This is a genomic window from Pseudomonas sp. GW821-FHT01E05, from assembly GCF_059422425.1.
Map to the genome: position 1 here is coordinate 1 of NZ_JBWKWW010000011.1, position 57671 is coordinate 57671.

45 protein-coding genes and 6 pseudogenes are annotated in these 57671 nt (G+C 58.1%); 32 read left to right on the plus strand and 19 right to left on the minus strand.

Features of this window, described 5'->3' with window-relative positions; all coding sequences use genetic code 11:
* Nucleotides 1-1009 (minus strand): VCBS domain-containing protein (locus AC07W5_RS22435; RefSeq protein ID WP_495024353.1); only part of this gene is annotated, 1009 nt, incomplete at its 3' end.
* Nucleotides 1010-1737: 728 nt separating this feature from the next.
* Between AC07W5_RS22435 and AC07W5_RS22440 the strand changes: the two are divergent.
* A pseudogene (locus AC07W5_RS22440) lies at nt 1738-1920 on the plus strand (hypothetical protein); the annotation flags it as partial.
* 4 nt (nt 1921-1924) lie between these two features.
* Here the strand turns inward: AC07W5_RS22440 and AC07W5_RS22445 are convergent.
* Nucleotides 1925-2133: pseudogene (locus AC07W5_RS22445) on the minus strand (hypothetical protein); the annotation flags it as partial.
* A 225-nt stretch (nt 2134-2358) separates the two neighbouring features.
* On the opposite strand from AC07W5_RS22445, the gene AC07W5_RS22450 reads away from it, so the two are divergent.
* The 3 genes from AC07W5_RS22450 to AC07W5_RS22460 all read left to right on the plus strand — a co-directional run bounded on the left by AC07W5_RS22450 (nt 2359) and on the right by AC07W5_RS22460 (nt 7418).
* Nucleotides 2359-3717: a TolC family outer membrane protein gene (locus AC07W5_RS22450; protein WP_495024354.1), complete on the plus strand. Its 1359-nt coding sequence runs from the start codon at nt 2359-2361 to the stop codon at nt 3715-3717.
* Between the two features lie 17 nt (nt 3718-3734).
* Nucleotides 3735-5894 carry a type I secretion system permease/ATPase gene (locus tag AC07W5_RS22455; RefSeq protein ID WP_495024355.1) on the plus strand — a complete coding sequence of 720 codons (2160 nt, stop codon included), beginning with the start codon at nt 3735-3737 and terminating at the stop codon, nt 5892-5894.
* A gap of 168 nt (nt 5895-6062) precedes the next feature.
* A complete protein-coding gene (locus AC07W5_RS22460; RefSeq protein ID WP_495011668.1) occupies nt 6063-7418 on the plus strand; it encodes an HlyD family type I secretion periplasmic adaptor subunit in 1356 nt (451 codons plus the stop codon).
* 132 nt (nt 7419-7550) lie between these two features.
* On the opposite strand, the gene AC07W5_RS22465 is transcribed toward AC07W5_RS22460, so the two are convergent.
* Together AC07W5_RS22465 and AC07W5_RS22470 are read right to left on the minus strand one after the other, a co-directional pair.
* Nucleotides 7551-8153 carry a tRNA-uridine aminocarboxypropyltransferase gene (locus tag AC07W5_RS22465; protein WP_495024356.1) on the minus strand — a complete coding sequence of 201 codons (603 nt, stop codon included), beginning with the start codon at nt 8151-8153 and terminating at the stop codon, nt 7551-7553.
* Between the two features lie 13 nt (nt 8154-8166).
* Nucleotides 8167-9060: a LysR family transcriptional regulator gene (locus tag AC07W5_RS22470; protein WP_494994665.1), complete on the minus strand. Its 894-nt coding sequence runs from the start codon at nt 9058-9060 to the stop codon at nt 8167-8169.
* 273 nt (nt 9061-9333) lie between these two features.
* On the opposite strand from AC07W5_RS22470, the gene speB reads away from it, so the two are divergent.
* The 7 genes from speB to AC07W5_RS22505 all read left to right on the plus strand — a co-directional run bounded on the left by speB (nt 9334) and on the right by AC07W5_RS22505 (nt 15356).
* Nucleotides 9334-10284: an agmatinase gene (gene speB, locus AC07W5_RS22475; RefSeq protein WP_495024357.1), complete on the plus strand. Its 951-nt coding sequence runs from the start codon at nt 9334-9336 to the stop codon at nt 10282-10284.
* Nucleotides 10285-10293: 9 nt separating this feature from the next.
* A complete protein-coding gene (locus AC07W5_RS22480) occupies nt 10294-10716 on the plus strand; it encodes a YybH family protein (RefSeq protein ID WP_495011666.1) in 423 nt (140 codons plus the stop codon).
* A 55-nt stretch (nt 10717-10771) separates the two neighbouring features.
* On the plus strand, nt 10772-12283 hold the full coding sequence (locus AC07W5_RS22485; RefSeq protein ID WP_495011665.1) for a purine-cytosine permease family protein: 1512 nt from the start codon (nt 10772-10774) through the stop codon (nt 12281-12283).
* A 168-nt stretch (nt 12284-12451) separates the two neighbouring features.
* A complete protein-coding gene (locus AC07W5_RS22490) occupies nt 12452-13831 on the plus strand; it encodes a sodium:solute symporter family protein (protein ID WP_494994661.1) in 1380 nt (459 codons plus the stop codon).
* A gap of 100 nt (nt 13832-13931) precedes the next feature.
* Entirely contained in the window at nt 13932-14657 is a 726-nt protein-coding gene (locus tag AC07W5_RS22495; protein ID WP_495011663.1) for an MBL fold metallo-hydrolase, read from the plus strand.
* A 298-nt stretch (nt 14658-14955) separates the two neighbouring features.
* Complete coding sequence (locus AC07W5_RS22500; protein WP_495011662.1) at nt 14956-15207, plus strand: acyl carrier protein; 252 nt, start codon at nt 14956-14958, stop codon at nt 15205-15207.
* Nucleotides 15207-15356: a hypothetical protein gene (locus AC07W5_RS22505; RefSeq protein WP_494994658.1), complete on the plus strand. Its 150-nt coding sequence runs from the start codon at nt 15207-15209 to the stop codon at nt 15354-15356. Before AC07W5_RS22500 ends, AC07W5_RS22505 begins: the two co-directional genes overlap by 1 nt.
* Before the next feature lie 114 nt (nt 15357-15470).
* Here AC07W5_RS22505 and AC07W5_RS22510 read toward each other — a convergent pair whose 3' ends face one another.
* Nucleotides 15471-15596, minus strand: coding sequence for a PA1414 family protein (locus tag AC07W5_RS22510; RefSeq protein WP_494994657.1), 126 nt, complete (start codon nt 15594-15596; stop codon nt 15471-15473).
* 139 nt (nt 15597-15735) lie between these two features.
* The gene (ptrR, locus tag AC07W5_RS22515; RefSeq protein ID WP_494994656.1) at nt 15736-16629 is read right to left on the minus strand and encodes a putrescine utilization regulator PtrR; all 894 of its coding nucleotides are present in this window, start codon (nt 16627-16629) and stop codon (nt 15736-15738) included.
* A 103-nt stretch (nt 16630-16732) separates the two neighbouring features.
* Here ptrR and AC07W5_RS22520 point away from each other — a divergent pair, with 103 nt between their 5' ends.
* The gene (locus AC07W5_RS22520; RefSeq protein WP_494994655.1) at nt 16733-17911 is read left to right on the plus strand and encodes an MFS transporter; all 1179 of its coding nucleotides are present in this window, start codon (nt 16733-16735) and stop codon (nt 17909-17911) included.
* Here the strand turns inward: AC07W5_RS22520 and AC07W5_RS22525 are convergent.
* The 3 genes from AC07W5_RS22525 to AC07W5_RS22535 all read right to left on the minus strand — a co-directional run bounded on the left by AC07W5_RS22525 (nt 17859) and on the right by AC07W5_RS22535 (nt 21680).
* On the minus strand, nt 17859-18788 hold the full coding sequence (locus AC07W5_RS22525) for a DMT family transporter (RefSeq protein ID WP_495024358.1): 930 nt from the start codon (nt 18786-18788) through the stop codon (nt 17859-17861). The genes AC07W5_RS22520 and AC07W5_RS22525 overlap by 53 nt on opposite strands.
* 164 nt (nt 18789-18952) lie before the next feature.
* A complete protein-coding gene (locus AC07W5_RS22530) occupies nt 18953-20404 on the minus strand; it encodes an NCS1 family nucleobase:cation symporter-1 (RefSeq protein WP_495024359.1) in 1452 nt (483 codons plus the stop codon).
* Nucleotides 20405-20843: 439 nt separating this feature from the next.
* A complete protein-coding gene (locus tag AC07W5_RS22535; RefSeq protein ID WP_494994652.1) occupies nt 20844-21680 on the minus strand; it encodes a CvfB family protein in 837 nt (278 codons plus the stop codon).
* 350 nt (nt 21681-22030) lie between these two features.
* On the opposite strand from AC07W5_RS22535, the gene AC07W5_RS22540 reads away from it, so the two are divergent.
* The 9 genes and pseudogenes from AC07W5_RS22540 (at nt 22031) to AC07W5_RS22580 (ending at nt 28338) form a co-directional block, all read left to right on the plus strand.
* Complete coding sequence (locus tag AC07W5_RS22540) at nt 22031-22219, plus strand: PFL_1563 family small protein (RefSeq protein WP_030131898.1); 189 nt, start codon at nt 22031-22033, stop codon at nt 22217-22219.
* Between the two features lie 213 nt (nt 22220-22432).
* On the plus strand, nt 22433-23302 hold the full coding sequence (locus tag AC07W5_RS22545) for a DUF6279 family lipoprotein (RefSeq protein WP_495024360.1): 870 nt from the start codon (nt 22433-22435) through the stop codon (nt 23300-23302).
* A gap of 150 nt (nt 23303-23452) precedes the next feature.
* Nucleotides 23453-24205, plus strand: coding sequence for a DUF899 domain-containing protein (locus AC07W5_RS22550; protein WP_495024361.1), 753 nt, complete (start codon nt 23453-23455; stop codon nt 24203-24205).
* Nucleotides 24206-24393: 188 nt separating this feature from the next.
* Nucleotides 24394-24864 (plus strand): AraC family transcriptional regulator, encoded by a 471-nt coding sequence (locus tag AC07W5_RS22555; protein ID WP_494994649.1) that lies wholly within the window; start codon nt 24394-24396, stop codon nt 24862-24864.
* A 289-nt stretch (nt 24865-25153) separates the two neighbouring features.
* Complete coding sequence (locus AC07W5_RS22560; protein ID WP_495024362.1) at nt 25154-26101, plus strand: AraC family transcriptional regulator; 948 nt, start codon at nt 25154-25156, stop codon at nt 26099-26101.
* Nucleotides 26102-26353: 252 nt separating this feature from the next.
* Nucleotides 26354-26926: a hypothetical protein gene (locus AC07W5_RS22565; RefSeq protein WP_494994647.1), complete on the plus strand. Its 573-nt coding sequence runs from the start codon at nt 26354-26356 to the stop codon at nt 26924-26926.
* Nucleotides 26927-27213: 287 nt separating this feature from the next.
* Nucleotides 27214-27369, plus strand: a pseudogene (locus tag AC07W5_RS22570) (DUF4136 domain-containing protein); the annotation flags it as partial.
* Nucleotides 27370-27421: 52 nt separating this feature from the next.
* The gene (locus tag AC07W5_RS22575; protein ID WP_494994646.1) at nt 27422-27970 is read left to right on the plus strand and encodes a DUF4136 domain-containing protein; all 549 of its coding nucleotides are present in this window, start codon (nt 27422-27424) and stop codon (nt 27968-27970) included.
* Between the two features lie 88 nt (nt 27971-28058).
* Nucleotides 28059-28338, plus strand: a pseudogene (locus tag AC07W5_RS22580) (hypothetical protein).
* On the opposite strand, the gene AC07W5_RS22585 reads toward AC07W5_RS22580, so the two are convergent.
* The 6 genes from AC07W5_RS22585 to AC07W5_RS22610 form a co-directional block, all read right to left on the minus strand.
* The gene (locus tag AC07W5_RS22585) at nt 28335-29048 is read right to left on the minus strand and encodes a transposase (protein ID WP_495011654.1); all 714 of its coding nucleotides are present in this window, start codon (nt 29046-29048) and stop codon (nt 28335-28337) included. The pseudogene AC07W5_RS22580 and the gene AC07W5_RS22585 overlap by 4 nt on opposite strands.
* 600 nt (nt 29049-29648) lie before the next feature.
* A complete protein-coding gene (locus tag AC07W5_RS22590; protein ID WP_495024363.1) occupies nt 29649-30176 on the minus strand; it encodes a hypothetical protein in 528 nt (175 codons plus the stop codon).
* A gap of 116 nt (nt 30177-30292) precedes the next feature.
* Entirely contained in the window at nt 30293-30688 is a 396-nt protein-coding gene (locus AC07W5_RS22595) for a hypothetical protein (RefSeq protein WP_495024364.1), read from the minus strand.
* Between the two features lie 667 nt (nt 30689-31355).
* Nucleotides 31356-41108, minus strand: coding sequence for a two-partner secretion domain-containing protein (locus AC07W5_RS22600; protein WP_495024365.1), 9753 nt, complete (start codon nt 41106-41108; stop codon nt 31356-31358).
* A 25-nt stretch (nt 41109-41133) separates the two neighbouring features.
* Nucleotides 41134-42840 carry a ShlB/FhaC/HecB family hemolysin secretion/activation protein gene (locus AC07W5_RS22605; RefSeq protein ID WP_495024366.1) on the minus strand — a complete coding sequence of 569 codons (1707 nt, stop codon included), beginning with the start codon at nt 42838-42840 and terminating at the stop codon, nt 41134-41136.
* A gap of 489 nt (nt 42841-43329) precedes the next feature.
* Entirely contained in the window at nt 43330-44676 is a 1347-nt protein-coding gene (locus AC07W5_RS22610) for a DEAD/DEAH box helicase (protein ID WP_495011649.1), read from the minus strand.
* Between the two features lie 193 nt (nt 44677-44869).
* Here AC07W5_RS22610 and AC07W5_RS22615 point away from each other — a divergent pair, with 193 nt between their 5' ends.
* On the plus strand, nt 44870-46168 hold the full coding sequence (locus AC07W5_RS22615; protein ID WP_495024367.1) for a mechanosensitive ion channel family protein: 1299 nt from the start codon (nt 44870-44872) through the stop codon (nt 46166-46168).
* 106 nt (nt 46169-46274) lie between these two features.
* On the opposite strand, the pseudogene AC07W5_RS22620 reads toward AC07W5_RS22615, so the two are convergent.
* Together AC07W5_RS22620 and AC07W5_RS22625 are read right to left on the minus strand one after the other, a co-directional pair.
* A pseudogene (locus tag AC07W5_RS22620) lies at nt 46275-46464 on the minus strand (cytochrome b/b6 domain-containing protein); the annotation flags it as partial.
* Between the two features lie 73 nt (nt 46465-46537).
* On the minus strand, nt 46538-46831 hold the full coding sequence (locus tag AC07W5_RS22625; protein ID WP_495011647.1) for a hypothetical protein: 294 nt from the start codon (nt 46829-46831) through the stop codon (nt 46538-46540).
* A gap of 91 nt (nt 46832-46922) precedes the next feature.
* On the opposite strand from AC07W5_RS22625, the gene AC07W5_RS22630 reads away from it, so the two are divergent.
* From AC07W5_RS22630 to AC07W5_RS22640, 3 genes are all read left to right on the plus strand, one after another.
* Entirely contained in the window at nt 46923-47477 is a 555-nt protein-coding gene (locus tag AC07W5_RS22630) for a carboxymuconolactone decarboxylase family protein (RefSeq protein ID WP_495024368.1), read from the plus strand.
* 60 nt (nt 47478-47537) lie between these two features.
* Nucleotides 47538-48260, plus strand: a complete 723-nt coding sequence (locus AC07W5_RS22635; RefSeq protein ID WP_495011645.1) for an SDR family oxidoreductase — start codon at nt 47538-47540, stop codon at nt 48258-48260.
* A gap of 117 nt (nt 48261-48377) precedes the next feature.
* Nucleotides 48378-49274, plus strand: coding sequence for a LysR family transcriptional regulator (locus AC07W5_RS22640; protein ID WP_495011644.1), 897 nt, complete (start codon nt 48378-48380; stop codon nt 49272-49274).
* 33 nt (nt 49275-49307) lie between these two features.
* Here AC07W5_RS22640 and AC07W5_RS22645 read toward each other — a convergent pair whose 3' ends face one another.
* Nucleotides 49308-49964 carry a peroxiredoxin-like family protein gene (locus AC07W5_RS22645; protein WP_495011643.1) on the minus strand — a complete coding sequence of 219 codons (657 nt, stop codon included), beginning with the start codon at nt 49962-49964 and terminating at the stop codon, nt 49308-49310.
* A gap of 262 nt (nt 49965-50226) precedes the next feature.
* On the opposite strand from AC07W5_RS22645, the gene AC07W5_RS22650 reads away from it, so the two are divergent.
* From AC07W5_RS22650 to AC07W5_RS22660, 3 genes are all read left to right on the plus strand, one after another.
* A complete protein-coding gene (locus AC07W5_RS22650) occupies nt 50227-50865 on the plus strand; it encodes a glutathione S-transferase family protein (protein WP_495011642.1) in 639 nt (212 codons plus the stop codon).
* Nucleotides 50866-50885: 20 nt separating this feature from the next.
* Complete coding sequence (locus tag AC07W5_RS22655; protein ID WP_495011641.1) at nt 50886-51998, plus strand: alkene reductase; 1113 nt, start codon at nt 50886-50888, stop codon at nt 51996-51998.
* Nucleotides 51999-52492: 494 nt separating this feature from the next.
* Nucleotides 52493-53110, plus strand: a complete 618-nt coding sequence (locus AC07W5_RS22660) for a class I SAM-dependent methyltransferase (protein ID WP_495024430.1) — start codon at nt 52493-52495, stop codon at nt 53108-53110.
* Between the two features lie 6 nt (nt 53111-53116).
* On the opposite strand, the pseudogene AC07W5_RS22665 reads toward AC07W5_RS22660, so the two are convergent.
* Nucleotides 53117-53284, minus strand: a pseudogene (locus AC07W5_RS22665) (methyl-accepting chemotaxis protein); the annotation flags it as partial.
* 256 nt (nt 53285-53540) lie between these two features.
* Here AC07W5_RS22665 and AC07W5_RS22670 point away from each other — a divergent pair.
* The 4 genes from AC07W5_RS22670 to AC07W5_RS22685 all read left to right on the plus strand — a co-directional run bounded on the left by AC07W5_RS22670 (nt 53541) and on the right by AC07W5_RS22685 (nt 57547).
* Nucleotides 53541-54485 carry a chromate resistance protein ChrB domain-containing protein gene (locus AC07W5_RS22670; RefSeq protein WP_495024369.1) on the plus strand — a complete coding sequence of 315 codons (945 nt, stop codon included), beginning with the start codon at nt 53541-53543 and terminating at the stop codon, nt 54483-54485.
* Nucleotides 54478-55836: a chromate efflux transporter gene (gene chrA / locus AC07W5_RS22675; protein ID WP_495011639.1), complete on the plus strand. Its 1359-nt coding sequence runs from the start codon at nt 54478-54480 to the stop codon at nt 55834-55836. Before AC07W5_RS22670 ends, chrA begins: the two co-directional genes overlap by 8 nt.
* Before the next feature lie 84 nt (nt 55837-55920).
* Complete coding sequence (locus tag AC07W5_RS22680) at nt 55921-56373, plus strand: chromate resistance protein ChrB domain-containing protein (protein ID WP_495024370.1); 453 nt, start codon at nt 55921-55923, stop codon at nt 56371-56373.
* Nucleotides 56374-56506: 133 nt separating this feature from the next.
* Nucleotides 56507-57547, plus strand: coding sequence for a YncE family protein (locus AC07W5_RS22685; RefSeq protein WP_495024371.1), 1041 nt, complete (start codon nt 56507-56509; stop codon nt 57545-57547).
* Nucleotides 57548-57671: the final 124 nt, after the last annotated feature.

Here is a 57671-nt window from a genome sequence, read left to right on the forward strand (position 1 = left end):
CCAGGTGGTCGAAGTCGGCCCCCGGGTTGAACACCAGCTGGTTGCCGACCACGCTGGCCGTGCCCTTGTTTGCCGGCACACTGACCGAGTTCAGCGTGAACACGTGGCCGTCATCGACATCGGTGTCGTTGGCCAGCACGTTGACGGTCAGGGTCTGGTTTTCCGTGCCGGCGACCGCATCGGCCACCGCCACCGGGCCATCGTTGGTGCCGGTGATCGACCATGACACCGACTCGGGAGTCGTGGCGATGCCGTCGGTAACACCAAAGCTCACCGTCACCGTCATCGGCTCGCCCGCTGCGAGGTGTTGATAGGCAGCGTTTGTCGGGTCAAGCGTGAAAGAATGCGTTGTCGCGTCATAGCTCACGCCGGCAGGCAGAGAGGCCGGGACATTAACGACAGTGAGTATCGTGCCATGATCGACATCTGAGGCGTGTGCTAGCGCGTTCAACGTGACGGCTTGCCCGTCCTCGGTGGCATTGCCGGTTACCGTGCCTGTCACCACCGGTGCGTCGTTGCGCCCCGCAAACTGCACCGTCGCAGTGGCCCAACTGAGCGTGCCGTTGCCGAGACGAATCGCATAAGTAAAGCTGTCCGCCAGGGACTCGCCAAGAGCAAGCGCCTGGAGTTGTGCCTTGAACGCAGTCGACAAGGCAGCGGTGTCGTAGCCGACCTTGCCATCCGACGTAATCCAGATCTTTGCACCATTGATACTGGTGTCAGAACTCGTCGCCTCAATTCTGCTTGTGTCTTGGACCAGGAGGTCGGCCGGAGCATAAACCTTGGTGTCAGTAGAAACACTGGTCGCGTTATCGAGTGACCAGAGTGTCTTCGCGTTGCCGCCGAGGTCATTGGACATGACATCCAGATACACGACTGCTAGCAGATCTTCAGTGATGGTCACGCTGCTCGTGCCAACAACACCAGTAGTGAAGGTGTCATCCTGGGCTTGCGGCGTGTTGGAAAACGAAGTGACGGTTCCGCCGCTGGTAGTTGTGGTGGTAGCCATGTCTTTCTCCCGAGAATGCCAGTTCTTTTAAGAATCGCTACGGACTGCTAACAGCCACAAAACGGACTCTTCCTTGCTGGAGCAAACCGGCGCAGTGTTCTGTCCATTCACGATGTCGTCATCCGATGTCTGTGAGGCGATTGGGGTGAAGTCCCGTTCTTGTACCGCTCAGGTTGTTCAGGAGCGGTGCGAGGCGGCTGCCAGACATCGTCGGCCAGCTGGACAGCCGACTGCCGGGATGGGCGTTGCCGGCAGAGGGGCGCCGGTATCGCGATGGTGGAGAGGTTCGCCGCGCTTGAGGAGCGGATCGCAGGACAGGTTGGGCAAACGTGGGGCCGAGTCTGCAGCTGCGCAGCGCATGGCACGCAATAAACTGAGAGCACCCATGTGGAAGGGACTCCTGAAATTATGGCTGGGTGGGGCCGTGTCTTGGGGTAGCACTGACTCAGGGAAACGGCCTTTCCTGGTATCAGTTTGATATTTTTTTTAGCTGTCGGGTCAGGCGTTGTAAAGGTGTTACCCAGAGGGAAAGGTACAATGCGCCAATATTCCGACAAGTGGGCACTATAGCGTCGGTATTCTGGCGATCTATTTTTGGCGAATGGGTCGGAAGGGCCATGGGCACTCAACACTGGCGCGGCTCGAATGAGCTGAAAACCCGGACGGCGGCGTAGGCTGGCTGAGGCTGTACCGGCGCTGGTTCTTCTGCCTGCTCTTGATGCTGGCCCTGGTCCGCCGACCGCCTGTTCCCGCTGCAGTTGCCCGGTGATGATCTGGCCCGGGGGGTGCTGGCCGAAGACGGCGCGCCCCTCTGGCGCTTTGCCGATGCCAAGGGTGTTTGGCGTTACCCGATCAAGCCAGAGGAAGTCTCGCCTTATGACCTGGAGGCGCTGCTGACCCAAGAGGACCGCTGACCAGCAGTTGCGAGGTCATTTGCAGGCTGCTGTCACGTCCCTGGGGCATTTCTGGCCATTTTGCAAATGCACGACCACCGCGCCTTCGGCACCGGTGACCAGTTGATCCCCGACAAACAAGCGGTCCCCCTCGACCACGGCACGTCGGGTTCCATCCCCTTTACCACTTCCCCGCCCCAATGTTGAAAAAGTGATTGAACTTTCCTTCAGACCGCCAAAGCCCCTGGAGCGTATAAATCAAGGGGGCCTTCGGTTTGAACAACGTGCTGGACTTAGCAGAGCGCATAAGTTTTTTTTTGACATAGGCTTTATGAGAAATTCTTCTTAGCTGCTCTCCAGGATGTTCTTAGCTCTCTGTTACAAACCTGAAACGGTTTGACCTATAAAGGTCGTCAATTATTTGGCGACCGATAAGTACCATCAGGATCAGGGACTATGGGCGTTTCGAACCCCCTCTGCAGCGCGATTTTATTGGCCATGGCTTGTTCACATCAGGCCCACGCCATGTCACTGACCGAAGCGATTCAGAGCACACTGGATAACCATCCGGAACTGCATGCCAGCGAGAACAATCGCCTGTCTGCCGATGAGGACGTGAAAGTTGCCAAAGGGGGCTTCTACCCTACCGTCGATTTGAATGCCGCTTACGGGCGCGGCTTCAGCGACAACAGCTCCACCCGCTCGTTGGGTAATCACAATACTGAAACCCTGACTTACACCCGGTCGGAACTGCGTCTGAGGCAAATGCTGTTCGATGGTTTCAACACCTCCAATGAAGTCGGGCGGACCAAATCAGTGGTCAACTCCCGGGCTTACTTTACTCGTGGCACTGCCGAAAGCCTGGCATTGCGCACCATCGAGGTGTACCTCGAAGTTCTCAAGCGCCGTGAACTGGTAACCCTGGCCAAGAACAACCTGCAGGCGCACTTGCGAGTCAACGATCAGATCGGCCTGCGTACCGAACGCGGTGTGAGCAGCAACGCTGACCGCGATCAGTCGAGCGCCCGTCGGGCACTGGCGCAAAACAACCTCGATACTGCAGAAGCCGACCTGGCCGATGCCAAGGCGAATTTCTTCAGCGCGGTCGGGCGCATGCCCGATGAGCTGGAAACCCTCCCCTCGATCAGAGGCGAAGTCCCCGCCACTCTGCCCGATGCGCGGAAAAGCATGCTGGAGAACAACCCGTACCTGAAATCCGCCCAGGCTGACATTCATGCCGCCGAGAGCCAGTACGAGGTTGCCAAGTCACCGTTCTATCCACGCTTCGATGCCGAAGCTGCAGTCGGTGCCAACGACAATATTCAAGGTGACAAGGGCCACGACAACGAATGGCGGGTCGGCGTGGTGATGAACTACAACCTGTTCAAAGGCGGCAGTGACAAAGCTCGCCTGCAATCGGACGCACACAAAATCAACCAGGCCATGGACATCCGCAACAATGCCTTGCGCATGCTCAACGAGAACATCACGCTGGCCTGGAACGCCATGGTCAACGCGAAGAAACAAACCCCGACCACCCGTGAATACGCCGAAACCACCACCCGTGTGCGGGCCGCCTATCAGGACCAGTTCGGCCTTGGCCAACGGACCCTGCTCGACCTGCTGGACAGCGAAAACGAGCTGTACAACGCTAACCGCCGCTATACCGAAGTGCGCTACACCGAAGAGTTCTCCATGTACCGCGTTCTGGCCAACATGGGCGAGTTGTTGAACAAAGAAAAAGTAGTGGTGCCTGCCGAAGCGATCGCACAAACAGAAGTGAGAAGCGAAGCCCGTTTGCCAGAAATGAGGTAGGTAAAGGAGAGCTCAATTTGACCAGCATGGAACCTGCAAACTCTGGTGTCGATCCGCGCCAGAGCTTTGATGACCCGCTGTTGGACGGATTATTGATCCTCTGCAAACTGCATGACTGCACTGTCAGCCGCGCCAGCCTGAGCGCCGGATTACCGCTGCCCCAGCAGCGCCTGAGCCTGGACTTGCTACCGCGTGCCGCAGCGCGGGCCAGCTTGCAGGCGCGTTTACTGCGCCGAGAGCTGGGGGCTATCTCGGCACTCAACCTGCCGGTGCTGCTGATTCTCAAACATGGCCGATGCGCGGTCTTGCGGCGTTGGGGCGACGACGGCAAGGTGCTGATCCTGCCGAGCGAAGCCGAGGGCGGTGAACAATGGGTCAGCCGTGAAGAACTGGCCGAAGACTACAGCGGCCAGGCGCTGTTCGCCCGGCCACGGCATGAACTCGAAGACTTGCGCACACCACTGGTGCCAAGGGTCGAAGCCTGGTTCCGTGACACCCTGAAGCTGTCGCGCTGGCTGTACAGCGATGCGATTCTGGCGAGTTTCCTGATCAACCTGCTGGGGTTGATGGTGCCGTTGTTCGTTATGCAGACCTATGATCGCGTGGTACCGAATCAGGCGACTTCGACGCTTTGGGTGCTGTCCATCGGGCTGCTGATCGGCACCGGTTTCGAACTGGTGCTACGGGTAGTCCGCGCCCACCTGCTGGACCAGGCCGGGAAGAAAACCGACATCATCCTTTCCGCCACCTTGTTCGAGCGCATCACCGGTATGTCGATGAAGGCGAAGCCTGCGACCATCGGCGGCTTTGCCCAGAGTATCCACGACTTTCAGGGCCTGCGGGATTTTCTCACCGCCGTTACCCTGACCAGCCTGATCGACCTGCCGTTCGCCGTGCTGATGCTGGTGGTGATCGGCCTGCTCGGCGGCTGGCTGGTGGTGATTCCATTGCTGGCCTTCCCTATCACAATTCTCGTCGCCATGCTGATTCAGGTACACCTGCGCGACACTGTGCAGAAAAGCCTGAGCCTGGGCGCCGAACGCCAGGCGCTGCTGATCGAAACCCTCGGTGGTCTGGAAACCCTCAAGGCTTGCAGCGCCGAAAGCGAACGCCAGCACAAATGGGAAAGCATCCACGGCGCACTGACCCGACTGGACAGCCATGCGCGTAACCTGTCGGCGCTGGCCACCAACGGTACATTGTTCATTCAGCAATTCTCCGGCATGGCGACCATCGTCGCCGGGGTCTACAGCATCATCGCCAGCAACCTCAGCGTCGGCGCCCTGGTGGCGACCTACATGCTCGGCAGTCGGGTACTGGCTCCGCTGGGGCAAATCGCCGGGCTGATCACCCGCTATCAGCAAGCCCAACTGACCATGCGCAGCACCGACACGCTGATGTCGCTGCCGCAAGAGCGCGACACCAAACAGCGGCCGCTGGAGCGCACTCAATTGCAGGGTGGGCTGGATGTCAGCCAGGTGACCTTCCGCTACAAAGGGCAAAACACACCGGCCCTGGCCAATATCAGTTTCAGCATGAAACCCGGTGAACGAATCGGCATCATCGGCCGCAGCGGCTCGGGCAAAAGTACCCTGGCGCGGTTGGCAATGGGCTTTTATGCACCGGAAGAAGGTCAACTGTTGCTCGATGGTCTCGACCTGCGGCAACTGGATGTCGCCGACCTGCGCCAGCAAATCGGTTATGTCGCTCACGACCTGCCGCTGCTGGCCGGCAGCCTGCGGGACAACCTGACCCTCGGCGCCCGCTATATCAGCGACTCGCGGATGCTCGAAGTGGCCGAACTGACCGGTGTCACCGACCTCGCCCGTCAACACCCTCAAGGCTTCGATCGCCCCGTCGGTGAACGCGGCCAGTTGCTGTCCGGCGGCCAGCGTCAGATGGTGCTGCTGGCCCGAGCGTTGTTGCTCGACCCGCCGATCATGTTGCTCGACGAACCCACCAGCGCCATGGACAACAGCAGCGAAGATGTTCTGCGCCAACGCCTGCACAAGTGGGTTCAGGGCAAGACCTTGCTGCTGGTCACCCACCGCACCTCGATGCTCAGTCTGGTGGATCGGCTGGTGGTGCTGGACCACGGCCGGATCGTCGCGGACGGTCCGAAAGAAGCGGTCATCGATGCACTGCGCAAGGGCCAAGTCGGCTCTGCGGCTGTCTAGGGTCTGTTGACGTTTGGTGCCGACCGCGATGAGAGCCCACTTGCGCGAGGCTGCGTTGCGGGATTTGCCAAGGGAACAACCATTAGCGGCATCCCGCGTCTTGCCTCGCACAAGTAGGCACAGCAACGCGGTTCGTCACCAAACGTCAACAGACCCCAGGAGTCGCCCATGTCTGCTTCACAAGGTTCACGCGGCTATTTCGACAGCTTCAGCAAAAGCGCAGAAAGCGAATTCATGCCCGACATCTGCGGAGCATCGCTGCAGGATTCGCCGCGCCGGTCGCGGATGACGGTGTGGATCGCCGCGGCGCTGATCATCACCGCGCTGATCTGGGCCAGGTTCGCCGTGCTGCAAGAAGTCACGATAGGTGAAGGCAAGGCCATACCGTCGAGCAAGGTTCAGGTGATCCAGAACCTGGAGGGCGGCATCGTCACCGAGATCTTCGTGCGTGAAGGGCAAATAGTGAACAAGGGCGATACCCTGCTGCGCCTTGATGACACACGGTTTCTGTCCAACAAGGGCGAGAGCGAAGCGGAACGCTTTGCCTTGATCGCAAAGGTCGAGCGACTGTCTGCCGAAGCCGAGGGTCGGCCTTTCAAGCTCTCCGACGAGGTCATCGCCAAAGCCCCACAAGTGGCTGAAGACGAGCGCTCGCTGTTCGAACAACGGCAACGCCGCCTGGCCAGCGAGCAACGCACACTGACGGAACAACTTCGGCAAAAAACCCAGGAGTTGGCGGAGTTTCGTTCCAAACAGGGCCAGTTCAGTTCCAGCCTGGGTTTGCTGCAACAGGAAATGAACATGTCGGTGCCGCTGGTGGGGACCGGTGCGGTTTCGCCGGTGGAAATCCTTCGACTCAAACGCAGTGCGGTGGAGATTCGCGGCTCGTTGGACTCCACCACCCTGGCCATCCCACGGGCTGAATCGGCAATCAACGAGATCAAGAGCAAGCTCGATGAATCGGTGCAAGGCTTCCGGTCGGACGCCGCCAAGGAGCTCAACGAAAAACGCACCGACCTGTCGAAAATCACCGCGTCGAGCATCGCTATCGACGACCGGGTGACCCGCACCACCGTGGTCTCGCCGGTGCACGGTGTGATCAAGCAATTGAAGGTCAACACCATCGGCGGCGTGGTCCAGCCGGGCAGCGACATGGTGGAGATCGTGCCGCTGGAAGACAACCTGCTGATTGAAGCCAAGGTCCGTCCGCAGGATGTGGCATTCCTTCATCCCGGGCAGAAAGCCATGGTCAAGTTCAGCGCCTATGACTACACCATCTACGGGGGGTTAAGCGCCAAACTGGAACTGATCGGCGCCGACACCATTACCGACGACAAGGGCAACAGCTTCTACCTGATCCAGGTGCGCACCGACAAAAACCATCTGGGCGGCGAAGTCAAACCGCTGCTGATCATCCCCGGCATGGTCGCCACCGCGGACATCATCACCGGCGAGAAAAGCGTGCTGGATTACTTGCTTAAACCGGTGCTCAAAGCCCGGACCGAGGCGATGCGCGAACGCTAAACCCACGTGATCGTTCGTTGATCGTTCCCACGCTCTGCGTGGGAATGCATCCTGTGACGCTCTGCGTCACCTCAAGAGCGGACGCGGAGCGTCCCGGGCGGCATTCCCACGCAGACCGTGGGAACAATCTCTTTAGCCCTTACTTTCACCATGATTACGCCGAAAAGTCTCCTCCCCCATCGCCTTAATCTGCCCATCGATCAACGCTTCAAACGGTCGCAGCAACGGCTCGAACGAGGCCGGGGCTTCAAGGGTCTGCAATGCCTGGACAATCGCTTCCAGCGTCGACAACGCCCCCGGCCCCGGAGCCTTGCGCAAACGGTAACGGGAGACCGAACCCTCGGCCAGCGTCACGCGGGGCAGCGCCGCCAGCAACGGATTGAGGTGCAGTAACTTGCGTGCCTTGCGCCAGGTACCGTCCGGCACCACTAGCAGCAATGGTTGATCCGACCCAGCGTAGGCTTGCAACGGTTGCGCATCATCCGCCGGAAACAGCAGTCGCGCTTGATAGCCGGGTGGATTCAACAACGCGGGCAAATCCTCGAACACCTCCCCCACGATCAACTCGGCATTGTTCAAGCCCAGCGCCGCCAGCCGTGCGGTGTTCAGCGCATGGTTCACCTCGCTGGGATGCTGCAATAGCAGCACTCGGGTGCGACTGTCCATTTGCGGGATCAGCGGGCACAGGCAGTGGGTTTCAGGGCGCAGGCAACGGGCGCATTGGCTTCTGGACATGAGGTTCTCCCGATCAGGCCTGGTTGAGCTGGGCTTTGAGCAAGTCGCGGAAGGTCTGGATCAGCGGTTCGCGGCTGCGACCACGGCGCACGATCATCGAGAACGGTGCCTGATAGCCAAAGGTCGCCGGCAGCAGCACGCGCAAATCCCCCTTGTCGGCCCATGCCTGGGCGTAATGCTCCGGCAGATAACCGATATAGGCACCCGATAGCACCAGAATCAGTTGCGCCTCCATACTTTCCACCGTCGCCGCACTGTGCTTGAAGCCGTGGCGAGCCAGTTCGGCCTGGCTCCAGTAACCGCGACCGACCATGCGTTGCTGGGTGATGACTTGCTCAGGGATACGTCGCTCGGTGAACAATGGATGGCGATTGCTGCAATACAGCCAGTGCTGCTCGCGGTACAGCGGCATATAGACCAGCCCGCTCATGCGAGTCGAGAACGCACCGATAGCCAGGTCCAGACGATTGTCCTGAACCCCGAGCTGCAGCTCATAGGGACTCATGACCGATAAGTGCAAATGCACCGCCGGGTGTTCCTGGCTGTAGGCACCAATCGCTTCGGCGAACGGCAGGGCCTTGTCGCTGACGGTCGAGTCGATCACCCCCAGGTTAAGGGTGCCACGTAATTCGCCCTTGAGCGCTGCGGCGTATTGCTCGAAACCTTCCAGTTCGCCGAGCAGGCGCAGGGTTTCCTGATGGAACAATTCACCTTTGCTGGTCAGGCTGAAACCACCCCGGCCGCGATGGCAAAGCACCAGGCCCAACGCCGCTTCGAGCTGGCTCATGTAAGTGCTGATGGCCGACGTCGACAGGTTGAGCTCCTGCTGAGCATTGGCAAACCCCTGATGCCGCACCACGCTGACGAAGATGCGCAATAGTTTCAGGTCGGGTAAAGCGTTGGCCATGGGGGCTCCACCTGGAAAATGTGTTCAAAGCTCGTTCCCACGCTCCGCGTGGGAATGCAGCCAGTGACGCTTTGCGTCAGATCCACAGAGCTGGACGCGGAGCGTCCGGGGAGGCATTCCCACGCGGAGCGTGGGAACGATCAAGTCTAATCCCCTACCAACCATTAGTTTAGAAAAATCTGAACTAAGTATTTGCCAGTAGCGATTCTTCCCGTTCACTACATTTCTGCACAATCGCCTCCTGACAAATAAAACAACGATGAGGCTTATCCCGTGGACAAAATTTTTCACCAACCACTGGGCGGCAACGAAATGCCGCGCTTCGCCGGCATCGCCTCCATGATGCGACTTCCCCACTTGCAATCACCGGCAGGGCTCGATGCTGCTTTTGTCGGCGTCCCACTGGACATCGGCACCTCGCTGCGCGCCGGCACCCGCTTCGGCCCACGTGAAATCCGCGCTGAATCGGTGATGATCCGCCCGTACAACATGGCCACCGGTGCCGCGCCGTTCGACTCGCTGTCGGTTGCCGACATCGGTGACGTGGCGATCAACACCTTCAACCTGCTGGACGCCGTGCGCATCATCGAAGAAGCCTACGACGATATCCTCAGCCACAACGTTATCCCGCTGACCCTGGGTGGCGACCACACCATCACCCTGCCGATCCTGCGTGCGATTCACAAGAAGCATGGCAAAGTCGGTCTGGTGCATATCGATGCCCACGCCGATGTGAACGATCACATGTTCGGCGAGAAGATCGCCCATGGCACCACCTTCCGTCGCGCCGTGGAAGAAGGCCTTCTGGACTGCGACCGCGTGGTGCAGATTGGTCTGCGGGCTCAGGGCTACACCGCTGAAGATTTCAACTGGAGCCGTAAACAGGGCTTCCGTGTGGTTCAGGCCGAAGAATGCTGGCACCACTCGCTGGCGCCACTGATGGCTGAAGTTCGCGAGAAAGTCGGCGGCGGTCCGGTGTACCTGAGCTTCGACATCGACGGCATCGACCCGGCCTGGGCACCTGGTACCGGCACCCCGGAAATCGGCGGTCTGACCACCATCCAGGCGATCGAGATCATTCGTGGTTGCCAAGGGCTCGACCTGATCGGCTGCGACCTGGTAGAAGTCTCGCCGCCTTACGACACCACCGGCAACACCTCGCTGCTGGGCGCCAACCTGCTGTACGAAATGCTCTGCGTACTGCCAGGTGTGACCCACCGCTGAGGAATGACCATGAGCGAACGTGATCAGGTGTTGGAAGCCGCCGCAGAACTGGTGTCGGCCTTTGCCCGCAACGATCGCGAAGCCTACTTCGGCGCGTTTAGCGCCGATGCCAGCTTCGTTTTCTACACCCTCGAAACGCCATTGCTGTCGCGCGATGCTTACCAGGCCTTGTGGGACAACTGGCGCCGCGAGGATGGCTTCGAGGTGCTTTCGTGCACCTCGAGCAACGCCTTCGTCAGCCTGCAGGGTGATGTGGCGATTTTTATTCATGACGTCGCCACCGAGCTGCGCATGCAAGGGGAGCAACTTTTTAGCCAGGAACGCGAAACCATTCTTTTTAAAAAACAGGGGTTTCGCAAAGAAGAACAAGGCCGTTGGCTGGCCTGCCACGAACATTTGTCCGCAATGCCGGAAAGACTGCCCTCCCCTTAGCCAACACAGGTGACGCTCACGCACGATGAGCGCGCCTTGATGATCGGAGCAGATCATGAATAACAACAACAAAGAACAAAGCATCAACACTATTGAAACCTTCGGGGTCGAACAGATCCCGGACCATGAGCGTACCGCCAGGCCGATCGATCTTTTTCGAATGATCTTCGGTGGCTCCAACACCTTTGCTACTGCGGTGCTCGGGAGTTTCCCGGTGCTGTTCGGCCTGTCCTTTCAGGCCGGCGTCTGGGCTATTGTGCTGGGCGTACTGTTCGGCGCGATTATCCTCGCGCCGATGGGCCTGTTCGGTCCGATCAACGGCACCAACAACGCGGTGTCCTCCGGTGCGCACTTCGGTGTGCACGGTCGGGTCGTCGGCTCATTCCTGTCGTTGTTGACCGCCATCGCCTTCTTCTCGCTCTCGGTGTGGAGCTCGGGTGATGCATTGATCGGCGGCGCCAAGCGCTTGATAGGCGTTCCGGAAAACGACCTGACCCTGGCCCTGGCCTACGGTCTGTTCGCGATTCTGGTACTGACCGTGTGTATCTACGGTTTCCGCTTCCTGTTGTGGGTCAACAAGATCGCGGTGTGGAGCGCCAGCCTGCTGTTCCTGCTGGGGATCTTCGCCTTCGCAGGGCCTTTCGACATTAACTTTGCCGGTAGCGTCAGCCTCGGCCAGCCAGGTTTCTGGGCAGCCTTTATCGGTGCCGCGCTGGTGGCCATGAGCAACCCGATTTCCTTCGGCGCGTTCCTCGGCGACTGGTCCCGCTACATCCCGCGGGACACCCCGAAAGGCCGGATCATGGCGGCGGTGATCATCTCGCAGATCGCCACGCTGATTCCGTTCATGTTCGGCCTCGCCACCGCGACCATCGTTGCCATCAAGGCACCGGATTACATTGCGGCGAACAATTATGTCGGCGGCCTGCTGGCGGTTTCACCGAGCTGGTTCTTCCTGCCGGTGTGCCTGATCGCGGTGATCGGCGGCATGTCCACCGGCACCACCTCGCTGTATGGCACCGGGCTGGACATGTCCAGCGTGTTCCCACGGGTGTTGTCGCGAGTCAAGGCGACCTTGTTGATTGGCGTGCTGTCGATTGCCTTCATCTTCATCGGACGCTTTGCGGCAAACCTGGTGCAGAGCGTGTCGACCTTCGCCGTACTGATCATCACCTGCACCACCCCGTGGATGGTGATCATGATCATCGGTCTGCTGGTGCGTCGTGGCTTCTACTGCCCGGATGACCTGCAAGTCTTCACCCGTGGCGAACAGGGCGGTCGCTACTGGTTCCAGCACGGCTGGAACTGGCGTGGTCTGGGTGCCTGGATTCCTAGCGCAATGGTCGGTCTGTGCTTCGTCAATCTGCCGGGGCAGTTCGTCGGCCCGCTGGGCAATCTGGCTGGCGGCATCGATATCAGCCTGCCGGTGACCCTGGGTCTGGCATCGCTGGTGTACCTGACGCTGTTGAGCCTGTTCCCGGAGCCGACACTGGTTTTCGGACCGAACGATCCACGCAACAAGCACACGGATTCGCGCGCCAAATCTGAACTAAGACAAGCAGCCTGATTAAGCCCCCCTACCTGCAGGAGCGAGGCTCGCCCGCGATGAAAGATAACGCGGTTGGCATGCAGTACCGCGCCTCTCTTTTCGCGGGCAAGAGCTAGGCGCCCCCCCCCTGCTCCTGCAGAGCTCGATTACGTTCCACATAAAAAAGACAATCGGAGACACGCTGTAATGGCTTTGGATTTATTTGTTGTTCTCATTTATGCCGCCGGTATGCTGGTGCTCGGTTATTACGGCATGCGCAAGGCCAAGACCCACGAAGACTACCTGGTGGCCGGTCGTAACCTCGGCCCGACGCTGTACATGGGCACCATGGCCGCTACCGTACTCGGCGGCGCGTCGACGGTCGGTACCGTGCGTCTGGGCTATGTCCACGGGATCTCCGGCTTCTGGCTCTGCGCCGCACTGGGCTGTGGCATCATCGCGTTGAACCTGTTCCTGGCCAAACCGCTGCTCAAGTTGCGGATCTTCACCGTCACCCAAGTGCTGGAAAAACGCTACAACCCGATGGCCCGCCAGGCTAGCGCAGTGATCATGCTGGCGTACGCGCTGATGATCGGCGTGACCTCGATCCTCGCCATCGGTACCGTGCTGCAAGTGCTGTTCGGCTTGCCGTTCTGGATCTCGGTAATGCTCGGCGGTGGCGTGGTCGTGGTCTATTCGACCATCGGTGGCATGTGGTCGCTGACCCTGACCGATATCGTCCAGTTCGTGATCAAGACTGTCGGTCTGATGTTTGTCCTGCTGCCAATCTGCCTGTACCGCGTCGGCGGTTGGGATGAGCTGGTCACCAAGTTGCCAGCGTCCAGTTTCAGCTTCAGCACCATCGGCTGGGACACGATCATCACCTACTTCCTGATCTACTTCTTCGGGATCCTGATCGGCCAAGACATCTGGCAGCGAGTGTTCACCGCCAAAAATGAAAAAGTCGCGCAATACGCGGGCACCTTCGCCGGTTTCTACTGCATCGCCTACGGCCTGGCCTGCGCCCTGATCGGCATGGCCGCTCACGTGCTGCTGCCAGATCTGGACAACGTTAATAATGCCTTCGCAGCGATCGTTAAAGCGTCCTTGCCGGACGGTCTGCGCGGTCTGGTGATCGCCGCAGCGCTGGCGGCCATGATGTCCACCGCCAGTGCCGGACTGCTGGCCGCCTCCACCACCCTGACCGAAGACCTGCTGCCGAGACTGCGCGGCGGCAAACAGTCGAGCCTGAGCATCAACCGTCTGTTCACCCTGCTGACCGGTATCGCGGTGCTGGGTATTGCCTTGGTGGTCAACGACGTGATCAGCGCCCTGACCTTGGCCTACAACCTGTTGGTGGGCGGCATGTTGATCCCGCTGATGGGTGCCATTTTCTGGAAACGTGCGACCACCGCCGGAGCAATCGCCAGCATGGGTCTGGGCTTTGTCACTGCACTGGCGTTCATGGTCAAGGACGGTCTGGATGCCAACACGCCGATCTACTACAGCCTGGTGGTAGGTTTGATCAGCTTCGTATTGGTCAGCCTGCTGTCCCCTCGCCCGGTGGCAGTGGCCAACGCGATCTAATCTGAGCGTAACAACGGTTTACCTTTTTCTTCGATGGGTACGGCGTCGGTTGCCGTACCCTTTTTTTCGCCTGAAGTTTTTCCCCCCTGAGGAGCCCCCAATGAAAATCGTCAGCCGCGATCAATGGTTCGAAGTCAAAACCCTGAGCGACGGTGTGCGCCTGATTCACGAGCCGTATATCCGCCCCTTCTACCGCTGCAACCTGTGGCATATCCAGGGCCGCGACAAAGACCTGCTGGTGGACAGCGGATCCGGGCTGGTCAGCCTGCGCGAGCAATTGCCCTGGCTCACCGAACGACCGCTGCTGGCAGTGGCCAGTCATTGCCATTTCGACCACATTGCCGGCCATCACGAATTCCCCGAACGCCTGGTCCACCCGGCTGAAGCGCAAATCCTCGCCGAGCCCAATGGTGACAACACCCTGGCCACCGCCTTCGTCGGCGACGACATGTTTGAAGCCCATCCGGATTGCCCGTTGTGCTACGCCGAATACCGGGTCAGGGCTGCGCCCGCCACCCGTCTGATCGAAGAAGGCGACGTGCTCGACCTCGGTAATCGCACACTGCAAGTGCTGCACACTCCCGGCCATTCACCGGGTGGTATCAGCCTCTGGGAGGCGGCCACCGGCACGCTGTTCAGCGGCGACATCATCTATGACGGTCCGTTGATCGAAAACGCCTACCACTCCAATCTCGAGGACTACGCGAAAAGCCTTCAGCGACTGCGCGAACTGCCGATCCGCACCGTGCATGGCGGGCATTTCGCGAGTTTTTCCGGAGAGCGCTTGCGCACACTGATAGATGAGTGGAACCGTCAGCATCAGTAATGTGTGCTGTACTGGCAGTTAGCGACTGCCGTTTTTGCAGGAGGACGGTACAAGGATCGCTAGCGTCATTCGTGACAGCTATCGCGTAACCCTTGGACGGGCCAAAAAACAACGACAACCTCCCCTTGCCAGAGGTGTGTATGAACGGCACTGAAACACAATCAATCATCTGCCGCCCCATCGAAGAACCGCCGTTCCTGAAATCGCCGCCCCCTCCCGCGGGTTCACTCCTGAAAAAACGCTGCCGATCATTCCTTCACGCCTGACCAGCAGCATCTGAGCCGCGCGAGGAATGACCATGAAAAGAGCAGCCGTTCGTAATGCCGTGCATCGCTTCATCAGTCGTCTGCTGGATGGCAACGAGGATTTCGATGACGGCGTGAGCCTGGAGCAGTTGGGATTGGACAAACAGGATATCGAGGACCTTATCTTCCGCCTGGAGGACGAGTTTGAGCTGAGTGCGTTTACCAGCGAGGAAGATCAGCTCCTCAAGAGCGCGACCACGGCCAATGACTTGTGCCGGTTTCTGCTGGAGATTTCCCGGCACTAATGTCCGCGTTGCTGGCAACGCCGGGTTGGTATAAAGGCTCGGGGCGTGAAGCGGTCATAAAATCAGGCGGTGGGATTCGTCAGCGCGACGGCGTGAAACAGACGCAGCGCTACAAACCTGAATGGAAGACCATCAAGCCGCGCTTTTAAAAAATGAGGTTTTTGGCCTGGTTCCCGTTGATCAGTCAGCAGGAAGCCGGGCCTTTTTTTCGCATGATGCAGGGGTTCCTGCGCAGTGCGCAGGATGGCTCAGCCATCGATCATTTACCTGCGCTGCTGGCGCCGACGCTGCTCGTCGTCAGTGCGCACTGGCACGGGTTGCAGAGGCGGTTCAATCAGGCCGAGAGCAACACCGAGGTCGTGGAGCCAGTTTTGTAGTTTCTCTTTCATGGTGCCCCCTTCAGGGTAGTGCTGAGCGACCGGGATTCTGTAGCCGCTTCATACAGATAATAGTCCGAAGTCCTACGCAATGCTCGCCCGGTATGACAATGAACTGTTACAGAATTAGTTCGAATGTGCTGGGAAACACTCAGGCGCTGGCCCGGGTTTCCAGCGCCTGAACCGGTCTGGCCGCCTGTTGCAGCTCAATCCAGGCATTGAGGTTGGCGCCAACCATGCCCTTGCGCCACATCAGCCAGGTGGTGGCGCTGGCGAACGGCTCGGCCAGCGGGTGCACCGCCACGCTTTCTCGCCCTGGCAGGCTGGCAAGCATCGATTCCGACATCAACGCCACACCGGAACCGGCAATCACACAGGCCAGCATCCCCTGATACGACTCGATCTCCATCGCCCGGCCCATGGCCGCGTGATCATTGGCAAACCACGCCTCCAGACGCATCCGGTAAGAACAGCCCTGACGAAAGGTAAACACCGAACGCCCTTGCACATCCAGGGCACTGCGTACCGGCGGATGATCAGCCTCGCTGATCAGCACCAGTTTTTCCTCGCACAGCGGTACACCGTCGAGCCCGGCCAGCTCCAGCGGGCCGTCCACCAGTGCCGCATCGAGCCGACCGGCAAGCAAGCCCTCCAGCAGCTCACCGCTGGGAGCGGATTGCACCTGCAGGTTCACCGCCGGGTAGGTGCGGTGATAACGCGCCAGCAACGCCGGAAGATGAATCGCAGCCGTGCTGTACATGGTGCCCAGCACGAAGTCACCGGCCGGTTGACCACCCTGCACCGCCGCATGGGCTTCGTCGTGCAAGGCAAACAGCCGCGCGGTGTAGTCCAGCAAGACTTTACCCGCAGGTGAAAGCTGCAAGCGCTGACGCTCACGCAAAAACAGTTCGACGCCCAGTTGTTCCTCCAACTGCTTGAGCCGGGTCGACAGATTGGACGGCACCCGATGCAGCCGATCGGCCGCCCGGGTAATGGAACCTTCCTCTGCAACAGCCTGGAAAATGCGTAATTGGCTGAACTCCACACCTTTCTCCAAAAATGAACAAGTTACTCACTATTATTCATTTTTAAAGAAAGTCAATCAGTCTTAGCCTGACGGTCATTGCTCCTTTGCAGGAATCCAGACCATGTCACCTCTGATTCGCTTACTGGCCAGTTTTATCGCCCTGATGATGGCCATGGGAATTGGCCGCTTCGCCCTGACCCCGCAGTTGCCGCACTTGATCAGCGAAGGTCAGATCGATCTGACCGCCGCCGGGCTTATCGCTGCGGCCAACTACCTTGGTTACTTCATCGGCGCAGTGGACGCGATGTTCGCCCGCCGCCCTGAGCAGGTTCGTCGCCGTTTGCTCGGCGGTCTGTGGTTGTGCGTATTGCTGACACTGGCTTCGTTCTGGGCCACGGGTTTCTGGTCGCATCTGCTGTTGCGCTTCGGCACCGGCGTGGCCAGCGCCTGGGTGCTGGTGATGATTACTGCGCTGAGTCAGCCGCTGGCCGTCGCAGCCGGGCGTCCACGACTCGGGGCATTGGTATTTGCCGGACCAGGGTTGGGGATTTTTCTTACGGGATTGTTGGCACTGGGCTCGAACCTGATGGGGCAAAGTTCGGCCACGCTGTGGCTGGTGTATGCCGGTGTAGCGTTGCTGATGCTGCTGGTGATTCTGCCGATCCTGCCGCAACCGGCAGCCAGCATGACCGTGGCGCCCACAACCGTGGCCTCGGGCAACGCCGCAATTCCCCGGCTGGGTTTGATCTACGCCTTATACGGTCTGGGCTACATCATTCCCGCGACGTTCCTTTCGCAAATGGCCAGCGCGCACTTTCACGGGCAATGGCAGGCCGACCTGTTCTGGCCGTGCTTCGGCCTGGCCGCGGCCACTGGCGTGGTGCTGGTCAGTTTGCGTCGATACAACCCGAATACCACCCGGCATTGGTTGATTGCGACCTTATGGCTGCAAGCCGCCGGGGTGTTCGCTTGCCTGCTGGGCAATGGTCTTGGGCTGGCATTGGGTGTGATCCTGTGCGGCACGCCGTTTTTGGCCTGCATGCAACTGGTGATGCAACGCTCACGGGAACTGGCCCCCCACAACACCCAACGCAACGCCGGGCTGCTGACGGCCTGTTTCGCCGTGGGTCAGCTCAGCGGGCCGTTGCTGGCAGCGCTGAGCAGCCATTTCAGTGGAGGATTGCAACCAGGGTTGATGATTGCCGGTACCGGGTTGCTGCTGGGTGGTGGGCTATTGTTGCGCCCAGTCATTGCCCGAGAGCTTTGTGCAAACGACGCCGCATCCACTGTTCTGCGCTGACAAAGGTGATGCCGAGCAACACCAGCACGGCACCGACCACGAAGTTGAAACTCAGCGGCTCACCCAGCAGCAGCACGCCGAACGTGACGCCGAACAACGGCGTCATGAAGGAGAACACCGCCAGATTCGCCGCCAGGTAGCGACGCAACAGCCAGAACCAGGTCAGGTAACTGAAGAACGACACCACCAGGCCCTGGAACAGCACACTGGCCACAGCCACCGTGGTCAGGCTGACATGGCTGATCTGCCCGCTCAGGGCGGCAATCACCAGCAGACCGACGAAGCCTACGATCAGTTGGTAAAACAGCGTCAGGGTCGCCGGCGCCTCTGACAAACGTGAAGCACGCACCACTACTGTGGTCGCGCCCCAAGCCGCCCCGGCCAATACGCCCATCGCGTCCCCCAACAGCATCCGTTTATCAAGGTTGTCCAACGACAAACCGCCGGCAAACGCGAATCCAATGCCGACAAACGCAAGGAGAATCCCCAGCCATTGCAACCGCCGCAGTCGCTCACTCGGCAACAGCCAGTGCACACCCAACGCGGTGAAGATGGGGGCGGTGTAGAGGAACACCGACATATGCGCCGCGGTAGTCAGCTTCAGGCCTTCGGCAATGAACAGAAACTCGAGGCCAAACAGACTGCCAGCGAGCAGACCGCCCCGCCAGGTGCTGCCGACCTGTTCCCAACCGCCTTTCCAGAAGATCAGCAATGCGACCAATACCGCGGAGATTCCAGAGCGTCCGGCCGCTTGCATGACCGGTGCGATGTCCGCTGCCGCCCATTTGATCATGACCTGCTGCACGCCCCAGATCAGGCACAGACCCAGCATCACTTGCAGGGCAAAACCATCGGCGCTGCGCCGTGTGGCGATCACCGCAAAACCTCGAAGACAAACAAAAACATGGCAGTTACTCGACAGAAACAACAAAACCCCGGAGCGAGTCCGGGGCGAAGAATTATGTGCTGTCGATTATAGGGGCCTGTTGACGTTTAGTGACGAACCGCGTTGCTGTGCCAACTTGCGCGAAGCAAGGCGCCTCAGCGAGAAACCGCTGTGGCCTGTGCTGCCCGCAGCGGTGCCTGCTCGCGCCGCGCCAGGACATAGAACAGCAAACCGCCGAGCAAGCAGCCCGTGAACCAGGCGAAATTAGCCATCGGCAGCAAGACCGGGGTAAAGGTGATGGCAATGCCCGCGACGGTGGCCGGCACCAGTGCCTTGACGGCGGTCCAGTTCACCCCGCCGTTGTAGTAATAACGTCCGTTGGGACTGTCATCGAACAACGCGTCGACCTCGATCTGCTGTTTTTTGATCAGGTAGTAATCCACCAGCAAAATCCCGAACAACGGCCCGATGAACGCCGCCAGCACATCCAGGGTGTAGTGGATCACTTGCGGATTGTTGAACAGGTTCCACGGCGTGATGAAGATCGAGGCCACGGCAGCAATCATGCCGCCGACCCGCCAACTGATCTTGCTCGGTGCGATGTTGGCGAAATCGAAGGCTGGCGAGACGAAGTTAGCGACGATGTTGATGCCAACGGTCGCGGTGACAAAGGCAAAAGCGCCCAGCAAAACTGCCACGTTATTGTCGATTCGCGCCACGGTGGCGATCGGGTCGTGGAGCATCTCGCCGAACACTGGCAGGGTTCCGGACACAATCACCACGGTCACCAGGGAGAATGCCAGGAAATTCACCGGCAGGCCCCAGAAATTGCCGCGCCGCACGTCCCGCATACTGCGGCAATAGCGGCTGAAATCGCCGAAGTTCAGGGTTGGCCCGGAGAAATACGACACCACCAGCGCCGTCGCCACGATCACCTGGCCGAAAGCTTGCCAGCCGGACAGCGACTTTTCCGCCAGGGTGAAGCTGATGTTGCTCCAGCCGGCCTTCCAGACAACCCAGCCGGCCAGCATGAACATGACGCCGTAGACCACCGGCCCGGCCCAGTCGATAAAACGCCGGATCGACTCCATACCGGTCCAGAACACCAGCGCCTGAACGAACCACAGACTCAGGAATCCGAACCAGCCAAGGTAGGACAACCCGGCAAAATGCGGCTCAGCAAAAGCCGCCATCGCGGGGAAAAACCGCAGCACCACAATGATCAGTGCGCTGGAGGCCAGGTAGGTCTGAATCCCGTACCAGGCCACCGCGATCAAGCCGCGAATCACCGCCGGAATATTCGCCCCGAACACACCAAAGGCCAAGCGACAAATCACCGGATATGGCACCGCTGCCTGCTGGCTCGGTCTGGCCACCAGATTGGCAATCAGTTGCACGATGCAGATCCCGACCAGCAAGGCGATCAATACCTGCCAGCTGGCCAGCCCCAGGGCAAACAGGCTGGCGGCGAACACATAGCCGCCGACGCTGTGCACATCGCTCATCCAGAAGGCAAAGATGTTGTACCAGTTCCATTTCTGCGGCAGCGGCCCCAGGTCCTGGTTATACAGGCGGGGGCTATAGCCGTTGGGTAGTTGCTCGGTCATCGCGTGACTCCTCGAAAGTACAGGCTCAGCCCTCGCGATTGACCTTTCAATCACACTGCGTACGGGAGCTGGCACAGTTTGTATACGAGTCAGTACGCAGAATGCGTGCCATACCGTTAAAACCTGTGGCTTATATGGCTGCAAGGCAGGTGTTTAAACGGCTGACCGGCAATTGATTCAGGGGATCGACAGCAAACACTTCGCCGGCTAAATGCCCATAGACAGTGCGCAAGCGCCTGTTAACAGTGCATGAAAGGCTTGAGATGGGGGAAGGGAGATAGACAGTAGAACTGTATACAACAGACAAGGGAAAGTATTGAGCGCTTCGGGTAAGCCCCCGTTAAGCCGATAGCAGGACACAAGACCTGTGGCGAGGGGGGCAGCCCCCTCGCCACAGGTTATGCACAGTCCGTGGGAGCGGGCTTACCGGCCCTCGGGATCAGCTCAGCTCGATACGGTCGGCATGAATCACGATCTGTCCGTTCTTGTAGAGCGCACCAATGGCCTTTTTGAAGTTGCCCTTGCTCACGCCAAACAAGCCACTGATCACCGCCGGGTCGCTCTTGTCGCTGACCGGCAAGGTACCGTTGTTTTCGCGCAGCTTGGCAAGGATCTTCGAGTTCAGACTGCTGGACGCTTCTTCACCCACCGGCTGCAGGCTCAGGCTGATCTTGCCGTCGGCGCGGATTTCTTTGATGAAGCCTTTCTCCTCCTTGCCGGCGCGCATGAACTTGAACACTTCGTTCTTGTGGATCAGGCCCCAGTGCTTGTTATTGATAATGGCCTTGAAACCCATATCGGTCGCTTCGGCCACCAGCAAATTAACTTCCTGACCGACCTGGTAGTTAGCCGGGGTTTTGTCCAGGTAGCGGTCAAGGCGCGCGGTGGCGGTAATACGGCGGGTGTGTTTGTCGAGGTAGACATGCACCACGCAATATTCGCCGGCCGTCATCTGGCGTTTTTCTTCGGAATACGGCAGCAGCAGGTCTTTGGGCAGACCCCAATCGAGGAAAACCCCGATACTGTTCACTTCAACGACTTTCAGACTGGCAAAATCGCCGACCTGAACTTTCGGCTTTTCAGTAGTTGCGATGAGTTTGTCATCGCTGTCCAGATAAATAAAAACGTTGAGCCAGTCTTCATCTTCACTGGGAATATCTTTGGGAATATAACGATTGGGCAACAGAATTTCACCGTCCGCCCCACCGTCCAGATACAAACCAAAGTTAGTGTGTTTAACCACTTGCAAGCTGTTGTAGCGCCCGACTAAAGCCATTTCCAATACCCTCATTGCGTGGGCGGCATTCTACCCGAGTTTGCCGGTACAGTTCTGCGACCAGCCGGATGGCAGATGAAAAACCTCCGCGGGCCTTGATTTTCCTGGCCTTGGGGGCAAATGCGGGCCCGCTCGTCAGACCAATCGAGTGGCTTTCCCCTGACGCGAGGATGTCCACCGCTGGTAATTTCCACCAAGGTTTTTAGTTAAAACAGCAGCTTAGCCGCTTATTGCGAAAATCAACTTATGCTTCATCGACCTGCGCGCCTGGTCATTTCAGGGGATATTTACCAAGCAATTGTCAAGTATTTCCTGTACGATGCCTGGCCAAGTTAATTTTCTACAGGTTAATGGCCGCCATGCGTGTAAAAGCATCCAACAGCAAAGCAAAGCCAGCTCCAGCCGTTGAAACCAGCGAATCGATCAACGACCAGATTGCTGCTTTCCTGAAATCCGGCGGCGAAATCCAGCAAATTGCCAAAGGCGTCAGCGGCCAGACTTTCGGCCCGTCCAAGCAAATTACCCTTGGCAAAAAGTAATACCCCCGTGTCACCCCCTGGTCCCTAAGCGCTTTGAGCCTCGAAGCGCTAGGACTAGAGCCCTCCCCGCAACACCCCGCCAGTTAATCAATCTTGTAGAAATCGACGAACAGACCTCTCTGCCGAGGATTCGCCGGAATGCTTGCGCACCTCCAGGTTGGGCGCTTCAATCAATTGCGTCGCTCCTGCTCCACACTTCGCAAGGATTGGCCCATGTCGCACCGGTTGAAGCACTTCACCTTGTTGCTGATGTTGAGCCTTGTGCTGTCCGGCTGTAATCGCGTGAGCATGACCTACCGCAACCTCGACGTGATCATTCCCTGGACGCTCAGCGACTATCTGGACATGAACACCGAGCAAAAAAGCTGGTTCAACGAGCAGCTCAAGGAACATCTCGAGTGGCATTGCCGCACGCAACTGCCCGGTTACCTCGACTGGCTGGTTCGCCTGCAACACATGGTCGAAACCGATCAGATCACCGACGCCGCCCTGCAAGCCCGAATCCAGGAAGCCAGGCAGGCCATCGCACAAACCGCCCGGGAAATCACCCCCTCGGCCATCGAGTTGCTTCGAGGCCTTGACGATCAACAGGTCGAAGAAATGAACCTGGCATTTGCCAAAGACCTGCGCAAACGTCAGAACCTCTACCTCAAACCCTCCCTGGAACAACAGATCAAACAACGTGGCGAACGGATGGATAAACGCCTGAATGACTGGTTTGGCCCCCTCACTCCGAGTCAGGAACAACGCGTGGTTGCCTGGTCGAACTCATTGCCCGATCAGAACCAGCAAAGGGTCGCCAACCGCGCCCATTGGCAAGCGCAATTCAGTGCGGCCGTGGAGCAGCGTCAGAGCAGCGACTTCCCACAACGCATCGAGCAACTTCTGGTTAATCCCGAGAATTTATGGACTCCCGCCTATCGACAGGCCTACAGCCAGGCCGAACAAGCGGCCCGCAGCCTGCTGGTGGACCTGATGGCCCAAAGCACACCGGATCAACGCCAGCATCTAGTGACGAAGATCGATGGTCTGCGCAGTAGTTTCAGCACGTTGAAGTGTTTGAAGGCAGGGCGGCAGGGATAAATCAGGGAGACGTTCGGCCAGGGATTCAGCCTGTTGAGTATTGAGCGGCAAAACCGCTGGGCGCCTTGTCGATTTCAGCCTCGGCCAAACGACTAGGCTGTGTAAATAACCTCGCGGCAAAGCGCTGCAACCATCGCAGGAGGAAAGATCATGAACACTTGGCAACAGCCACAGCCCAAGGTCGTGTCCCGCGAAGAGTGGATCGCGGCACGCAAAGAGCATTTGCTTCACGAAAAAGCCTTCACCCGGGAACGGGACAAACTCAGTGCCGAACGCCGCGCACTGCCTTGGGTGAAAATCGACAAACCCTACAGCTTCGAAGGTCCCGACGGACGGCTAAGCCTGGCTGACCTGTTCGGCGGTCGCAGCCAACTGATCGTCTATCACTTCATGTTCGCGGCAGGCTGGAAAGAAGGCTGCCAGGGCTGCTCGTTCGTGTCCGATCACATCGACGGCGCCAACCAGCATCTTGCCCACCATGATGTGGCGCTGGCGGTGGTTTCCCACGCCCCCCTGGCCGAATTCCAGCCGTTCAAGAAGCGCATGGGCTGGAAGTTCAACTGGGTGTCATCAGCCGGCAGCGACTTCAACGCGGACTTCAAAGTGACCATCAGCGTTGAAGAACTCGCGGCCGGCACCGCCGTCTACAACTACGAAACAAGCACCGGCACCGCAGGCGAAATGCCTGGACTCAGCGTGTTCTATCGCAACGACGCAGGCGAGATCTTCCACACCTACTCCACCTATGCACGCGGGCTGGACCTGCTGATCGGCGCCTACAACTTCCTCGACCTGACGCCAAAAGGACGTAACGAAGACGAAATCATGGAGTGGGTCCGCCACCATGATCGCTACGAAGACGAACCGGCAGTCAAGGGGGCGTCAAGCTGTTGTTCCGAGTGAGGCCGATGAATTGAGTGTTCAGCCACAAAGGGCTGTGTTGACGACTCAATCGCCATCGCGGGTCAGCCTCGCTCCTACGGGGTACGCGATCATCGCAGGAGCGAGGCTGGCCCGCGAAGAGGCCCGAGGGCTAAACACAAAAAATCTGCATGAGCTGAGCCCTGACGACTCAGCAAAGGAAAACAATAATGAACGTCACCCTCGAAGAACTGCCACCTGCTCGCGTAGCTTACATGCGCTACACCGGCCCCTACGGCCCGGGCATCGGCACGTTCTGGCGCGAAACCGTCGCCCCGTGGATGATCGAAAACAACCTGCTGCATCGAGTGCGCTACGGCATCGGCCACGACAACCCGAAAACCACCCCACCCCACCGTTGCCGTTACGACGCGTGCGTCGAAGTCCCTGACACCTTCAACGCCACCTACCCCACCGCCGTCACCACCCTGCCCGGCGGCCTCTACGCTGTTGCCCACTTCAAAGGTTCCGGGAAGGATATCGCCGCCGCCTGGGGCAAACTCTGTAGCACCTGGATGCCCGGCAGCGGCCTGCAATACGACACTCGGCCCTGTTTTGAGCGCTACCCGGTAGATGCGACCTATGATGAGAACGCCGACATGCTGGAGCTCGAAATGTGCATAGCGGTAAAAGCACGCTGATCGACAAACTCCCGAAGGAGCTGGATAGCGCAGCGGCAAAGGCTGACAGCTGATGAAGCATCATCGTTACGAGGACGAACCGGCGATCAAGGGTTCATCAAGCTGCTGTTGCGAATGAAACCAATAGGTCCTGCGTTGTCAGTTCAATAGCCATCGCGGGCAAGACTCGCTCCTACAGTGACCGCGTACCCTTGCAGGAGCGAGGCTGCCCGCGAAGACGGCCTCACAGTCAACACAAATACTTGAGCGCCCCAACCCCACATCCACCACCGTTGTAAACTTCCCCACTATGACTCCCGCCTACCACAGCCTCTGCGAATACACGCGTCGAATGAACCGGGTGCTGGAGCATATCGACCGGTATCTGGACCAACCGCTGGAGCTGGCTGATCTGGCGCAAATCGCACACTTCTCGCGTTGGCACTTTCATCGGCTTTTCACCGCGTGGGTCGGCGAAACCCTCGGCGATTACCTGCGCCGACGCCGACTGGCCTGCGCCGCGCAGCAACTGGCCAACAGACCCGACGCCTCAATTCTGGAGATCGCCCTGGAAGTCGGCTTCAGCTCCGGCGAAGCCTTTTCCCGCGCCTTCAAGCAACATTTCTCTGTCACCCCGAGCACCTGGCGCACCACCGAACCCGAGTGCTGGGAACAGCGCCTGGCCGGCATCCGCGAACGACGCCAGCAGCAATTGAGCAATCCTGATCAGGCACAGGCCACAAACTTGGCCGATCCTGACGCCTTCACTCACATGAAGGACCAGATGATGGACGTCACCCTCAAAGAGCTACCCCCCGCGCGCGTAGCCTACATGCGCTACACCGGCCCCTACGGCCCGGGCATCGGCACGTTCTGGCGCGCAACCGTTGCCCCGTGGATGATCGAAAACAACCTGCTGCAACGGGTACGCTACGGTATAGGCCACGACGACCCGTTCACCACGCCTCCCGAAAAGTGCCGCTACGACGCCTGCGTTGAAGTCCCGGACAGCTTCGGCGCCAGCGAACACGCCGCCGTCACCACCCTGCCAGGCGGCCTCTACGCCATCGCCCAATTCAAAGGCAAAGGCCCGGACATCGCGGACGCCTGGACCGAACTTTGCCGTGACTGGATGCCCAAAAGCGGGATGCAGTTCGATGCCCGGCCGTGCTTTGAACGGTATCCGGTGGATGCCCAATACGATGAGAAAACCGGCGTGCTGGAATGTGAGATTTGCATACCGGTGAAGGCACTCTAAACAATGCCGCCACCCTGTAGATCGGAGGCTCGCCACATCGGCGGGCCTTTTTTGAATCTGTTCGCCGCGAGAGAGAACCGCAGATACCAAACAGACCCGTAAATAACCAATCGTTTTGCATTGGACTGAACAAGCGATCCCGAATACGCGGGCGAGCTCGAAACTTGCCGGTGTAAATATTAATGTGTATCATTTAGTTTCAATTTTAGGGCGCAGGGAGTGCATGACCCAAATAAAAATAAGGTCAAGGCAATGCTTAAAATGCTACTCGTCTACGGTCATCTGCTCGCCACTTGTATTGCCCTGGGCCGGGTGTTGCTGGCCGATCACAAGCTTTGGAGTTGGCGCAAGGAAGTTCTGGATCAAGGGCGGCGTGAGTATCTGGAGGAAACTCAAAAGATTGCCACCCTCGCGTTGCTGGCCCTTTGGGGAAGCGGCCTGCTGTTGGTGCTCCAGGGTTACCTCGATGACGGGGTCGCGTATCTGCTCAATCAGAAGCTCTGGGCCAAGGTGAGCGTCGTCGCGCTGCTTAGCCTGAACGGCGCATTGTTGCATCGAGTCGGTTTCCCACTGTTGCAAAAGGCTCCCTTCGTCCTGTTAGACAGCTGCGCCCGTATCCGCCTTGCTCTCTTGGGTGCGTTCTCCATGAGCGGCTGGCTATTCGCCGCTTTCCTGGGCGTAGCTCGAGCGTGGAATCATGTGTTGCCTTATCTGTATCTGATGGGTGCTTTCGCTGTGTTCTCGTTGCTGGCTTGTGCCGTGGCGTTTGCAATAGCCAGTACAGCGGGCGCTGCGGGCGAGAAGGAACCCTCGGTGTCAGGATAGTTATCGCCTGATCTATCCGTCAGAACTGTGTCTAGTCCTTAAACAGGTGTAAACCTTATTCAGGACGAGACACCCCCCACAAAAAGGCCCACCCTGGTGCAATGCTGTTCACTTAAGCCGAACTGTGCTGTCGGCGCTGTGGGGTTTCCCAGGACCTTATGGACGCCGATGCTTTTCGTCATGCCCTCGGCTGTAAATCCTGGGGACTGCAAGCCCAATACCCCAGTCGCGAGTTAATGGCCATCCTGGAGCGGAAAATCCAAGAGGGGTTGTTCTGATGCGGCCCGGTGATGGTGGTACGCGTCGACCTGTTCGACGGCAGCAGCGGCCAACCCGTCTGGAGTGCCAGTGCCGAGACCAGCAGCCAGAGCAGTATGAATGAACATAACGACACTTTACGCGAAGCTGTTCAAAAGGCCCTGACGGCGTATCCTTTTAGTTAGAGCAGATCGTTTTTTGAAACTGCCCATGCTCTAACGTTACCGGAGAACCATCATGTTCCGCCATGTCGGTTTACTTTCACTGGCCATTTTGCTCAGCGCCTGCCAGACCAACCGCATCAGCCAAGACTACGACGCTAGCCGCGATTTTACTGCCTTCCGCAGCTGGACATGGGAAGAGCCTGCCCTGCAATACCGCCCGGACGACCCCCGAATCAAGAGCGACCTGACCGAGCAGCGTATCCGCCAGGCCGTCAGCGAGCAGTTGGACCAGCGCGGCCTGCGCCCGGCCCAGGGCAGCAGCAAGGGTGACCTCAAAATACAAACCTATTTGATTGTGGAGAACCGTCAGCAACAGTACACCGCCACCAACTACGGTATGTGGGGCAATCGTTGGGCGGCCCCGATGTACTACGAAACTCGCAGCTACGACTACAAAGTGGCAACCATCCAGGTCGACATGCTCGATGGCCGGGACGGCAAACTGGTCTGGCGTGGCAGCGCCGAACAGGTCATGAACAATTACTCGCCCGGCCCAAGCGAAAGCAATATGGCGATTCAGCAAACCGTGGCCAAGGTCCTGTCCAACTACCCGCCTAAATAACCTTCGCAGCACTTCGCCAGTCGCGATAAAGGCGACTGGCTATCATCCTGCCCAAGCCTTGCCTGCAACCCCTCTTTAACGCCTGAGGATGACCCTCGCTGCCACCTTGATCTACGCCCTGCCCACCTGGGCCTGTACTCAGGAGAGGCGACGGCCAAATGCGAGCAACCGGCCAAGGAGGTGACCAGGATCACCGAGCAGAACCCGGCCAAAGACAAAGAGATCAACGTTGAGCTACAAAAGATGGATTTGGGCATCCGAGCAAAGATCTGCCGGACAAATGCCAACTGATCGAAAAACGCCTGAAGGAACTGGATAGCGCAATGGCAATAAGAAAAAGAAAAAAGGGGACAGACCACGTTTTCTAAAGCAGAGGCGCAACGTCGAAATCAGCCGTTTTCTTTGGCCGCCCCGGCTTACCTCTTCTTACCCGCCGCCCCAACGCCCCCTCTACCTCCGAAGCAAATCTGGTTCCCCCAAGCACGTAGTTACCGTTAGTAGACGCTCGAATCTGATCAACCAAACCTGAATCAAGTTGATGTTTGAAAAGCTCTCGATAGGTTTCAGAACTCAGTGTACCCACACTACCTAGCGCTCTGTACTGGGCATGAGGCGTGATGAGTCTTGACTGCTCCCCCTGACCATTCACTCGATAACTCGACCAGCGATACTCTGCAGGATGCTCCACGAGCCCTGCTCTAACCGGGTTCATCTCAATGTAGCGATAACAAGCTAATACGTAACGGTCCTCCTGCACCAGGCAGGAACGGAAGCGGCCTTCCCATAAGGTTCCACTGCGCTGGTACGTACGATTGATGTATTGAACATACCGTTGACCAAGCCCCTTCATCAGCAAGCTCGCGCCAGTTGAATGGCCAGGTGTCAGAAGCAGGTGGACATGATTGGTCATCAGACACCACGCGTGGATTTCGCAATTATGCTTTCTTGCCTGCTCGGCCAAATGCTCCAAATAAAAAAGGTAATCCTCCTCAGAATAAAAACAGGCCGAGCGGTTATTCCCTCGCTGAATCAGATGCAGAGGGACTCCTGGCATCAGTACGCGTGCTCTACGCGGCATATGGAAACTCCTTTTCCAGTTCATGACGCTTGAACCCTAACTAAAAGTTGAGAAAACGTGGTCTGTCCCCTATTTCCCGTGTCCCCTATTTCCCGAAATTCGCCTCATTAAGAAAATCGAGATCTGATCCCATTTTTTTGCATGGACTCTGTTTTTTTCCCGACATCGTTAATTATTTTCGTATCTGAAACCTTTATCCATTCGTACCGTGATACGCCCACTTCAATTCAATGACCGTGCTGCATTCAGCTCTTCCAGCCGCTGAGCACACGACTCAAAAAGCTAAAAAATATAGCAATTTTTCGTATTTTCAGTCTCGTATCGCCATGACTCTATAATTCCAGCCTGGGAAACAAGAATAGAGTATCGGCAGTCCCTTATCCATGTAATATAAAAACGCTTACCTCCCCCCTCATCAAGGACACGATCAAACACCTGACTTTGATTCACAGGAGACCAAAGTGATCCTCCACAAGTATGCGTGCAAATTGTATAGATGTGAGAGTCAAGTCTAGTCCCGATCCAAGCATCCTTGCTATCGTGCCAAGCAGAGCAGAAGGCGCGCAACCCGACACAAGAAAAAACACTAGAACAATAAAACTATTTCTTATCACGCTTTTTCTCCATTTCAATCAAAGGTCTGTATTTATCATACAGCGCGCCATAATTAACGATTAGAGCCGGCGGCATACTGCCAATATTTTCGAAAACTGTCATTGACGCTCCTTTAAATGCCTCCAGACTCCCCATCCAGCCATCGTGCAAGGTTGCGAACGCATTAAACCCTGGAGCTTGATTCAACATATTGCTTATGGGCGTACCATGACAAACCGAGTAAAAGCTACCACAAGCCTCGGTTTGATTTAGCCCGATATTTTTACCTTCGCGCTCAAGACCGTCTTTTAGTTCTTTAGGAACAAAACCATCGGGCAACGCCGTGAACTCTGGCCCTTGCTCTCGATCCACCCCAGGCCGAACATCCGGCCCACGCCCAGCCGAATACTGATACAACTCCATCAATGCGCCCGTTGCCGCGATACTCATCCAAGCATCCTTATCTTTTCCACTCAACACCCCGTTCAGCGCAGTATTGGCGGCATAAGCTTTAAGTCGCTCGCCATAATCCACCACTTGATATTTCCCTTCCGGGGAATAAGGGCGGGGAATAAGGGGACACGGGAATAAGGGGACAGACCACGTTTTCGCTTACCCATCAAAAGAATCGTGGTCTGTCCCCTATTTCATTAGTCACATCGACGGCGAAGACACTCCTCCTCATAAAAGTAGCGCAAAGCCACGGGGTCGCGCTCTACAAGGCCATCATAGTGCGATGCATCGGTAATCAATCGCTCATAACCCCAAAGAGCCTGCAATCCGTTCTCGTTAGCTAGACTAGGCAAAAACGACCAGTCCGCGTGTACGCCAGGATCACTCAGTGAGAAGAGCTCCATCGGAAACCAATTGGGCAAATGGTATTCGTCTGCTAGTAAAAGCAGGATCACCCCACACCACAACGACATTGCGAACACCTCATACTCCTTGCCGACGGAGAGGGAGAAGTCCGACTTTTTCGTATAACCCAGACGAATAAATTGGTCCGAGAGGGATTTCCCGTTTTGGCTTATGCAATTTACGCGCATGATCTTCACTTGAATTTAAAATCGTCAACAAAACCGGAATTTGTGTTCCGCACGTAGTGAACTTCAACACCGTTGACATTCTGAGTCATTTTTACCCACCCAGGAATAAGGGGACAGGAATAAGGGGACAGACCACGTTTTCGCTTACCCATCAAAAGAATCGTGGTCTGTCCCCTATTTCAAACCGATCAGGCTAGTTCTTATCACGCTTCTCCCGCTTCAATCAAAGATCTGTATTTATCATAAAGTGCGCCATAATTAACAATTATAGCCAGCGACATACTGCCAGTATTTTCGAAAACCATCACTAGCTCTCCTTTAAAGGTTTAGAGGTGCCCCTTAAAAAATATAACAACTCTCCGTTTTTTCAGTTTCATACCGCCACGAAACCACTAGCCCCTCCGACGACACAAAAACAGAGTAACGGCAATCCCTAATCCAAGTAATGTAGAAGCGATTACCTCCCCCCTCCTCAAGCACACGATCAAATGTCTTATTTTTATTCGCCGGCGACCAAAAAGATTCAGTACACGTATGAGGAGTACGAGAACATATTTTATAAATGTGAGATTCAAAACTCGTTCCAGTCCATCCATTTTTACTAGAAACCCATGCAGAATTGGATGGAGCACACCCTGCGAGAAAAAAAATCACTACGATAATTACACTACTTTTTCTCACGATTTTTCTCCGCGTCAATTAACGATCTATATTTGTCATGCAAGGCACCGTAATTAGTTATTAGCGCAGGCACCATACTGCCAATATTTTCAAAAATAGACATTGAACCACCTTTGTAGGTCTCCAGATCCACCATCCAGCCGTCGTGCAAAGTAGCAAAAGCATTAAATCCTGGAACTTTATTTAGCATATTACTTATAGGCGTACCATGACAAACCGAATAAAAGCTATCACACCCTATCACCTTGTTAAGCCCAATATTTTTACCTTCTCGCATCAGGGCATCTTTTAGCTCTAGCGGAACAAAGTCATTTTCTGCAGTATCAAACTGAGGCCCTGCTTGTCTATCCACCCCAGGCCGAACATCCGGCCCACGCCCAGCCGAATACTGATACAACTCCATCAATGCGCCCGTTGCCGCGATACTCATCCAAGCATCCTTATTTTTTCCACTCAACACCCCGTTCAGCGCAGTATTGGCGGCATAAGCTTTAAGTCGCTCGCCATAATCCACCACTTGATAATTCCCTTCCGGCGTTAAGGTTCGACCCCAACTATCGGTATAGGCCGCACCAAACCCGGCGATCACCGCGCCTGTGGCATATCCCTTCAAACTGTCTTCGCTGGTCACGTCTTTCACGACGTTGCCCAGGTTGCCTTTGTTGTTGATGGTACTGACTGCTGCCGTTCCCGCCATGGACGAGAGTGCTGTGGTGACCATGACATTCCCCCACCCAGCCGCCGCAGTCCCGACCGCCGTACCCGCCTGTACCATTGCAGTAGAGCCAGCAGCGGCCATTGCTGAGCCAGACCCGGCACTGGCCCCAGCCATAGTGCCCAAGGCTCCACTGGCGGCCCCTGCCGTCAGTGCTGTGACCACGATGATGATCGCCAACATTGCCCCCTGGCCGAGCCCGGAGTTGCTGTATTTGAAAGAATCATGCACCTCCTGCACTTGCCGCCAATCCACATCCCCACGCTTCTCGGCGTCTTTCAACCAGGCCAACTGCGGGTCGGCCTTGACCATCACATCAATGGTCTGGCTGATGGTGTGCTGGTCGAGATGCTTGATATCGACCTTCAGCCCATTGGCCGCCTGGATTGCCAATTTTCCCTGAGCTACCATTTCGGTCTGGCGCAACGTCTCATCGGTATTGCCTTTGCCCTTGGCGCTAGTCCATGCCAGGTCGCTTTTGCTCTTCTCGTGACTCTCCTGATGCAGGTCTTTAACCGCCTCAAACGTCACTGTCCCGCCGCTTTGTAGCCTCAGGTCGTTGCCGCTTTCCAGCTTGGCCACCTGGTAACGCTGATCCCCGCCACTTTTGAGTGACAGATCACTGCCCGCATTGATTTCACTGCCAACATGGGTGACCTGGGTCACCTCATCGCGCTGGGTCTTCTTGCTGCCCCAACTGCCTTTTTTCTTCATGTCGTACAGCGAGTAGTCGCTGTCTTGCGCGGCCAGCAGTTGGAGTGTGTCGCCTGCCACCAGGTACGCTTCGTTTCCAGCATTGACCCGGCTGGAGATCAGAGTCATGTCCTTGCCGGCACTCAGCGCAACGCTACCGCCCGCCGTCAGGTTGGTAGATACCTGGCTGACGTGGTCTTCCTGACTGGTGACCTTCTTGCTCTTGCTGTACGAGTGCTGTTCATCAGCGGCCAAGGCCAGGGTCAGGTTTTCGGTGGCGGCCATGGCGATGTCGCGTTTGGCGTCGATCTGGCTGGCGATGGCGATGAGGTCACGGCCGGCGTTGATCGTCAGGTCGCGGCCGGCTTCAACGCTGGAGCCGTTTTGGGTGATGGTTTGATCGCGGTGGTTGCTGCCGCGCGCGTTGCTAACGATCTGCTCGGCGGAGGTGATGTTGACGTCTCGACCGGCGTTGATCGTGGTGTCGGCGCCGCTTTTCAGGACACCGCCGCTGTTGTTGACGTCGCGGCCGGCGTTGAGGGTCAGGTTGTTGGCCGCTTCAATACGAGCGGCGTTGTCGACGAAGTCACGTTGCTCGCTTTTGTAGCCGGTGCTGCTTTGATGGGTGGTGACGGTACGCTCGTTGATCACATCGCCATTGATGGCGGTCAAGCTGACATCGCGACTGGCAATGATGCCCCCCGCCTTGTTGGTGAGGTTGTTACCCGCCAACAGATCCAGACGATTACCGGCCTCTACCGGGCCGCTGTTGACCAGGTCGTTACCGGCTGCAGCGGACAGGTTGTTGCTGGCGCGCAAGGTACCGACGTTGTTCAGGTCCTTGCCTGCGATCAGGGTGACATCGCTGCCCTGGATCAGGGCACCGTTGGCGGCCAGGCGGTTGTTGGCGTTGGCCAGGTACAGCACCGGCACCAGCACTTGCTCGCCATTGACCTCGGCATTTTCCATCCAGACGATGTCATGGGTCAGGGCCGCGACTTGTTCGGAGGTGAGAGTCACGCCGAGCGCCAGGTTAAGTTTGTCCTTGCTGGCGATGGCATTGTTCATCAGGGACTTGAACAGTGCTTCGTCCGAGGTCTGACCATCGATGAAGCGTTGGCCGGTGCGGGCGACCACCGCCTGCTGAATCAGTTTCTGTTCGTAGAAACCGTCACCCAGGCGTTTGGCGCTTTGATCCGGGTCGTAGCCGAGGTTCGCCAGCAGGTAATCCGAACTCATGAATTGCTTAAGGTCGGTGAGTACCGGGTTGGTTTCGATCAGGTATTTGTGTGGGTTGGACACAACAGTGCTGGCCGGTAAACCCTGGACACGATTGACCGTAAAGGCCATGGAGCGGCCGGGCAATACAGCACCCGATAGGTCTGCATCTGGCGCGCTGGCAATGATTGCGCGGGCATCAACACCAACGTTGACGACCTGACGATCAGTTGGACTCAGATCAACGGCGCTGGCAGAAACCTGAGCGATGCTGCCCAGCTGGATTTCCCGCGCCTGACTGGTAGGCAGTGGTTGCTGGCGCTGCGCCGGTGTGAGGCTCGCGCCGCCCATGGTCCAGCTTTGCGGGCCGCTGGCGACGGGTGTGCTGCTGTCTTGTCCGCTCAGGCGGAACAAACCATTCTGGCCGGTCGGTAGGCTGAAACCCGGCAGAGCCAGCGGATTGACTTGCTGCTGGGCAAGGTCTGGCGGCAATTGCTGGTTAAGCGTGATGCGGGTCGAGTACTGGCTCCCCGAGGAACCGGTGCCGGTTCTTGGACCACTGCCGACGTAGTTGTAGCCGGGCCGTACCACGCTGTTGTCGATGTTGTTCTGGGCACTGATGTTGACCGCATCGGCCGCCTGAATCACGGCGGCGTAGCTTTGGTCGCTGGAAGCGATTTTTTCGGTCTTGCGAAACTGGGTCAGTTCAGTTTCGGTCATGCCGATAAAGCGGCTCATCCCCGCCTCAAGCCCACTCAGGTCATTGACGTTGTAGCCACTGCTTTGATACCAGTACTTGTTGTTGAAGGCACCAGCCGCGCTATACCAGGGCCGTGCATTCCTAGTGCGCTCAGAGACAAATACCCGTGTGGCTTCGGTTTCACCCGTCTCGATACCGCTGTTTGTCAGGTTGGCGAGCATTGCCGTCAGACTGCCGCCGGTGGCGATGGTGCTGCTTTGGTTGAGCAAATCCCCGCCGTTGATGCTCAGGTTTCCGCCCGCCGTGATGCTGGAAGCGGCGCTGGCAGCGGTGACCTCAAATTTATCGCGCTGCACGATCTCCCAGACATGGTTTTGCTTGCCGCGGCAATCGCCGGCATTGACCCCTTCGATACACCCGACTTCGCCAATCCTGGCGGTGTAGATGCCCTGATTGTTGGTGGTCAGCACCGCACGGATATTCTGAATCGTGTTCGCCGCCAGGCTCATGCTGCCGTCGCTCTGAATCGATGCAGAACTGTTGACGATGCTGCCGGCCAGGCCGCCGCTCCCATCACGATCAATGTTGAGATTACCGAGGCTGTAGATGTTGGCGTAGCTGTTGTTCAGGGCATTGACCCGAAGGCTCATGTCGCCGCCGCTGAAGATCAGTCCGTGATCGTTGACCAGTGAGCCGGTGGTGACGGTCAGTTGCTGTCCGCTGCCCAGCGTCCCGAGGTTATTGATCGCGCCTGCGGTCAGATTCAGGTTAGCGGCCGAGGTCAGGCGACCAGCGTTGGTGAGCTGGCCACCGACGTTGATCGTGGTGTCACCACCACCGGCGATGCTGGAGGCCGCGTTAAGGCTCAGTTGCGCGGCACTCAGGCCGAGCGTACCCAGGCTGCTGACCCGACTATTGCCCCAGTAAGTGCCTCCCAGATTCAGACTCAAGCTGCCATCACTGGCGATCAAGCCGTCGTTGTACCAATTGCCGCCACTGCCGACGAAGCTGTTGGAGGCCAGTAGTTGGCCATCGGCGGTCTGGCTGAAGTTGTTGACGTTGACGTTCAGGCGCCCGGCCTGGATCACGCTGCTGTTGGCCCAGCTGTCGGCGTTGAGGGTCAGGCCGCCGCGGGTGACGATGCTGCCACCGGCGCCGGTGACGTTGGCCGTGGAGATGTCGAAGGTGCCGTTGCCGACGTGCAACAGACTGCCGCCGCCATTGAGAAATCCGCCGACACCCAGGCTCAGGTCGGTGTTGGCGCTTTCCAGGGTGCCGTTACGGTTGTCGAACAGGCCGCCGATCTGGAAACTGGTGTTGCCACTGGTGCCCAGGGCACGCAGTTGACCGTTCTGATTGTCGAGGCTGGCGGCCTTGATCGCGAGGGTGGTGTCGCTCTCGATGATGCCCAGGTGATTGTTCAGAGCCCCGGTGAGATTGAGGTCGATTTGGTTGCCGGCGATCTGGCCGTCGTTGTCGACGTTGTTGCCGGTGACGCTGACCCGACCTTTGGCGTAGAGGCTGCCGTTGCGGTTGTCGAAGTTCGTGGTAGTGACGATCGCATCGCCCGTTTGCGCCGAGATGCGCCCGCCATCGTTATCGATACCGCCTAGCGCGGTCAGGTTCAGACGATGGGCCTGAGTGATGCCACCCTGGCGGTTGTTGTTCAGGTCGTAACCGTTTTTCAGCACTCCGGTCAGGTGAGCTGTGAATGCACCTTGCAGGCTAGAGAGCACGCCCCCTCGATTGTCGAAGTTGCCGGCGCTGATGGCCAGGACACCCGCCTTGGCCAGGATCCTACCGCTCTGGTTGTCGATATCGTCGCCTACGGTGAGTCTCAGATTGCCCTGACTTTGTAGTGTGCCCTTGGCATTGGCGAAGCTGGCGGCGTGTACTTGCAGGCCACCGTTTTGACTGTAAATCAGACCGTCGCTGCTGTTCTGCACCGCGCCGCCGGTGGTGAGAGTCAGTTGATCGTTGGCCGCGACCGTGCCGCGATTGCGGTTATCCAGGCCGCCGGTGAGTAACGTCATCACTCCTTGGCTGCCGAGTTGGCCACCCTGGTTGTTGATCTGTGTCGAGCGCTGAACAACCAGAGGGCCCGCGCTGGAAAGCTTGCCGTTGGTGTTGTTCAAAGCACCGAGCAAGTCGAGGGTGACTGCGCCGTTGCCCACCAGAGTACCGTTGCTGTTGTCCAGCGTGGTGCCGGTGAAACTGAGCGTTTGTTGCGCGTTGACGGTGCCGCTGGCATTGCCCAGGGTCATTGCCTGCATGGCCAGGGTTGCACCGCTATCGATCAAACCGCCCTGGGTGTTGTTCAGCTGACCGTTGACCGTCAGGATCTGGTCGCCGCCGCTGGAAAGAATGCCGCCGTTGCTGTTATCAAGGCTCACCGCAGTGACAGTCAGGGCTTTCTGGCTGACCAGCGCGCCTGCGCCGCTGTTGAAAATGGCGCCGCTGACATTCACGTCCGCATCGCCGTCGCGACTGGACAGCGTGCCTTTGTTACGGTTGTCGAGGCTCGCGGCATTCACGCTCAGCCCCTGCCAGCCGGAGATCAGGCCGCCCTGGTTGAGCACATTGTCGGCATTCACTGTCAGCAGGTTATTGCTGATCAGTTTACCGGCGCTGTTGTCCAGCGTGCGGGCGCTCAGGTTGACGCTCTGGCTGCTGGAGATTTCACCGCTGTGGTTATTCAGGTCACGCAGGTGGTTGATGCTTAGCCCGCCGGCGGTGGTGATCAGGCCGGCGCTGTTGTTCAGGTCGCCGGTGGCCACACCGAAGTCGATGGCAATGGCGCTGCCCAGCAGGGAACCATTCTGGTTGTTCAGACCGGCGCTGTTGATGTTCAGCGCGGTCGTGGCGTTGATCAGGCCCTGATTCTGGTTATTCAACTGACCGTCGATATTCAGGTCGAGGTTAGCGCGGCTGGTCAAGGTGCCGCCGCTGTTGTCCAGGCTGGCGGCCTGAGCGTCGAGGGCCGCAGCGGCGATCAGGCCTTTGACGTTGGTCAGTGCCTGATTGATGCGCAGGGTCAGACTTTGGTTGTTTAACAGCTTGCCGTTGCTGTTATCCAGGCTCTGGGCCGCCAGTGTGAAGGCTTGGGCACTGGAGATTTCACCGCTCTGGTTGTTGATGCCATTGAGGTTATTGAGCATCAACAACGGCGCGTTGATCAAACCGTTCTGGTTGTTCAATTGACCGTGGTTCAGGTTCAGGTTCAGCGAGGTCTTGCTGAACAACTTGCCGCCTTGCTGGTCAAGACCGGTAATGCTGGCGGTCAGGGCTTTGGCACTGCCGATGCTACCGGTTTCCTGGTTGGTCACTTGTGTGGCCGTGAGATCAAGGCTGTCGCCGCTGTTCAGACGTCCGCCGTGACTGTTGTCAAAAGCACCGGTGTTGACGACTACCGCACCTTTGCCGCTGATGCTGCCCTTGTTGCGGTTGTCGAGGCTGGCGCTCTTCAACTCGAGACTGGCCTCAGTGACTATCTCGCCCCCTTGGTTGGCGACCGAACCTGCGCTGGTGAGCGTCAGCGCACCCGCACTGGAAACGCGGCCCAAGGTGTTGGTCAGGCTGGCGGTCTTGATGCCGAGGATGCCTTCAGCACTGAGCAGGCCCTGGCTGTTATCCAGATCGCCCGTGAGATCGACATTGAGGTTTTTCTGGGTAATCAGCGAGCCGCCACTATTGTCCAGACTATTGCCCGTCAAACTCAGCCCGGCCTTGCCCGAGAGCAGGCCTTTGGTGCGGTTGATCACCTGGTCAACCGTCAACGCCAGCACGCCATCGGCAAACACCTGGCCGCCGTCGCTGTTGTCCAGCGTGTTGCCGATCAGGGCCAGGTCAGCCTTGCTCGATAACTCGCCGCCACGGTTGTCGATAGAACCCACCTTCAGTTGCAGCGCGCGGGTCGCGCCGACCAGACCGCCCTTGCGGTTGTCGAGGCTGACGCCCGCCAGCTGGAGCCCGCCGGTTGCAATCAGTTGACCGCCCTGATTGCTCAGGGTGGTGACGTTGGCCGTGACCTGCGTTTTACCGGCGACTTGGCCGTTGCTGTTGTTGAGGTTAGCCGCGCTCAGTTGCACGTCGCCGTCGGCAATCAGCGTCCCGCCCTGATTGACCAGCTGGTTTTGTACCCTCATCCCCAGCGTGCCGTGGCTGCTGATCAGACCCTCGGTGTTATTCAGGCTGGCGCTGTGAATGTCGAGGGTCTGCGCTGAGATTCGGCCTTTGACGTTGGTCAGTGCCCGATCGATGTGCAGGGTCAGCCCTTGGATGCCGATCAGTTTGCCGTTGCTGTTGTCCAGGCTCTGGGCCGCCAGGGTGAAGACCTGCTCGCTGGAAATCTCACCGTACTGGTTGTTGACGTCCTTGAGGTTTTTCAACATCAACAGCGGCGCGTTGATCAGGCCTTTCTGGTTACTCAATTGGCCCTGATTCAGATCCAGGCTCAGCGAGGTCTTGCTGAATAGCTCACCGCCTTGCTGATCGAAACCGGTGACGCTGGCGGTCAGTGCCTTGTCGCTGGCAATCCGGCTGGTAACACCGTTACTGACCTGGGTCGCGGTCAGATCGAGGATGTCGCTGCTGATCAAGCGACCACCCTGGGTGTTGTCGAACGTGCCAGTGGTGACGCGAGTCGCACCCTTGCCGCTGAGCAAGCCGTTCTGGCTGTTGTTCAGGCTTTGACTGCTGAGGGTCAGGTTACTATCGGTGCTGATCGAACCGCTCTGGTTGATGAGCGCGGCGCGGGTGATCAGCGACAGCGCGTTGGCACTTGTCACACTACCCGCCGAGTTATCCAGGCTGGCGGCGCTGAGATTCAATGTGCCTTCACTGCTGATCAGACCTTTGATATTGCTCAGAGCCTGGTCCAGGCGAATTTCCAGACCTTGCTGGGTGACAAGGCTGCCACCGCTGTTGTCCAGGCTCGCGGCCTTCAAGGTCGTGTTCCCAGCGCTGGAGACTTCACCAGTGTGGTTATTCAAGTGGCCGAGGTCGGCGGTGAGATTGCCATTGCTGCCGATCAAGCCTTGGCTGTTGAGCACCTGATCAGCTTTCAAGTCCAGCGTGGCGTTGCTCAGCACCCGACCCTTGTTCTGATTGTTCAGCGTCGCGGCGGTAATTCTAGTGTTTTGCTGGGCACTCAAGGTCCCTGCCTGGTTGTTCAGGGTCTGCGCAGTGTTAACCGTCAGGTTGCGGCTGGCCACCACGCTTTTGCCGGCGTTGTTGAGGTTTTGTGCGCTAAGGCTGACGTCGCCGCTGGCGTTGCGACTGGTGTCGGCGTTGACCCCGGCTTCGATGAAGCCGTTGTTGGTCAACTGGCCGCCGCTGCTCAGCGTGATGCTGTCGCGAGCAGCGAGGGTTTGCTGGTTGGTCAATGCGCCTTGGGTTTGCACATTCAACGCGGTGCCGGCGTAGACCGGGCCTTGGGCATCGAGGCTGGCGGCTTTGACATTGACCGCGCCAGCGGCGGAAGTCTGGGCGATGCTCAGATGACCGTTGGCATCGATCTGAATATCACCACCACTGGCGGCCACACTGCCGGCGAGCCTGACGCCGACGCCCGCCTCGGTGCCGACCAGTTTGATCACCCCGGCGTACATGCCACCCAAGGCCGAAGAGTCGATGGCCAGTGCCGGCGCATCAGCGGGGCTGGCGGCGCGCAGTGTGGGGTTGAGGCTTTGCGCGTCGACGTCGTTACGACCGGCGACAATGGTCAGGTTTTTCGCCTGGATCTCGGCGTTGATTTTCGCCGAGCGAGTGATGATTTCGAAGCGGTCGACATTGTCCGCATTGAGCCCTGCGCCGTCGATGGAGACGCTGCCCTGGTCAACCTGGAAGCGGTCCAGACGACCGTTATCCAGCACCGGTTTGCCGGTACTCAAGGTCACCCGCGGCGTATTGATAAAGCCGCAACCGTTGCAGCTGATGCCGTAGGGGTTGGCGACGATCACCCGCGCCGACTGCCCCGCCACTTCAGTGTAACCGCGCAACTGGCTAGGGCTGCCACCATTGACTTCGTTGAGGATAGTGTTGGCGGCGGTGCCCTTGAGGTTCGGGTTGCCGAGGATGATCCCACCCAGTTGGGTGGTTTGCGTGCGGTTAGTGGCGTTGTTGAGAATCACCCCGTTGGCACCAACGTTGTAGTCATGGAACTGGTTGTGCGACAGACCGCTGGCATTCGGCGCGGCGATGTTGACGATCGGTACGCCATTGCCTGCTTGTCCAAGGTTGGTGCCCGGTGCGCTGACGACGATACCGTTAGCCTGAGCCAGCAGCGGTTGCCAGAACATGGCGTTGGCCAGGATGAATGCCAGACCGCGTTTGGGTATCCCGCAGAAACGCTCGCGGGAAATCAGGGCCGCAGAAGGCTGGCGGGCCAGGAAGGCCAGTTGACGAACATCCATATTCGAAGTCTCGGAAAAGCGAAAATTAAATGAACAGGTCCAGGCGGAAATAGATCGGCGCTTCGCGCTCGGTCAGGGTATCCGGGCGTTCCAGGGAGTGGGCGAAGGTCACGCTGGCGGCCAGGTGCTGACCGCGAGCGAACAGCTCGACGGCGTTACTGGACATCCGCCCGTGTTGCTCGCCGTTATAGCGATCGTGCTGGATCACGCCCTGGTCGTAACCCAGGCTGGTGCCGTACTCAGCGAACACCGGGCGCATCCACGCCCACTTCACCGGCCGGCTCCAGCGCAGGTCGTTGTGCCAGTAGCCGCCGCTGTCACCGGACAGCGACTGGTCCTTGTAACCGCGGATCGACGACAACCCGCCAAGGCTGGTGCGCTGCGGGCTGAATAGCACGTCCTCGCTGCGCTGGCCGGTCATCAAACTGCTGAAGCTCAATGACTCGCCCCAGAGTTTGAATGGCTGCAAGTAGCTCAGGGTGCCGGTGTATTTGCGGTACCGCGCATCCGGCTCGCCCGGGCCCGGGTGACCATTGCTCTGGGCATCGAAGGCACCGATCCCTTTCTGCATGCCGAGGTCGAGGTTGACGAACCCACTGCCGATCCGCCGCCCGTGGTTGATGCCGAACTGCGCTTCGCTGAGACGGTTACTGCTCAGCGCCAGCTTGCTGTCTTCGATGAAGTTGTTGGTGCGCAGGTAGGCCAGGCCAGCGCTGAGCGAAGTCTTGCTCAGGGCGTCGCGGTGGATCACCCGCTCAGCGCGCAACTGATGGTTTTCGCTGTCGCCGGTCTGCTTGAAGTTGAAACCGTTGGCCTGCGCTTGTGAGCGGTATTCACTCTGGCTGTAGGTGTAACTGAAATTCCACCACCCCCATGGCAGGTTGTAATAAAGCATGGCGTTGTTCGAGGTATGTTGATGATCGCTCACCGCATCGTGGCCACCGCGTAGCATCAACTGATCGGCCAGACCCAGCGGGCTGTCCCAATCCAGTGTGGTGCCCCACTGCTGTTCGCCGGTGCTTTTCTGGCCATCGTTACTGCGCGACAAGCCTGCGCGCCAGGGCTTTTGCGGCGTGCTCTTGACTAGCACCTCGCTGCCGCCGACTGCTTTGCCGGGAGCCAACTCCATCTGTGCCTGATTGGAGGGCAGTCGATTCAATTGGTCGACCAATTGCTCGATCTCCCGAAGGTTGAGCAACGTTCCGGTTTTGCCTGGAAAGGCCATGGCCAATTCACGGTCCGACAGCTTGCTGTCCTGCGCACCCTTGAGACCTTCGAGCTTGCCCTCGACCACCGACACGCTCAGGTGACCGCTGGAAAGATCCTGTTGCGGCAGATAGGCACGGCTGGTGACCAGACCTTTCTCAATGTAGTGATCAGTGATGACCTTGAGCAGTTCGTTGAGCTGAGTGACGCCCAGGCACTGGCCGATATAGGGTTTGAGCAAGTGATCGCGCTCAGCGGCAGACAGGCTGTCCGCGCCCTTGAGTTCGATGTCTTTGATGGGGAAGCAGCGGGTATCGACGGGTGCAGCCGGCGCGCTGGGCGCAGCCTCTTTGCCCGGCAGCTCTTTGAGTTCTTCGAGACGTCGGCGCTGCTCTTCGAGCAGGCGATCCTGGCGGTCGCGGATCAGCTCTTGCTCACCCGGGGTGGGTGCGGCGCTTGATGGATTTATCGTACTTAGGCAGAGTAAAACCAGGCACAACCTCGCCCTGAGCGCAGGTCTTAACATGTTCAATCCCTCGATACGATAAATTCAATCGAGAGACTAAACGGCCAAAGATTCACACTTCTATCAGGTGCTTCTGAAAGGACGCGAGGAAATTTCCTATCAAGTAAGCGCTGGCACTAGCAGGATAGTGTCAAATATTGATATCGGATCACGACCGACTTTAGCGCTGAAGGGCTTTCACCTATTGCGGCAAGCTTCGGCTGTAGGATTGGTCCATCGAGCGGCAGATGAGGGCGCAATGCTAAATTGTGTTCCACCTAAGACCCCATAGGACGCGTTCCTACAGACCAAGGAAAATTCTGCGTTCGCGATACGACAAACCGGGTCAGAACACCTTTTTCGTTCTGAGCAACCTGCCCGTCTGGACCTGTCCCCTGGAAGAAGCCACGGCCAAACGCGAACAACAGGCCAAGGAGCTGGCGCAGCTTGCGATCTTTTGATCAAAAAAAACCGGACAATGTCCGGTTTTTTTAATGAATCACCGCAGCTTTATTCAGCGGCCGGTGCTTCTGGCTTGCGGCGCTTGAGCGGCGCCATGCCGTCCTTGCTGACCAGCGACAGGGCGTCGGTTTTCGGTCGGTTGGCGATCTTGCGCTTGGTGGGTGCCTTGGCGCCGGTTTTCTTCTTCTCGCCTTTGGCGTCGGTCTTTTTCTTCTTCACGCCAACGGCTTTACCCGAAGCCTTGACCTTTTTCGGTCCGCCGTAGGTGCCTTTGACTTCCTTGATGGTACGGCGCTCGAAACTCTGCTTCAGGTAGCGCTCGATACTCGACATCAGGTTCCAGTCGCCGTGGCAGATCAGCGAAATGGCCAGGCCATCATTGCCGGCGCGACCGGTACGACCGATACGGTGAACGTATTCGTCGCCGCTGCGCGGCATGTCGAAGTTGATCACCATGTCCAGACCGTCGACGTCCAGGCCGCGAGCGGCGACGTCGGTGGCCACAAGAATTTTCACGCCGCCCTGCTTCAGACGGTCGATCGCCAGTTTGCGGTCTTTCTGGTCCTTTTCGCCGTGTAACACGAAGGCTTTGTATTCCTGTGCCACCAGTCGGCCATAGATACGGTCGGCCATGGCGCGGGTGTTGGTGAAGATGATCGCCTTCTGATACGTCTCGTTGGCCAGCAGCCAATTGACGATCTGTTCTTTGTGCTGGTTGTGGTCAGCGGTGATGATTTGTTGACGGGTGGTGTCGTTCAACTGGCTGACGGCATTGAGCTGCAAGTGCTCAGGGTTGTTCAGCACCTTGGCGATCATCTCGCGCAGGCCCGAACCGCCGGTGGTGGCGGAGAACAGCATGGTCTGCTGACGGTTGGTGCATTCGTCGACCAGACGCTGTACGTCTTCGGCAAAGCCCATGTCGAGCATGCGGTCGGCTTCGTCGAGCACCAGCACTTCGACTTCTTTCAAGTCGAGGTTGCCGGCGTTCAGCTGCTCGATCATCCGGCCCGGGGTGCCGATCAGGATGTCCGGCACCTTGCGCAACATGGCAGCCTGGACCTTGAAGTCTTCGCCGCCAGTGATCAGGCCGGATTTGATGAACGTGAACTGCGAAAAGCGTTCAACTTCCTTGATGGTCTGCTGGGCCAGCTCGCGGGTCGGCAGCAGGATCAGGGTTTTGATGCTGACGCGGACTTTGGCCGGGCCGATCAAACGGTTGAGGATTGGCAAAACGAATGCAGCGGTTTTGCCGCTACCGGTTTGAGCCGTCACCCGCAGGTCACGCCCTTGGAGCGCGAGCGGGATAGCCGCTGCCTGCACAGGCGTTGGCTCGACAAATTTAAGCTCGGCCACGGCTTTGAGCAGGCGTTCGTGCAGGGCGAATTCGGAAAACACGGGTGCTACCTCGAAGAAATACAAAAAAACAGCTGCATAGGGTAACGGTTTCGAGCGCCAAGGCCGAGTTTCTTTGTTCAAACGGCAGCAAACAGATGCTTTTTTGTTAGCGACTTTGTCCCGGAACGTAACTTTGGTGGTCTTAAATGCTCTAATCGACCCCTCTGGTCCTACACAAGAATCGTTTTGGCATATGGATATCAAACAGCTCTGGCTCAACGCCCAAGACCTTTGGGGGGCTCTCGATCAGCATCCACTCCTGCACTCCGGCCTGGCGCTGGCGTTGCTGTTAGTGATCGCGTTAGGCCTCGGACGAGTGGCACGCTATCTCATTTTGCATGCAGTCAAATTGCTCGGTCGACAACCGGCGTTGCATTGGCTCAACGATTTGCGGCACAAAAAAGTCTTTCATCGCCTGGCGCAGATGACGCCGTCGCTGGTGATCCAGTTCGGCCTGAACCTGGTGCCGGAGTTGAGCAAGGCCAGCCAGCATTTCCTCGGCAACGTGGCGCTGGCCTTCACCATACTGTTCCAGTTGTTGGTCTTGAGCGCCCTGCTCAACGCCTTGCTGGATATCTACGCACGCACCGATCACGCCAAGACCCGCTCGATAAAGGGCTACGTGCAATTGGCAAAGATGGTGCTGTTTGTCTGTGGCGCGATCATCATTATCGCGACGCTGATCGACCGCTCGCCGCTGCTCCTGTTATCCGGTCTGGGTGCAATGTCGGCGGTGATTTTGTTGGTCTACAAGGACACCTTGTTGTCGTTCGTCGCAGGCGTACAGCTGACCAGCAACGACATGCTGCGGGTCGGCGACTGGATCGAAATGCCGCAAGTCGGCGCCGACGGCGATGTAGTCGACATCACCCTGCATACCGTCAAAGTGCAAAATTTTGATAAAACCATCGTCTCGATTCCGACCTGGCGTTTGATGTCCGAGTCGTTCAAGAACTGGCGCGGCATGCAGCAGTCCGGCGGTCGGCGGATCAAGCGCAGCCTGTTCATCGACGCCAGTGGCGTGCGCTTTCTGCATGATGAGGAAGAACAGAAACTGACCCGGATCCGCTTGCTGACCGACTACATCGGCCGTAAACAGGCGGAGCTCAAAAGCTGGAACGAAGCCCAGGGCAATGTCGCGGCGATGTCGGCCAACCGTCGGCGCATGACCAACATTGGGACCTTCCGCGCTTATGCATTGGCTTATCTGAAGAGTCATCCGCAGATTCAACCCGGCATGACCTGCATGGTCCGGCAGATGCAAACCACCGCCCAAGGCGTTCCGCTGGAGATTTACTGCTTCACCCGCACCACCGTCTGGGCCGATTACGAGCGAATCCAGGGTGATATCTTCGATTACCTGTTGGCGGTTTTGCCGGAATTTGGTTTGAGCGTGTATCAGCAACCGAGCGGCAATGATTTGCGCGCCGGGTTGTTACCGGCGGTGTTGGGGGCGGGCTACATCCCCGAATCTGAAAAGCGTTCGATGTAATAACGCTGCCCTTGCAGGAGCAAGGCTTGCCCGCGATGAACGATGACGTGGTGTATCTGACAGTCCCACCTTCGAGCAATGACGATAAAGGTCGCGATGACCACGCAACCGCCCGGAGTGATCGACTTGGGAAAGCTAAAGTCGTACAGAGGAGACGCGTTATAGATTCGCCAACCACTGGTCACCATCAACAGCACGGCCAAAGCATTCAACCAATGAGTCAACCTTAGCCACCGGGGATGGCTGATCACCGGATGCGCAGAGGTAGCGCTGGTCGATGTAGGCAGCGCTGACATGATCGGCTCCAAGCGTTAGATTTGTAAGAATTATGTAGACCTACACATCCCTAAATCCTCACGTAAAGTTAAATTAAACGTGATAATGCAAAATTGCACTCCCTTGACCACCTGATTGCATCGGTACTGACCGCTCGTTTGCATTGCACTTGACCAGGCGTTTGCATTCGATCTGCCCACCGATTGCATCGGATTTGACCAGCACACTTCTTAACCATGATCGGCAAAGAGTTGTCCATTGCTGCCGATGGCGATAGGCGACAAACGGCCAGAACCAATCTTTGACGACATCCTCATCGCGTACTGCCCGCGCTAAAACCAGGGCCACCTGCGAACCATCCCGTTCTGCTTTATTCCTCAGCGGCATGAATCATATGCCCACCCCCCACGTTCCGCAGGCCCGCCTGGACCAGCAAGATAGCCCCAGCACTCTTGCTAACCCATTCAAGGAAACTGCGATGACCACTTTCACTCGTCACACCATCGACACCGCCCCTGCTGCCTCCAAGCCCGTTCTGGAAGCTGTGCAGAAAGCCTTCGGCTTCGTACCCAACCTGCAAGGTCATATGGCGGAGTCGCCTGAACTGCTGGCAGGCTATAGCCAACTCTGGGACCTGTTCGGTAAGAGCACACTGACGCCCCACGAACAGCAAGTGGTCTACCTGACCTCCAACTTTGAAAACAACTGCCACTACTGCATGGCAGGCCATACCACCCTGGCCAAGATGATCGAGATGTCCCCCGACGTCATTGCCGCCCTACGCGCTGGCAGCGTGATCCCCGATGCTCGGCTGGAAGCCCTGCATGTTTTCACCACCGCCGTTGTACGCAATCGCGGCTTCGTCGACGACGCAGGCATCGAAGCGTTCCTGGCGGCAGGATTTACCCGCCGTAACGTGCTGGAAGTGGTACTGGGTGTGGCCACCAAGGTGATGAGCAACTACACCAACCACCTGGTGCACACGCAACTGGACCCGTTCATGAAAGGCAACGAGTGGACCAAGCCAGTTTGAACCCTGCCCATTAGCAGCCATTCCACCAGCCCGCACGCGGGCTGGTCTCAAGGAGGCCTCATGAACGAGCGTACTTTTCTGATCACCGGCGCCAGCAAGGGTATTGGTCGTGCGTTAGCGCAAGCTTTGGCTGACGCAGGTCATCTGGTCGTGGGCATTGCCCGGCAGGCCGAGGGTGTCGATTTTCCAGGTGTATTGGTACCGGTAGACCTTGGCAATCGCAATGAAACCGAGCAGGCACTTGCCGCTCTGACTCGTCAATATGCGTTCGATGGCCTGGTGAACAACGTCGGCCTGGTCCGCCCGCAATTGCTGGGGGAGGTCGACCTCGACGATTTCGATGCCGTCATGCGGGTGAATCTGCATTCAGCTATCCAGGCCACTCAAGCGCTGCTGCCAGGCATGCGCGAGCGCGGCTGGGGACGAATCGTCAATATTTCGAGCCTGACCGTACTGGGCATCACCCACCGTACTGCGTATGCCGCCGCTAAGGCTGCGCTTATCAGCTTTACCCGATCGTGGGCACTTGAACTGGCCACGACTGGCATCACCGTCAACGCCGTTGCACCCGGCCCGACCGAAACAGAACTGTTTCGCGCCAACAATCCTCCCGGCAGTGAGGGCGAAACCCGATACCTTTCAGGGGTGCCAATGGGACGTTTCGGCCAGCCCGAAGAGATCGCGGCGGCCATCGGTTTCTTGCTATCCGAGAGCAGCGGATTCATCACGGGGCAAACGTTGTTCGTTGATGGCGGCGCTTCCATCGGCAAAGCTGCTTTCTAGACGGGGTTGATTTGTATAGACCTTGTTGAGATAAACCACTGCGCTGCGAGCGAAGCTATCTGCTTCGCTCGCGTTTTGTCGTGGCCTTTTTTATTTTCCTGTTCGCTTGGAGTACCGATGGATCGATTGGCAGCAATGGAAACGTTCGTGAGCGTACTTGAAGCAGGTTCTTTTTCAGCGGCGGCGCGGCGACTCAACCTGGGCCAACCTGCGGTATCGAAAACCATTGCACAACTCGAAGACCGCCTCGGCGTACGCCTGTTGCTGCGTTCTACCCGTGGTTTGACGCCGACCGAAGCGGGTACTGCTTTTTATGAGCGTGCCAAGCGTGCCATCGAGGAAGCCCACGAAGCCGACCTCGCGGCGCGTGGTGCGGGCAGCGACCTGCATGGCACGTTGCGAGTCTGTGCAGCGGTGACTTTTGCTCGGCTGCATGTGTTGCCTTATCTGGGCCAGTTCCTTACAGCTCATCCCGGCCTGAACATCGACATCGTGCTGGACGACCGCACCGTCAATCTGGTCGAAGAAGGGATCGATGTCGCGCTGCGTATGGGAGCGTTGGCCGACTCCAACTTGATAGCGCGCAAGATAGGCGAATGCCAGCGCCTGGTATTGGCCACCCCCGCCTATGTCCAAACCCATGGCATGCCCGCCAACCCTACCGAGCTGGCTCAGCATCAAGCGGTCATTTTCGCGCAGGCAGGCGGCGGCGAGCACTGGTCTTTCAAGCAAGGCAGTACCGTGCAATCGGTCACCGTCAGTGGGCGTGTGCGCGTCAGCGCAGCGGAGGGAATTCGCGCAGCCGTACTGGCGCATCTGGGTGTCGCCATGACGTCCCAGTGGATGTTTGCCGCCGAGTTGGCCAGCGGAGAAGTGCAGCCGTTATTGGAGCAATGGCAGCTGCCGCCGCTGGACCTGTGGGCGGTATTTCCCACGGGTCGCCTGGCCAGTGCCAAGGCGCGGGCTTTCGTCGATTTTGTCGAAGGGCTGATGGGTCGTCAGAATGCACCATGAGAAAGGCCGCCCGAAGGCGGCCTTGAAGGGATATCAACCGCGTAACGCGGGCAACAGCTCGGAAGGCTCAGGGCGCAGGGTGTAGTCGGGGTTGACCTCGGCATAACGAATGATCCCGTCCTGGCCGATGACGAAGCGGCCTGGCATCGGCAACGTCCAGCTTTGGTCGCCGTTGATGACCGGCAGATTGTTGCCCAGGCTCAGATAGAGTTCGGCCAGGTAGTCCGGCAGCTTGAAGCGCAAGCCGAATGCGGCCGCGACTTCATTGCCGCTGTCGCTGAGGATGGGAAAACCCAGTGCATTCTGGCGTTGCGATTTGCGGCTGTTGGCCTGGCTCTGCGGCGAGATCGCGACCAGGCTGGCACCCTGCTCCTTGAAGGCAGGCAGTGCCGCCTCCAAGGCTTGAAGTTCCATGTTGCAATACGGGCACCACACACCGCGATAGAAGCTGATCACCAGCGGGCCTTGGGCGAGCAGCTCCGTCGACGAGACCAGATTGCCCTCGGCGTCCGGCAGGCTGAACACCGGCGCGGTATCCCCGGCCTTCAGCGCTCGTTCGGCCTGGCCGCTGGCAATCAGCTCGGCCGTGGCCCGGTGCATCACGGCGTGCACTGGAGCGGGAGCATTGTAGGGAGGCTTGCCGGCAACGAAGTCGGCCTTGAACGCATCCAGTTTGGCTTGAAGGGTCATGAGTGTTTCCTCGGTAGGTTGATGTGTCGAGGCTCATGATCGCTAGAGGACGGTTGCGCCAGTAGAGAGCTGCCCGGCATAGCAAATATGCCCGGCCGGAATGCCCTCCCGCTATTCCCTCCCGGAATGATTCATATCGCCACTGGCTGTCTGCCCGACCTTCCACGACCTCAGCACAATGGCCTCCATCGTAGCCACTGGCACGAGGCCTGTGACGCTCAAGTCACAGCGCCTGTATTCACTTTCCAGCGAGGAATCCATCATGTTGATCGTTCATGCGTTCGCCACCCCCAACAGCGTCAAGGTGCCTATCGCCCTCGAAGAATTAGGGCTCGACTATCAACTGCTGCCGGTGAACATCCGCCAGGGCGAGCAAAAGCACGAGGCCTTCGTTGCGCTGAATGCCAACACCAAAGTGCCGGTGTTGGTCGACACCGACGCTAGCAATGGCCAAGGCCTGGTGCTGACTGAATCCGCCGCCATCCTGCTCTACCTGGCCGAGCACTACGGCAAGCTCTTGCCCACCGACGGCGTGAAGCGCGCCAAGGTCTTTGAACAAATGTTCTTCCATGCCAGCGCCCTGAGCCCGGCTTTCGGTCAGTCCGGCTACTTCCAGAAACTGGCCAGCGAGCCGAATCCGGCCGCTGTTGCCCGGTTTCACGGCGAGGCCAAGCGTACGTTGGCGGTACTGGATGGGGTACTGGCGGACAACACATTCGTCGCAGGCAACGAGTTTTCCATCGCCGACATCGCGCACTTCGGCTGGCTATGGCGCAAGGATTTTGCCGGCGTGGACTTCTCGGCAAGCCCCCACGTCGAGCGCTGGTACAACGCCGTGAGCCAACGACCGGCCGTACTGCGCGGCATCCAACGTACCAACGCCCTCATTCCCCAGGCTTGATCGACACAGGACTGCACACCATGAGCAATCAACCGCTGTTCACTGCTACTACCGTTGGCCCTTTCACACTGGAACATCGCGTCGTCATGGCCCCATTGACGAGAATGCGCTCCAGCGCCGGCAATGTGCCCAATGATTTGATGGCCGAGTACTATGCCCAGCGCTCGACGCGGGGCGGCCTGATCATCGCGGAAGCCACGCCCGTCTCGCCCTACGGTTTTGGCTATGCCGGTTCACCCGGCATTTTCACCCAGGCGCAGGTCGATGGCTGGCGCAAGGTGGTCAACGCCGTGCACGTCAAGGGCGGGGTGATATTCCTCCAACTGTGGCACGTGGGGCGCCAATCGCACTCGCTGCTGCAACCGGGCGGCGTCGATCCGGTGGCGCCCTCGGCGATTCAGGCAGAAGGCGATGCCTACACGCCAACAGGTCCCGTGCCGTTCGGCATGCCCCGAGCGCTCGAACTTGACGAGATACCGGCGATCATCGAGTCGTTCCGACTTGGCGCAGAGCTTGCCAAGGAAGCAGGATTTGATGGTGTTGAAATCCATGGAGCCAACGGTTATCTGCCTGACCAGTTTTTGCAAGATGGCACCAACAAACGAACCGATGCCTATGGCGGTCCGATTGCGAACCGCGCTCGCCTGATGCTGGAAATTACGCGGGCAGCGATCTCAGTCTGGGGTCATGGTCGAGTCGGGGTGCGACTGAGCCCGTCAAGCAGCTACGGCTCGATGCATGACAGCAACCCCAAGGCCACATTCGGCTACCTGGCCGAACAGCTCGATAGCCTGGCACTGGCGTATCTTCATGTCGTCGAGCCACGCATCAAAGGCAATGAAACGATCGATGAGCATGCAGAACCTATCGCGGTTCAATACCTGCGTACTTTATTCAACGGTCCGATCATCGCAGCAGGAGGATTTCACCTGCAAAGCGCCGAGACGCTCCTGTCCCAAGGCGATGCCGACCTCGTCGCCTTTGGTCGCGCATTCATCTCCAACCCTGACTTGCCTAAGCGACTGCGTGACGGTATCCCGCTGAACACCTATGACCGGGACACGTTTTACGGTGGCGATGCGGGTGGCTATACAGACTATCCATTCATTGATGAGCGGATCGTCAGGGCATAGAGACAACGTCGGCGGATTATGCGGTAATCCTGTACTGATAATTTCTACGCAGCTAAGCGTTGGGTCGCCATCAGTTTCAGCTTTGGGCAGTTCTCTGCAGGTCCTCATTACGGCGTGCGCTGGTCAAGTCGAATGCAAGTGGTTGGTCAGCACGGATGCAATTGACTGGTCAGTGGCAATGCAAATGAGTGGTCAAGTCCATGCAATTACGCATGATAACTCCCAAGCCAATTGCAGACGTCATAAGTCAGCCGAATCAGAGGGTGCAGAGGCGTACTCGCCACGCGCATGGGGTTGAACGCGAAAGTCGGCGAACAGACTGTGATGCCGGATTACCTGGCCAAAGCTGACGCCTTGACTGGATTGCACAACCGGTGCTGCATGTACGGGGAATTTGAAAGCGCGATCAACAAGGCACAACGTGAGCAGTACCAACCGTGGAGAGCAGGCGCGTGCCCCTCTCTATTTCGCAAAAACAGCCCAGAGAAACAACTATGCAATCCAAGGATCACTGGGAAAACGTCTACATGACCAAAGCCGCCGATGAGGTTAGTTGGTTTCAAGAGCATGCCGCACTCTCACTCAAGTTGATTCGAGAGGCGGGCGTACCGCTTACGGCTTCGATCATTGATGTTGGCGGCGGCGCATCAACGCTGGTTGATGATCTCTTGGCTAACGGCTATGAAAACGTCACGGTGCTTGACCTCTCCGGGGCAGCGCTTGCCACGGCAAAAACCAGGCTCGGCGTCCTGGCTTCGAAGGTACAGTGGCTAGAAGCCAATATCATCGAAACCAGGCTTGATTCGAACGCTTACGATGTGTGGCATGACCGGGCCGTATTTCATTTTTTAACCACGGCACAAGAGCGACATGCATATGTCCAGGTGGTGCTAAGGGCGGTTAAACCTGGCGGTCTGGTCATCGTGGCAACCTTCGCAGAAGATGGGCCAAGCAAATGCAGCGGCTTGCCGGTAATGCGTTACGATGCCGATGAGCTTCATGCCGAATTTGGTGAGCCGTTTGTCATGCTTGGGCATGAAAAAGAGTCTCACCATACACCAGGGGGCAATGAGCAGAAGTTCGTTTACTGTTTTTGCCGCAAGGTAATCTGAGAGGCCTTGCTGAGTACGATGTGCCAGCCTGCGAACTTCATCAGCAACCACTGCAAAGCAGCGTCCCGCCTCCCCTGCCCTTGCTGCCTCAATGGCGGCATTCAATGCCAAGAGATTCGTTTGCTCGGAAATACTGCAAATGACTGCCAGAATCTGTCCGATATCCGCTTCGCGTAACGCCTCGGTAGTCAGTTCGAGCATCCGCTTGTCTTGCCGCAGGCAAGAGCCTGATCCCTGTTGGCATGAGTGTCGAAGTCTTGACTCTGCACCTATCCCGTCAATGCCATAAGAACACCTGAACCACACGCAGGTCTCGACACCATCACGACTGACACAATCCAATCGCAGTGATAACGAGCATTAAGGGCTTTTCAATCGTGCGGCACAAGAATAATGTAGAGAAACAAACTATTTTTGAATGTATCTCTACATGAAAAATTGGCTCACTTTGATCCTTGGCCTACCGACCGCAAACGCCACCGAGCGTATGCGCGCCTGGCGTGCCCTGAAAGCTTTCGGAGCTGCGGTGTTACGCGATGGTGCCTATCTGTTGCCGGACACCAGCGCCTGTCGTGAAGCGCTGGCCTCTGTCGAGCGCGATATCCTGGCCATCAATGGCACCGCTTACGTCCTGCCTGTCGTCGACCCCAATGGCGAACGCTTCGTAGAGTTGTTCGACCGCAGTGATGAGTACAGCAAGCTAGGCGCTGAGATCGAAGCCTGCCGGGCACAGCTCAATACCGAGAATGCACTGGCGTCCACCAGGCAGATTCGCAAGCTACGCAAAGCCTACGAACAACTGACCACTATTGATTACTTTCCTGGCAAGCCGAAGCAGCAGACCGACTCGGCGTTGCAGGAGCTTGAGAGCGCTGTCAGCAGAGCGTTGTCTGCAGACGAACCCCACAGCCGCGACCAGCCAATAGTGCCGCTGAGTCCAGGTGACTTTCAGGGACGCGTATGGGCAACTCGTCAGCGGCCTTGGGTCGACCGACTGGCTTGCGCCTGGCTGATTCGACGCTTCATTGACCCACACGCTCGGATCCTCTGGCTGAATAGCCCACAAGACTGCCCAGCCGATGCGCTGGGTTTCGACTTCGATGGCGCAACTTTCAGTCATGTCGGCAACCGTGTGACCTTCGAAACCCTGCAAGCCAGTTTTGAAATCCAGGAGCGCGGTCTGGGGCGCATTGCGGCCCTGGTGCACTACCTCGATGTCGGGGGGATCCAGCCAGTGGAGGCTGCCGGCATCGAACGGGTGCTGGCAGGGCTACGCGAAACCATTCCCCATGACGACCATCTGCTGGCGGCTGCCAGCGCCATCTTCGACGGCCTGCTCGCAGCGTTTGTGAATGAGGAACAACCCAATGAATAAGGTTTCCCCATCAGTCGTTGAAGAGGATCTGCCAAGACCTGAGGCGGTCAGTTTGCGTGAGGCATTCTGGTTCTGGCTCAAGCTCGGTTTCATCAGTTTCGGCGGGCCCGCGGGACAGATTTCGATCATGCACCAGGAATTGGTCGAGCGGCGGCGCTGGATATCGGAACGGCGATTTCTGCATGCCCTCAACTACTGCATGTTGCTCCCTGGGCCGGAGGCTCAACAGCTGGCAACCTACATCGGTTGGCTGATGCATCGAAGCTGGGGTGGAGTGATCGCCGGGGGGCTGTTTGTACTGCCCTCGCTGTTCATCCTGATCGCGTTGTCCTGGATGTACATCGCCTTCGGCGAAGTCCCGGTGGTGGCCGGACTCTTCTATGGCATCAAGCCCGCTGTAACGGCCATCGTGGTGCAGGCGGCGCATCGAATCGGCTCGCGCGCACTGAAGAACAATTGGCTGTGGGCCATAGCGGCGGCGTCGTTCGCGGCGATATTTGCATTTGATGTGCCCTTTCCGCTGATCGTGCTGAGTGCGGCATTGCTCGGCTACCTGGGTGGCCGTTTTGCTCCCGAGAAATTCAGGATCGGAGGCCATGGCACAGCCAAAAAATCCTATGGCCCGGCCTTGATCGATGACGACACTCCATCCCCCGACCATGCCCGATTCAGCTGGTCAAAACTGGCGCTGCTGGCACTCGTCGGCGCAGCGCTGTGGGCGCTGCCGATGGGGATCCTGACCACGCTGTTTGGCTGGGAAGGCACCTTGACCCAGATGGGTTGGTTCTTTACCAAGGCCGCGTTGCTGACCTTTGGTGGCGCCTATGCAGTGCTTCCTTATGTTTACCAGGGCGCAGTCGGTCACTATGGCTGGCTGACCCCGACACAGATGATCGATGGCCTGGCGCTGGGGGAAACCACGCCTGGGCCGCTGATCATGGTGGTGGCTTTCGTCGGTTTTGTCGGCGCCTATGTCTCGCAGGTGTTCGGTGCCGATCAGGTATTTCTGGCCGGTGCCCTCGCGGCCTCGCTGGTGACCTGGTTCACCTTCCTGCCTTCGTTCCTGTTCATTCTCGCCGGTGGCCCGCTGGTGGAGGCGACTCACAACGAACTCAAGTTCACCGCGCCGCTTACCGGGATTACTGCGGCGGTAGTGGGGGTGATTCTCAATCTGGCGGTGTTCTTCGGCTATCACGTGCTGTGGCCCAAAGGGTTCAGCGGCCCCCTCGACTGGCCCTCTGCGCTGATCGCCATTGCCGCCGCGATTGCCTTGTTTCGCTTCAAGCGTGGCGTGATTCAGGTACTGATGGCCTGTGCGCTCATTGGTTTGGCAGTGCATCTGCTGCGTTAGGGAGCGTGGGGTGATCAACAGTTCTCTGGCGGGCATCGGGCCCGCCAGATCACCCAGCCTAATGAGTTAGGCAGGAGGTGTTCCATGAGGTGGATTACTCGCGAACGACCCAAGATCGACCGGATTGCCTGTCCTTGGCTGATCACCCGTTTCATCGACCCCGAGGCCGAGTTTTTGTACGTGCCCAGCAGAGAGGTTCTGCAGATTGCCGCTGAGAAAGACGCAACGCCTTACGATATTCCTGGTGTTGAGCTTTCCCACGAAGGAGAGCTATGCAGCTTCGATGCGTTCCTGAAGAAGTATCAGCTCCGTGATCCCGCCTTGCAGCATTTGGCCAGAATCGTGCGCGGCGCAGATACCTCCCGCCTGGACCTGACGCCGCAGTCGGCCGGGCTGTACGCAATTTCACTGGGGCTATCGCAGCGCTATGCCGATGACCACGAAATGCTGGCACAGGGTTTGATCATGTATGACGCGCTGTATGCCTGGTGCAAGGAGTGTCAGGGCGAGTCGCATAACTGGCCTGCGCAGATGTGAAGAGGCTTGTTCACACTGCAGCCCAGAGCGGGGCCAGGCTCATGATCAGCGGAACACTGAACGTTCTAATCCTGCATGACTGGGACAAAGGCAGGGCGATTGAACCCGCCCTGCCCGAGCAGAAGAGGGTCTCATGAACATACGGCACAATCGACGTTTCGCTCTGCCAGTCCTCGCCGCCCTGTTGACTGCGCTAGCCGTTATGGACTTCGCAAGCCTTCGTTACTGTCAGGCGGCAGACGAGCCGCCGACTAGCGACTTGCCACTGAGGCACGTCACCGACATTCCATTGCCCGGTGGCGCCACTCGGCTCGACTACGAGAGCTACGATCCAGAGCGCAAGCTGTTGTTCATCGCACATCTTGGTGACGGCGAAGTTATCGCCTTTGACATGCGTGAGTCCCGCGTCGTTGGGCGCATTGCGAACGTCTCGTCGGTACACGGTGTGCTCGCTATTGCTGAGTTGTCGCGCGTCTATGCGTCGGCGACAGGCACCAACGAAATCGTTGTGATTGACGAAGCGACCCTGGCTGTTGTCGGTCGCATACCGGGCGGCATCTATCCCGACGGCATGGCTTATGTGCCCGATGTTCACAAGCTTTACGTATCGAATGAAAACGGCGAGACCGAAACGGTGATCGACGTGCGCACCAACACCCGTGTCGCGACGATTCCGCTGGGAGGTAAAGTCGGCAATTCACAATATGACCCGGTATCACGACACATCTTCGTCAATATCCAGACACGTCGGCAACTTATCGAGATAGATCCCGCGACCGACCAAATCGTGGCGCGCATTGATCTGCCGGGCGCGCGTGGCAACCATGGCTTGTTGATCGATCCGCGTGACCGGCTTGCCTTTATCGCGTGCGAAGGTAACGACAAGCTTCTCGTACTGGACATGCACACGATGCGGATTATCCAGGAGTTCGATACGGGGGGAACCCCTGATGTGCTTGCGTTCGATCCTGTGCTGAGCACACTTTATGTGGCTGCAGAGGCCGGTATTGTGTCGATGTTCCACGTCAAGGACACAGTCGTCACGAAAGTCGGCAATGGCAGCGTGGGACCGTATGCGCACGTCGTTGCCGTCGATGCCTCGACGCACCGTTCGTATTTTCCGCTCAAGGATATCGACGGGCACCCGGTACTACGGATTATGGAACCCCGGTAGCACATTCATGCAGCTGTCGACTCGTGAACCTGGCGAATCCATCCGGCTCGCCACCGAACCTATGGACATGCGTTCCGACACCTACACCGCGCTGGCGCGGGTATCTTACTTTACTGGTTGTATA

Excerpts from the sequence above, each read along its gene's own strand:
- AC07W5_RS22450 (WP_495024354.1), top strand. The coding sequence starts at position 2,359 with ATGGGCGTTTCGAACCCCCTCTGCAGCGCGATTTTATTGGCCATGGCT.
- AC07W5_RS22460 (WP_495011668.1), top strand. The coding sequence starts at position 6,063 with ATGTCTGCTTCACAAGGTTCACGCGGCTATTTCGACAGCTTCAGCAAA.
- AC07W5_RS22465 (WP_495024356.1), bottom strand. The coding sequence starts at position 8,153 with ATGTCCAGAAGCCAATGCGCCCGTTGCCTGCGCCCTGAAACCCACTGC.
- AC07W5_RS22470 (WP_494994665.1), bottom strand. The coding sequence starts at position 9,060 with ATGGCCAACGCTTTACCCGACCTGAAACTATTGCGCATCTTCGTCAGC.
- AC07W5_RS22480 (WP_495011666.1), top strand. The coding sequence starts at position 10,294 with ATGAGCGAACGTGATCAGGTGTTGGAAGCCGCCGCAGAACTGGTGTCG.
- AC07W5_RS22485 (WP_495011665.1), top strand. The coding sequence starts at position 10,772 with ATGAATAACAACAACAAAGAACAAAGCATCAACACTATTGAAACCTTC.
- AC07W5_RS22490 (WP_494994661.1), top strand. The coding sequence starts at position 12,452 with ATGGCTTTGGATTTATTTGTTGTTCTCATTTATGCCGCCGGTATGCTG.
- AC07W5_RS22495 (WP_495011663.1), top strand. The coding sequence starts at position 13,932 with ATGAAAATCGTCAGCCGCGATCAATGGTTCGAAGTCAAAACCCTGAGC.
- AC07W5_RS22500 (WP_495011662.1), top strand. The coding sequence starts at position 14,956 with ATGAAAAGAGCAGCCGTTCGTAATGCCGTGCATCGCTTCATCAGTCGT.
- AC07W5_RS22505 (WP_494994658.1), top strand. The coding sequence starts at position 15,207 with ATGTCCGCGTTGCTGGCAACGCCGGGTTGGTATAAAGGCTCGGGGCGT.
- AC07W5_RS22510 (WP_494994657.1), bottom strand. The coding sequence starts at position 15,596 with ATGAAAGAGAAACTACAAAACTGGCTCCACGACCTCGGTGTTGCTCTC.
- AC07W5_RS22520 (WP_494994655.1), top strand. The coding sequence starts at position 16,733 with ATGTCACCTCTGATTCGCTTACTGGCCAGTTTTATCGCCCTGATGATG.
- AC07W5_RS22530 (WP_495024359.1), bottom strand. The coding sequence starts at position 20,404 with ATGACCGAGCAACTACCCAACGGCTATAGCCCCCGCCTGTATAACCAG.
- AC07W5_RS22535 (WP_494994652.1), bottom strand. The coding sequence starts at position 21,680 with ATGGCTTTAGTCGGGCGCTACAACAGCTTGCAAGTGGTTAAACACACT.
- AC07W5_RS22540 (WP_030131898.1), top strand. The coding sequence starts at position 22,031 with ATGGCCGCCATGCGTGTAAAAGCATCCAACAGCAAAGCAAAGCCAGCT.
- AC07W5_RS22545 (WP_495024360.1), top strand. The coding sequence starts at position 22,433 with ATGTCGCACCGGTTGAAGCACTTCACCTTGTTGCTGATGTTGAGCCTT.
- AC07W5_RS22550 (WP_495024361.1), top strand. The coding sequence starts at position 23,453 with ATGAACACTTGGCAACAGCCACAGCCCAAGGTCGTGTCCCGCGAAGAG.
- AC07W5_RS22555 (WP_494994649.1), top strand. The coding sequence starts at position 24,394 with ATGAACGTCACCCTCGAAGAACTGCCACCTGCTCGCGTAGCTTACATG.
- AC07W5_RS22560 (WP_495024362.1), top strand. The coding sequence starts at position 25,154 with ATGACTCCCGCCTACCACAGCCTCTGCGAATACACGCGTCGAATGAAC.
- AC07W5_RS22565 (WP_494994647.1), top strand. The coding sequence starts at position 26,354 with ATGCTTAAAATGCTACTCGTCTACGGTCATCTGCTCGCCACTTGTATT.
- AC07W5_RS22575 (WP_494994646.1), top strand. The coding sequence starts at position 27,422 with ATGTTCCGCCATGTCGGTTTACTTTCACTGGCCATTTTGCTCAGCGCC.
- AC07W5_RS22585 (WP_495011654.1), bottom strand. The coding sequence starts at position 29,048 with ATGCCGCGTAGAGCACGCGTACTGATGCCAGGAGTCCCTCTGCATCTG.
- AC07W5_RS22595 (WP_495024364.1), bottom strand. The coding sequence starts at position 30,688 with ATGCGCGTAAATTGCATAAGCCAAAACGGGAAATCCCTCTCGGACCAA.
- AC07W5_RS22600 (WP_495024365.1), bottom strand. The coding sequence starts at position 41,108 with ATGGATGTTCGTCAACTGGCCTTCCTGGCCCGCCAGCCTTCTGCGGCC.
- AC07W5_RS22605 (WP_495024366.1), bottom strand. The coding sequence starts at position 42,840 with ATGTTAAGACCTGCGCTCAGGGCGAGGTTGTGCCTGGTTTTACTCTGC.
- AC07W5_RS22615 (WP_495024367.1), top strand. The coding sequence starts at position 44,870 with ATGGATATCAAACAGCTCTGGCTCAACGCCCAAGACCTTTGGGGGGCT.
- AC07W5_RS22625 (WP_495011647.1), bottom strand. The coding sequence starts at position 46,831 with ATGCCGCTGAGGAATAAAGCAGAACGGGATGGTTCGCAGGTGGCCCTG.
- AC07W5_RS22630 (WP_495024368.1), top strand. The coding sequence starts at position 46,923 with ATGACCACTTTCACTCGTCACACCATCGACACCGCCCCTGCTGCCTCC.
- AC07W5_RS22635 (WP_495011645.1), top strand. The coding sequence starts at position 47,538 with ATGAACGAGCGTACTTTTCTGATCACCGGCGCCAGCAAGGGTATTGGT.
- AC07W5_RS22640 (WP_495011644.1), top strand. The coding sequence starts at position 48,378 with ATGGATCGATTGGCAGCAATGGAAACGTTCGTGAGCGTACTTGAAGCA.
- AC07W5_RS22645 (WP_495011643.1), bottom strand. The coding sequence starts at position 49,964 with ATGACCCTTCAAGCCAAACTGGATGCGTTCAAGGCCGACTTCGTTGCC.
- AC07W5_RS22650 (WP_495011642.1), top strand. The coding sequence starts at position 50,227 with ATGTTGATCGTTCATGCGTTCGCCACCCCCAACAGCGTCAAGGTGCCT.
- AC07W5_RS22655 (WP_495011641.1), top strand. The coding sequence starts at position 50,886 with ATGAGCAATCAACCGCTGTTCACTGCTACTACCGTTGGCCCTTTCACA.
- AC07W5_RS22660 (WP_495024430.1), top strand. The coding sequence starts at position 52,493 with ATGCAATCCAAGGATCACTGGGAAAACGTCTACATGACCAAAGCCGCC.
- AC07W5_RS22670 (WP_495024369.1), top strand. The coding sequence starts at position 53,541 with ATGAAAAATTGGCTCACTTTGATCCTTGGCCTACCGACCGCAAACGCC.
- chrA (WP_495011639.1), top strand. The coding sequence starts at position 54,478 with ATGAATAAGGTTTCCCCATCAGTCGTTGAAGAGGATCTGCCAAGACCT.
- AC07W5_RS22680 (WP_495024370.1), top strand. The coding sequence starts at position 55,921 with ATGAGGTGGATTACTCGCGAACGACCCAAGATCGACCGGATTGCCTGT.
- AC07W5_RS22685 (WP_495024371.1), top strand. The coding sequence starts at position 56,507 with ATGAACATACGGCACAATCGACGTTTCGCTCTGCCAGTCCTCGCCGCC.